The sequence below is a fragment of the Barnesiella sp. WM24 genome, assembly GCF_004570975.1.
In the GTDB taxonomy this organism is placed as follows: domain Bacteria; phylum Bacteroidota; class Bacteroidia; order Bacteroidales; family Muribaculaceae; genus Muribaculum.
The window spans coordinates 173015-230685 of record NZ_SPPC01000007.1; the positions used below are offsets into that span (position 1 = coordinate 173015).

General features: G+C 51.1%; 37 protein-coding genes, 1 tRNA gene and 1 pseudogene (2 of these 39 running past the window's edge). 17 read left to right on the forward strand and 22 right to left on the reverse strand.

Annotated elements, in window-relative coordinates; genetic code table 11:
• Nucleotides 1–894, forward strand: the 3' portion of a protein-coding gene (locus E4T81_RS09290) for an ATP-dependent RecD-like DNA helicase (RefSeq protein ID WP_135043856.1). It extends 504 nt beyond the left edge of the window; the window shows 894 of its 1398 coding nt (coding positions 505–1398); its start codon lies beyond the left edge, outside the window; the stop codon is at nucleotides 892–894.
• 205 nt (nucleotides 895–1099) lie between these two features.
• On the forward strand, nucleotides 1100–3160 hold the full coding sequence (locus tag E4T81_RS09295; RefSeq protein WP_135043858.1) for a HAMP domain-containing sensor histidine kinase: 2061 nt from the start codon (nucleotides 1100–1102) through the stop codon (nucleotides 3158–3160).
• Here E4T81_RS09295 and E4T81_RS09300 read toward each other — a convergent pair.
• Genes E4T81_RS09300 through E4T81_RS09315 form a run of 4 tightly spaced genes read right to left on the reverse strand, consistent with a single transcriptional unit; the run spans nucleotide 3136 to nucleotide 8083 of the window.
• Complete coding sequence (locus tag E4T81_RS09300; RefSeq protein ID WP_167761819.1) at nucleotides 3136–4353, reverse strand: ABC transporter permease; 1218 nt, start codon at nucleotides 4351–4353, stop codon at nucleotides 3136–3138. The genes E4T81_RS09295 and E4T81_RS09300 overlap by 25 nt on opposite strands.
• A 12-nt stretch (nucleotides 4354–4365) precedes the next feature.
• Nucleotides 4366–5538, reverse strand: a complete 1173-nt coding sequence (locus E4T81_RS09305; RefSeq protein WP_135043862.1) for an ABC transporter permease — start codon at nucleotides 5536–5538, stop codon at nucleotides 4366–4368.
• Nucleotides 5539–5569: 31 nt separating this feature from the next.
• Nucleotides 5570–6595 carry an HlyD family secretion protein gene (locus tag E4T81_RS09310; protein WP_135043864.1) on the reverse strand — a complete coding sequence of 342 codons (1026 nt, stop codon included), beginning with the start codon at nucleotides 6593–6595 and terminating at the stop codon, nucleotides 5570–5572.
• 9 nt (nucleotides 6596–6604) lie between these two features.
• Complete coding sequence (locus tag E4T81_RS09315; RefSeq protein WP_245207046.1) at nucleotides 6605–8083, reverse strand: TolC family protein; 1479 nt, start codon at nucleotides 8081–8083, stop codon at nucleotides 6605–6607.
• 552 nt (nucleotides 8084–8635) lie between these two features.
• On the opposite strand from E4T81_RS09315, the gene E4T81_RS09320 reads away from it, so the two are divergent.
• From E4T81_RS09320 to E4T81_RS09330, 3 genes are all read left to right on the forward strand, one after another.
• Nucleotides 8636–9643 (forward strand): YeiH family protein, encoded by a 1008-nt coding sequence (locus E4T81_RS09320; protein ID WP_135043960.1) that lies wholly within the window; start codon nucleotides 8636–8638, stop codon nucleotides 9641–9643.
• Between the two features lie 153 nt (nucleotides 9644–9796).
• Nucleotides 9797–10456 (forward strand): hypothetical protein, encoded by a 660-nt coding sequence (locus E4T81_RS09325; RefSeq protein ID WP_135043866.1) that lies wholly within the window; start codon nucleotides 9797–9799, stop codon nucleotides 10454–10456.
• Between the two features lie 62 nt (nucleotides 10457–10518).
• On the forward strand, nucleotides 10519–11109 hold the full coding sequence (locus E4T81_RS09330) for a hypothetical protein (protein ID WP_135043868.1): 591 nt from the start codon (nucleotides 10519–10521) through the stop codon (nucleotides 11107–11109).
• A gap of 507 nt (nucleotides 11110–11616) precedes the next feature.
• On the opposite strand, the gene E4T81_RS09340 is transcribed toward E4T81_RS09330, so the two are convergent.
• The 6 genes and pseudogenes from E4T81_RS09340 to E4T81_RS09370 form a co-directional block, all read right to left on the reverse strand.
• A complete protein-coding gene (locus E4T81_RS09340; RefSeq protein WP_167761820.1) occupies nucleotides 11617–11904 on the reverse strand; it encodes an ATP-binding protein in 288 nt (95 codons plus the stop codon).
• A gap of 29 nt (nucleotides 11905–11933) precedes the next feature.
• Nucleotides 11934–13406, reverse strand: coding sequence for a Fic family protein (locus E4T81_RS09345; protein WP_245207047.1), 1473 nt, complete (start codon nucleotides 13404–13406; stop codon nucleotides 11934–11936).
• 466 nt (nucleotides 13407–13872) lie between these two features.
• Nucleotides 13873–14071, reverse strand: a pseudogene (locus E4T81_RS09355) (helix-turn-helix domain-containing protein).
• Nucleotides 14072–14207: 136 nt separating this feature from the next.
• Nucleotides 14208–15077 carry a hypothetical protein gene (locus E4T81_RS09360; RefSeq protein ID WP_135043873.1) on the reverse strand — a complete coding sequence of 290 codons (870 nt, stop codon included), beginning with the start codon at nucleotides 15075–15077 and terminating at the stop codon, nucleotides 14208–14210.
• Between the two features lie 6 nt (nucleotides 15078–15083).
• The gene (locus E4T81_RS09365) at nucleotides 15084–15638 is read right to left on the reverse strand and encodes a hypothetical protein (RefSeq protein WP_135043875.1); all 555 of its coding nucleotides are present in this window, start codon (nucleotides 15636–15638) and stop codon (nucleotides 15084–15086) included.
• Nucleotides 15639–15795: 157 nt separating this feature from the next.
• A tRNA-Ile gene (locus E4T81_RS09370) sits at nucleotides 15796–15869 on the reverse strand.
• A 118-nt stretch (nucleotides 15870–15987) separates the two neighbouring features.
• Between E4T81_RS09370 and E4T81_RS09375 the strand changes: the two genes are divergently transcribed.
• A complete protein-coding gene (locus E4T81_RS09375; protein WP_135043877.1) occupies nucleotides 15988–16935 on the forward strand; it encodes a DUF5106 domain-containing protein in 948 nt (315 codons plus the stop codon).
• Here the strand turns inward: E4T81_RS09375 and queC are convergent.
• The 7 genes from queC to E4T81_RS09410 all read right to left on the reverse strand — a co-directional run bounded on the left by queC (nucleotide 16927) and on the right by E4T81_RS09410 (nucleotide 28404).
• Entirely contained in the window at nucleotides 16927–17592 is a 666-nt protein-coding gene (gene queC / locus E4T81_RS09380; RefSeq protein WP_135043879.1) for a 7-cyano-7-deazaguanine synthase QueC, read from the reverse strand. The two genes, E4T81_RS09375 and queC, sit on opposite strands and share 9 nt — an antisense overlap.
• A gap of 14 nt (nucleotides 17593–17606) precedes the next feature.
• Nucleotides 17607–18080: a preQ(1) synthase gene (gene queF, locus E4T81_RS09385; RefSeq protein WP_135043881.1), complete on the reverse strand. Its 474-nt coding sequence runs from the start codon at nucleotides 18078–18080 to the stop codon at nucleotides 17607–17609.
• 11 nt (nucleotides 18081–18091) lie between these two features.
• Nucleotides 18092–19735 (reverse strand): dipeptidase, encoded by a 1644-nt coding sequence (locus tag E4T81_RS09390; RefSeq protein WP_135043883.1) that lies wholly within the window; start codon nucleotides 19733–19735, stop codon nucleotides 18092–18094.
• A gap of 266 nt (nucleotides 19736–20001) precedes the next feature.
• On the reverse strand, nucleotides 20002–22908 hold the full coding sequence (locus tag E4T81_RS09395; RefSeq protein ID WP_135043885.1) for an alpha-amylase family glycosyl hydrolase: 2907 nt from the start codon (nucleotides 22906–22908) through the stop codon (nucleotides 20002–20004).
• A gap of 153 nt (nucleotides 22909–23061) precedes the next feature.
• The gene (locus E4T81_RS15910) at nucleotides 23062–24852 is read right to left on the reverse strand and encodes a pectate lyase (protein WP_245207050.1); all 1791 of its coding nucleotides are present in this window, start codon (nucleotides 24850–24852) and stop codon (nucleotides 23062–23064) included.
• Nucleotides 24853–24906: 54 nt separating this feature from the next.
• Complete coding sequence (locus tag E4T81_RS09405) at nucleotides 24907–26727, reverse strand: pectate lyase (RefSeq protein WP_371683040.1); 1821 nt, start codon at nucleotides 26725–26727, stop codon at nucleotides 24907–24909.
• A gap of 270 nt (nucleotides 26728–26997) precedes the next feature.
• Entirely contained in the window at nucleotides 26998–28404 is a 1407-nt protein-coding gene (locus E4T81_RS09410) for a glycoside hydrolase family 28 protein (protein WP_135043887.1), read from the reverse strand.
• Nucleotides 28405–28627: 223 nt separating this feature from the next.
• Between E4T81_RS09410 and E4T81_RS09415 the strand changes: the two genes are divergently transcribed.
• The 11 genes from E4T81_RS09415 to E4T81_RS09465 all read left to right on the forward strand — a co-directional run bounded on the left by E4T81_RS09415 (nucleotide 28628) and on the right by E4T81_RS09465 (nucleotide 48113).
• Nucleotides 28628–32014, forward strand: coding sequence for a TonB-dependent receptor (locus E4T81_RS09415; RefSeq protein ID WP_135043889.1), 3387 nt, complete (start codon nucleotides 28628–28630; stop codon nucleotides 32012–32014).
• A 26-nt stretch (nucleotides 32015–32040) separates the two neighbouring features.
• Nucleotides 32041–33873: a RagB/SusD family nutrient uptake outer membrane protein gene (locus tag E4T81_RS09420; RefSeq protein WP_135043891.1), complete on the forward strand. Its 1833-nt coding sequence runs from the start codon at nucleotides 32041–32043 to the stop codon at nucleotides 33871–33873.
• A gap of 26 nt (nucleotides 33874–33899) precedes the next feature.
• Complete coding sequence (locus E4T81_RS09425) at nucleotides 33900–34349, forward strand: hypothetical protein (RefSeq protein ID WP_135043893.1); 450 nt, start codon at nucleotides 33900–33902, stop codon at nucleotides 34347–34349.
• An 80-nt stretch (nucleotides 34350–34429) separates the two neighbouring features.
• Nucleotides 34430–35425, forward strand: a complete 996-nt coding sequence (locus E4T81_RS09430; protein ID WP_135043894.1) for a hypothetical protein — start codon at nucleotides 34430–34432, stop codon at nucleotides 35423–35425.
• A gap of 673 nt (nucleotides 35426–36098) precedes the next feature.
• Nucleotides 36099–39269: a two-component regulator propeller domain-containing protein gene (locus tag E4T81_RS09435; protein WP_167761823.1), complete on the forward strand. Its 3171-nt coding sequence runs from the start codon at nucleotides 36099–36101 to the stop codon at nucleotides 39267–39269.
• A gap of 233 nt (nucleotides 39270–39502) precedes the next feature.
• Nucleotides 39503–41182 (forward strand): glycoside hydrolase 43 family protein, encoded by a 1680-nt coding sequence (locus tag E4T81_RS09440; protein ID WP_135043898.1) that lies wholly within the window; start codon nucleotides 39503–39505, stop codon nucleotides 41180–41182.
• Between the two features lie 19 nt (nucleotides 41183–41201).
• Nucleotides 41202–42170 (forward strand): pectinesterase family protein, encoded by a 969-nt coding sequence (locus E4T81_RS09445; protein WP_245207048.1) that lies wholly within the window; start codon nucleotides 41202–41204, stop codon nucleotides 42168–42170.
• A 20-nt stretch (nucleotides 42171–42190) separates the two neighbouring features.
• A complete protein-coding gene (locus E4T81_RS09450; protein WP_135043902.1) occupies nucleotides 42191–43672 on the forward strand; it encodes a tagaturonate reductase in 1482 nt (493 codons plus the stop codon).
• Nucleotides 43672–45174: a UxaA family hydrolase gene (locus E4T81_RS09455; protein WP_135043903.1), complete on the forward strand. Its 1503-nt coding sequence runs from the start codon at nucleotides 43672–43674 to the stop codon at nucleotides 45172–45174. Before E4T81_RS09450 ends, E4T81_RS09455 begins: the two co-directional genes overlap by 1 nt.
• A 15-nt stretch (nucleotides 45175–45189) precedes the next feature.
• Nucleotides 45190–46605: a glucuronate isomerase gene (gene uxaC / locus E4T81_RS09460; protein ID WP_135043905.1), complete on the forward strand. Its 1416-nt coding sequence runs from the start codon at nucleotides 45190–45192 to the stop codon at nucleotides 46603–46605.
• A 2-nt stretch (nucleotides 46606–46607) separates the two neighbouring features.
• Nucleotides 46608–48113: an MFS transporter gene (locus E4T81_RS09465; protein ID WP_135043907.1), complete on the forward strand. Its 1506-nt coding sequence runs from the start codon at nucleotides 46608–46610 to the stop codon at nucleotides 48111–48113.
• A 216-nt stretch (nucleotides 48114–48329) separates the two neighbouring features.
• Here E4T81_RS09465 and E4T81_RS09470 read toward each other — a convergent pair whose 3' ends face one another.
• From E4T81_RS09470 to bglX, 5 genes are all read right to left on the reverse strand, one after another.
• On the reverse strand, nucleotides 48330–49820 hold the full coding sequence (locus E4T81_RS09470; protein ID WP_135043909.1) for a DUF3943 domain-containing protein: 1491 nt from the start codon (nucleotides 49818–49820) through the stop codon (nucleotides 48330–48332).
• A 170-nt stretch (nucleotides 49821–49990) separates the two neighbouring features.
• Entirely contained in the window at nucleotides 49991–51895 is a 1905-nt protein-coding gene (locus E4T81_RS09475; RefSeq protein WP_135043910.1) for a hypothetical protein, read from the reverse strand.
• Between the two features lie 27 nt (nucleotides 51896–51922).
• The gene (locus tag E4T81_RS09480) at nucleotides 51923–53440 is read right to left on the reverse strand and encodes a RagB/SusD family nutrient uptake outer membrane protein (protein WP_135043911.1); all 1518 of its coding nucleotides are present in this window, start codon (nucleotides 53438–53440) and stop codon (nucleotides 51923–51925) included.
• 24 nt (nucleotides 53441–53464) lie between these two features.
• Nucleotides 53465–56611, reverse strand: a complete 3147-nt coding sequence (locus tag E4T81_RS09485) for a TonB-dependent receptor (RefSeq protein ID WP_135043912.1) — start codon at nucleotides 56609–56611, stop codon at nucleotides 53465–53467.
• Nucleotides 56612–56663: 52 nt separating this feature from the next.
• Nucleotides 56664–57671, reverse strand: partial view of a beta-glucosidase BglX gene (gene bglX, locus E4T81_RS09490; RefSeq protein ID WP_135043913.1) — the 3' portion only. 1278 nt of this gene lie beyond the right edge of the window; 1008 of the gene's 2286 nt are visible here — the last part of the coding sequence; its start codon lies beyond the right edge, outside the window; it ends in the stop codon at nucleotides 56664–56666.

Genomic DNA, 57671 nt, shown 5'->3' on the forward strand with positions numbered 1-57671 from the left:
CCTGTGGGCTGTGACGAGAGTCCGGCGATGAGCGCGAAGACCCTTCATGCCGAGGGATTGCGTGTGACCCGCGCCGTGCTCACAGCGACTGTGAGGCAAGCGTCAGATTCCGGGATACTGTACAATGCCACGTGGCTGCGTCGTGCCATGAGGCTCGAAGAACTTCCCGCGCCGGTGTTGCGCGCCGCGCCTTTCAATGATGTACATGTCACCGACGGAGAGGAGCTGGAAGATGCGCTCAACGCGTCCTACAATGTCGATGGAGTGGGGGAGACCATATTGGTGACACGCTCCAATATGCGCGCCACACGCTTTAATCTCGCAATCAGGTCGCGAATACTCGGCTATGAGGAAGAGTTGTGTAATGATGACCGCCTGCTTGTCGGGAAAAACAATTATTACTGGACCAGGGAGGTAAAAGGAGTCGACTTTATCGCCAACGGCGACTCGGCTGTGGTCGAGCGGGTCATAGCCACTGAGTCGCGCTATGGGTTCCGTTTTGCCGATGTCGTGATGCGCCTTCCTGACCGTGACGTGTCGATAGAGTGCAAGATAATACTTGACACTCTTGTCAATGACGCCGCCACGCTGTCGCGGGCTGAGATGACCGAGCTGTATGAACATATCGTGGCTGACGGTGATCCCTCGCTGTCGGCTTCAACCCGGGCGGCTGAAGCTATGAAAAGCCCCTATTTCAACGCGCTGCAGGTTAAATACGGCTATGCTGTCACCTGCCATAAGGCACAGGGCGGTCAGTGGCGCAATGTATATGTCGACCTCGGCTACATTCCGCCTGAGTCAATCGGCATGGAGTTTTACCGGTGGCTATATACAGCTGTGACACGTGCCACATCACAGTTATATCTTGTAAATCCTTCGATTGAAATCAAATAGGATTACAAAAATGTTACCATTCTGTGTAAATTCTGTACTGAAAAAGTTTTTATATGTAGAATAGTGGTAGCTTTGCAATCTAATCTAACTCACCTATCAGCTAACATAAACATAAAAAATACCATTTAACGACGTGTTAAGAATTTATTGGACGTTATTATTAATTGCCGTATATGGATTCTGCGGTGCGACTCCTCGGCTAAATATGCAAGAGACCCGCGACTCTTTATTCCGCACTCTTGCCCACAAGACAACTCCTAAAGACAGTATTGCCACGCTGTATGATCTATATGACCTGTCGGAGCGCGGGATGCGGGCTGAAACCGGCATGATTATATATGACGTGGCATCGCGCTCCGGTGACACCGCCGTGCAGCTTGACATACTTCGCAACAATACCAATCTTTATCTTGGCTCCGACTCGATAATGGAGCATTACCAGAATCTCGCCGAGTCGTTGCCCGACAGTGATGATAAAGAAGAGACGCTTACGTTTATCTTGGTCAACCGATTGTCTTACAAGTATCGCCGCGCCGGTGAAAGTGAGCGTCAGGAGATAATGAAAAAGCTTATAAAGCAATATGACCGTGGCGGTGACGATAACGATAACATACATGCCGGTATACGCCGTCTGTATGAATTGTGTGTCTGTCTCAGCATAAGCTCACAGGGCGATTTATACAGCAAATACATGAAGAAGCTCGGTGAACTTATCGACACTCTCCCGAAAGACAGGAGCAATGCAGTGCGCAACATGTATCTTACTCAACGCGCTATTATCGAGTCATATAAACAGAACTATCCTGAAGCTGTCGCAGCCGACAAGGAGCTGCTGAAAGAAATCTGGCGCTTGAAAAAGATGTACAGGGAGAAAGGCCGGAATTACCGTAACTATGACGTGAACGAGTATCTGTGCTTTACCAGGCTGCTCGGTAATTTCCCAGAGCTTAAACCCGAGGAGGTTGAGCGCTATTATAAGAGTGTGAACAGTATCGCCTCGCGTAATGAGGATGTAGCGCGCGACCTGGAATCCAATAAGCGTGCTACCATATATTACCTTATGGCCAACCGCCGCTATGCCGAAGCGTTGCCTTTGCTTAAAGAGCAGGTACTCAATGATAAAAACCGTCAGTACCGCCGACAGTTTTTCCGGTTCATGACAGAGGCGGCTGAAGCGGTCGGTGACAAGGAGACACAGCTCTATGCGGTAAAGTCATATAACATCGAGCTTGAGGCATTTCTGCAGAATGAGGCGATAGACCGATATAATGAGTTGCAGATTTTGTATGATGTTTCCGACCTGAAGGCGGAGAAGGCGCGTCTGCAGATTGAGAAACAGACCGCTGAAACATCATGGCATCACAAGGCATTGATACTCTCGGCGATTGCGTTGGTGTTGCTGATTTCACTCATCATCGTGCTTGCCATTATGTACACCCGCACCCGTCGTCTTGCCGTCAGCCTTGAACAGTCGAAGGTCAGCCTGCAAAATGAGAAGAAAAATCTTCTTGAGATGCAAGAGGAGCTTGTACAGGCACGTGACCAGGCGGAGCAAGCCAGCATGACCCAGACGCAATTTATCCAGAACATGCGCCATGAGATACTCACGCCGCTTAACGCCATAACCGGATTTTCGCAGCTTATCGTCGATTCTGTGCCCGACAATATGAAGGGCGGCATTGACAGATATTCCCAGATAATAAGCGAAAACAGCGAGTTGCTGCGCACTCTTGTCAACGACGTGCTTGACATCTCGATGATGGAGTGTGGCGAAATAAGGCTGTCGCGCCAGCCTGTGTCATTGCGTAAGCTTTGCACGCTCTGCGTGACAAATATGTCACGGAAGACACGTGAGGGAGTCGAGATGGAGTTTGCCGGAGCTGCTGACAAGGCTGACTTCACCCTGTTTATCGATCCGGTAAGAGTCGAGCAGGTGCTTAATAATTTCTTGTCAAATGCGGTGAAATACACTGACAGCGGGAAAATAACACTTGACTATGAAGTGGACGAAAAACGCAATGAAGTGGTATTTTCGGTCACTGATACGGGCATAGGTGTCCCTGACGGTAAGGAAGAAGTGATATTTGAGCGCTTTGTCAAGCTGAGCCGCTATCAGACCGGCACAGGACTCGGGCTGCACATTTGCCGTTTTATTGCGGAAATGCTCGGAGGAAGGGTCATGGTCGACACTTCCTACAGCGACGGGGCTCGCTTCCTGTTTATTCTTCCTATTGATGGAAATCAGGGCACTGACGGCACCTTGTAGTGGCGCAGGTCGCGACGCTTACACCATTTCTCTATTATCACTGCGATGAAATAGTAGGCGATAGTGAGAGCCCAGAGCATGAGATAGGGCGTCGACATCTCACCGAGGGTGGCGCCATTGGAGTTGATGCCTATGAAGCCTTCTATACCCCATGTCGCAGGCACGAGGCTTGACAGCATGAACCATACATCGCTCATTGCCGGTCGCGGCCATGTAAGACCCGACAGGAAGAGAAACAGCACCGAAGTAAACACAAATACCAAAAATGAGCTCTCTCGCTCCACCACAAGCGGGCGCAGCATCTGTCCGAGGAATGTCGAGGCAAGAAGCATCGGCAGTATAAAGGTCAGATAGTCGAGCGGATTGCCGATATGCGGCAGGCTGAACATCACCGGTATATAGTGCAGGATATAGATTGTCAGCGGTGCATATATCGTGAGGTAGCAGAGGCTCTTGCCAAGAATGCTCGCCGACATCGGTCCGTCGGTCTCCTCCGGGTCAATGCCGCGGTTTTTGCGGCGACGCTCGCTGCTGCCTCCGCCAAGCATAAGCACTCCGAGCACAAGGCTCTGCTGCAGGATGAGCACCACGATTCCAATCATGACAAACGAGGCAAATCCCTGGGTGACATCGCCAAGGAAGAATGACTCCGTGCTGACGGTGCTTCCTACGGCTGTGGAGAGCAGTGCTACCGGCGAGTAATCGATTTTCTTTGTGCGTATGTCTGACCCGAGCTGGAGCGACACGTCGGTCGTGGCAAGCAATATGCTCTTGTAGCGCAGCAGCAGGCTCATGTCGCAATATATCGGCACTACCGCCTGTTCGTTTCTGCCTATTTTGCGTGAATAATCGTGGGGCAGCTCCATTATACCGTAGACTTTGCGCTCTTTCATCCATGTCTTGGCTTCTTCAAGGTCGGAGGCATATCCTGCAACCTTCGTGTAAGGGGAGGCGTCAATCATGCGGGCAAACTGACGGCTGTCGGCTGTGCGGCAGTTGTCGACCACTGCCACAGGCACGTCATACACTATCTCGGGGTTATATATGAGAGTGTAGACGATAGGATAGGCAAGCGGCAGGGCTATGAAGAAAAGCAGCACTCCGAGGTCGGAAAATACGAGACGGTACTCTTTTATCCACACCTGAAACAGAGTGTGCCACCATCTTTTTATGTTGTCGATAATCTTTTTCATAATCATGAATCATCAGGGGATATACACCGGGTTGAGGCTGTAACGCTTGAGTTTCCACAACATTCCCATAGGGGCGAGCGGGAACAGAATCAGCGCTATGTAGTCCCAGCGGCAATAGAATATCTCATATCCGTTAAGCGCTGTGTTGGCGTAAATCAGGAAGTAATAGCGCGCCGGGATTATGTAAGAGAAGATGCCGATGGCGGGATACATGTCTTCCACGGGGAAGGAGAAGCCTCCTACGGAGAATGACAGGATGCCAAGCAGCGAGAGCACCGACAGCGCGAAACGCAGATTGGGGATGATGCAGGATATGAGCAGGGCAAACGCCTGGCTTGCGGCTACCATAAGCAGCATCGCCGCAATCATGTTGAGAGGATTGCTGTTGAGCGGGAAATCCCAGAACCCATACATCATCGCCTGCATGGCAAGCCCCGTAATCGAGAAGATTACAAATTGAGGCAGCAGTTTTCCGGCACATGCGATTGTGACAGAGCCTCCGGCGTCTTTAATCCACTGAATGGAAGTGCCTCGCTTGATTTCCTGTAGTATCGAGAATGCCGTGACCTGGAAGATTATCAGCTGGAGCAGGCATGGCAGAAACGAGTTACTGAGGTAAATCGAGTAGTTGAGCCAGGGGTTGCCGATGACATGAGCCTGGGTTACGACCGGCTGCATAAGGTTGCTTACAAGCCCTTCGTTGACACCGACTCCCACGAGCGTAGTCATCACGATGGAGCCTGAGGTGGTCACTGCCGTCTGCTTGAAGGTCTTGAACGACAGTGTTCCCGGGATGAAGTATGCCATATTGCAGTAATATGTGATGGCTGTCTCCCTGCCTGCCTCGGCATCGGCCTCGAAGTCGCGCGGAATCATGAAGAAGCCATAGATCTTGGCGCTTTTCAACAACTCCATTGCGTCGGCGTAGCTTGTGGGGTGATACTTTATGTCGACCAGTTCGGAGGCTCCGAGATTGCGTGTCACATTGCGCGATACAGGCGTATTGTCGAGGTCAACAACAGCAGCGGGGGTCTTCAGCGGGAGTCCTTCGTTCATGAAATCGAGGAAGAAGAAGGTGCAGAAGAGCGGTACGCCTACCATTGTGAGCAGGTATATGGGGCGGCTTGCGAGCTGCCTCACTCCATCGACAATGGCGTTTTTTAGTGCTGACCAGTTGAAATGCATGGTTGTTTGGGTCTTATTGTTGGACTATGGTTTATTTGCCGGGGGCGTCGTAGATTACTGACATTCCGGGGCGAAGGTCGGGTAGGTCTTCTGTCGGGCGTGCCTTGATCTGGAACGTGCGGCTGTCCCATTCACCTGTCGCCTTGGTTGAACGCCAAATGGCATATGTGCCCATGTCACGGATATAGTAAACCTTTGCCTTTACAATCTTCTTGTCAAGGGCGGGAATCATCACCTCTATTTCTTTGCCCATGGGGAGGTCGTTAAGCAGCTCTTCACGCACATTGAATGTCACCCACTTGTCGGAAATCTTGACAAGGTTCATGATAGGGGTGCCGAGTGACACGAGTTCGCCTTCATGAGGATAGATGATGTCGATTTCACCGTCGGCGGGAGCAGTAAGATACTGGTCCTGGAGAAGAGCCTCTACCTCCATCACGCTTCCCTGCGCGGCATTTACAAGCGCTTTAGAGCTAACCTTGTCTTCTGACTGCGCACCCTCTTTTGCCATCATGTACTGGCTCTTGGCAGCGCTTTCGCCCGACACGGCCGCTGTATAGGCGGCATATGCCTCGTCACGTTTCTGAGCCGACACAACATCCTGCTTGAAGAGTGACTCCATGCGGTTGTAGGTCTTTTCAGTGATATTTTTGGCGGCGATAGCCTGCTGCCAGAGGTCGTAGGCGCTCTGGACTATCTGCTTGCGGGTACCGGCATCAATCTTCTTGTTTTGTGCGGCGGCAGCTTCTTTCATCGCTTCAGCCTGATATAGCTTGGCGTCGGCTACAGAGGAGTGGATGTGGACAAGGGTGTCGCCGGCTTTCACTTTCTGTCCTTCGGTTACGTAAAACTCCACGACACGTCCCGGGAGCTTGCCTGATATGCGTACTGAGGTCGCTTCGGCCTGTCCTTCGATGATTTGTGACTTGGGCTTCAGAAAGAGAAACCCGATGAGCGCGAGCAGTGCAACTGCGATTACCACGATTACAAGAGTGCCTACGAGGGCGTTTTCTTTCTTGGTGGTGACTTGTCCTGATGATTGATCTATGTTTGCCATATCCAAATGCTATTTTTCTGTATCGTAATAAGTTTCGTAATCCATTGTGCCGATCACCTTTGACAGGTAGACGCGACACAGGTTCACGTCGATTTCGGCATCGATGTTTTCAGAGTTGGCTTTGAGCCAGGCGGTCTGGGCTTCCATCACATTGTCGGTCGTGGAGACTCCTTCTTTAAAGCCGAGTTGTGCCTGGCGCAGATTCTCATCGGCTTTGGTGAGATTGGCCTGAGTCATGGCGTAGGTCTTCATCGCCTCGCGTGCCTTGAATGCCGCCTGGCTTACCTGTAGCTCGATTTTTTCTTTAGCGTCTTCAAGCTGAAGCTTCATGATGTTGACATCGGTCTTGGAGGCGCGGTATTTGTTGTAGTTTCCGCCCCAGTGCCAGATGGGTATTGTGAGCATTGCTCCTACCGAAAACGCCCCGTTGAAGCGCTTCTTGAATCCGTCATACATGTTGGGGTTGGAGAAAGAGTAGGCTCCTACAAGTGCAAGGTTGGGGAGCATTGACGAGAGCGCCACCTTGCTTTTCTCGCCGGCGATTTTCACGCCGAGTTCAAGCGCGTGCAGGTCGGGTCGGCGGGAATATACGTCGGTCATGTTGTATTCTGTGGCTATCGGCGCCTGGTCGGGTCGGTCGGCATTTTCATCGACAAGGTGCATGTCGGAGTTTACGGGAAGTCCGCAGAGCTGGGCGAGCGCCATGCGTGACAGGGTAAGCCCGTTTTCCACTTTCACGAGGTCGACGTTTGCCGAGTTGAGTTTCACGTCTACGGTAAGCAGGTCGCTGCGTGTTGCCACTCCTTCGTTGATCATCGCCTGCACATTGTTGTGGAGGGTGTCAAGAAGGGCGACATAGCTTGTGGCAAGCTCATGCTTCGCGTTGAGCGACACTACCTGCCAGTAGGCTGCATCGACGGCATATATTATATCTTCTGCGCTGTTGTCCTGCAGAGAGCGAGCCAGTTCCTCGGCATATTTCGTGATTTTGTTCATCGCCACGATCTTTCCGCCCATGAAGATGGGCTGGGTGAGAGTCACGGCTCCGAAAAATACATTGTGGATGTCGTAGGTCATGGCATCCTTGGGCAGATATGCCACATTCTTGGGGATATACTCTCCGTTAGGCCCTTTCACCGGCATGCCGTCGGGTCCCGTTACAAGGTCGAAGCTGTAGCCCTTGCCGTCAAAGGTCTGTATAGGCAGGTGCTGGTCGGAGTCAAATATTGACAGCTTCTTCTGGTTATAGGTATATCCTCCGGCAAAGTCGATTGCCGGGAGATAGGCTGCAAAGGCTTCTTTCTTCTGGTAGCCGGCGGCTTTTACCTGCTCGGCTTTTATACGCATCTGCTTGTTGTTGGCGATTGCCATCGCGCGGCAAGAGTCAAGCGAGTAAGTGCCCGGTGCTTCGGCCGCGGTCTGTGCCCCGGCAAATGTGGCTCCAAGCATCACGCAACACAGTAGTGATCTGAATCTGGATAATCGCATAATATATACCCTCGTTTTTTTGATTTTCTTTATAAATCTCCTCAATGATTTTTCAGGATGCAAATATAACTTAAAATGAGCAAAAATAGTTCGTTGCAAATTGATGAAAAGACATCCGGTTTTACTAAAAATTGGTCAGTTTTTCCGGAGAAAAGTCGTGATGGCGCGAAATAGGGCTAAAAATCAACTTTTACGAGATATTTTTTGCAATTTTAGCATTATTAAATGCTACGAAGAGTCAATGAATTGAAAACATGATGATATATCAATGATTTTTTCTAATTTTGCCGCCGGAAAGTTGAGACGACAGAGTTTCCGCGATTCAAGATTTCTGCCGGCGTGGTTTTTTGAACCGACAAAGCTACAATTGCCAATTATTATGAACCTTCATCTACGGCTGTCGTTATTAAAATGAGGGTGTGTGGCAAAGAGGCTTCTGACTCTTGCCATTCGGTTAATGACATTTTATAGCTTAAATTGCATTAATAAAATTATAACTAAAATTCTAAACTTGAAATTTAAATGCCGAATATTTCAGAAAAGCGCATCAGCATGTTGCATGGTATACTGCTGATTGCATTGTTCGCGTGTGCCGCGTTTTACATTGGAGAAGCGCAATTTTTAAAAGACATCTCGTTCAGCCCGATGATTATTGGTATAATCCTGGGTATGTTATATGCCAACTCGCTGCGCAATAACCTGCCGGAGACATGGGTGCCCGGCATTCAGTTCTGTTCAAAGAAGATATTGCGTCTCGGTATTATCCTTTATGGATTCAGGCTTACATTTCAGGATATAGTAAATGTCGGCGTGGCTGGTATAGTGGTCGACGCGATTATTGTGGTGGTCACTATATTGGGAGGTATATGGATAGGGCGCATGCTCAAGATGGACCGCGACACGGCGTTGCTCACCTCGATAGGCAGCGGTATATGCGGTGCTGCCGCAGTGCTTGGCGCGGAGTCAACCATACGCACCCAGCCTTACAAGACGGCTGTCGCTGTAGCCACAGTGGTGATATTCGGAACTATATCCATGTTCCTTTATCCGGTCGCCTATCGCTCGGGATGGCTTGACCTGAACGCGCAGGAGATGGGTATTTACTGCGGCTCCACTCTTCATGAAGTGGCTCATGCCGTGGGTGCCGGCAACGCTATGGGTACCGATGTTTCCAATGTCTCCATCATTGTCAAGATGATACGTGTGATGCTGCTTGTGCCGGTATTGCTTGTGCTCGGTTTCTGGGTTGCTCGCCGCAACGCCAAAAACGGTACATCGGCAGAGAAGGGTAAGGTCAATATACCCTGGTTTGCCGTAGGCTTCCTTGCTGTGATCGGTTTTAACTCGTTCAACCTTCTTCCTCCTGTATTTGTAGAGGCAATCAATTATTTCGACACATTCCTTCTTACTATGGCTATGGCCGCGCTTGGTGCGGAGACAAGCATTGACAAGTTCAAGAAAGCCGGTGCAAAACCGTTTGTCCTTGCCTTCTGTCTTGATGTGTGGCTGATAGGCGGCGGTTATATACTTTCCAAGTATCTCGCGCCGATATGGCTCTAAACTGTCAAAATCTGGGAAAAAGCGGAAAATGACGATTTTTCAGTCCGCATAGGCTGTAATGTGCTCTAAGACAATATGATACATTCCTCAAATATCGCCATGCCCGATATTTGGGGAATTGTTGTAATTTAGCCGTCGTAAAAAAAAGTAAATATGGAACAATCAAATAACATGCAGCCTTCTTTCGACATGACGCCCTACATGAAAGATGATTTCATAAACTGGTGTGTCGAAAAAAGAGGAAAGAAGCCCGATAAGGCAAAGGAATATGTGCGCAGTCTGCGTAAAATTGCTAAAACATGCTGGAACGAATCTGTGCTGGGTTGGTTCAGTGATGTCAGGGAGGCCTTTGAGACACCGACGGAAAATTTTTCGGAGTTTATCGGATGTCAGATTGCCGCACGGATACAACTGGAGAATCAGCTTGATGTCATATCATGGTATGCTTCATTTGCCGATGAGGCGGCAGCCGAAGCGAAAACCGGAGTCACTGACGGGAAAAAGGTTGAGGAGACGATATGCTCGGCGACTTTTCGGAAATGGCATACGGCACTCAAGGAATATTGTAAGTTTCTGGAATACACCACGTGTAAAGCTCTTGAGAATGGAGGGTTCGGAGGGGATAAGGATGGTAACGTCATGCCCGGTGATGACGACTTCGTGAAGATGGAACGCGATGCAAAGAGGGCTGCTCTCCGATGGTGGTATTCGCCCTTTGGAAGTAGTGGCGCGTTGACCGATGAACGGGTTGACAAAGTGCCGATCGAGCCATTTGTGACGATGAGGAGTCACGCAGAAAATACCGGCGGTTAAAGCTCTATGACACTCGATATGACTGGCGTCCGCGAAAGACAGGGGATAATGGTTTGGTTGGCTTGGTTTCTCCGACCGGTGAACGGTTGTTGCCCGAATGTTTTGGCGATGTGTTCACGCAATTTGATGCCATAAACAGTAATCCCTGCATCATTCCGGTATCAGATGGAGAGGCATGGGCTTTGGCGTCATTGTCCGGTCAGCCGATATTGCTGACCGAATTTCGCTACAACGCCATAATCCCGGAGCGGCATGAACGACGGCTGTTCTTTATTCAGGACAAGGAGACTATGAAATGGGGCGCGATGTCAGTTACTGCTCCAATCATAAAATGCCGCGGAAGATATGGGGTTGGATTGGTCGGTTTGAAGACAGTGATGCCGCCGGTCGCTGATGAAATCTACGAAGATGAACTGATGACCGAGTGTGAGCCGATGATTTTCTTTATGACCCGCAGAGGGGACAAAATCGGTATATTGACTGACTTCGGTTACTCTGATATAGCATATGACTCTTATGAGGTTGACAATACAAAATGCTCATTCCGACTGATAAGAAGTGACAGAAAAAGAGCTCGGAGGGCTGATTACTGGCATCCCGACGGAAAAGGCTTATATGTAAACATGATGCGCACTCAAAGAGCGAAAAAGTAGATTATGTGGTCATGGGATGTGTCTCCACGAGAGTCGGTCGTAATAAAGAGGCAGGCATTGCTTCGGCAACTGCAACATTCGCTCTCGAGGCGCATTGCATCGCTTTTCATCGCTCTGCTCCGCCAAAGTATGGATTACCTGCAAGTTCCCTCACTTGTCGTATCTATATAACGAATATATGGGATATTAAGATATATGGCATGAGTTAAGATTCCTTATTTACAACCCATTCTCCATTCTTATTAGCACCCTTTCTTGAAATAGCGCCAGATTGCTGTAGACGGTTTGTAATTTTCTGCACACCTCTCTTTGTCATATTCAGATACTCTGCTATTTTATCTAAGGTGAGTCTGCTATCATGGTTCAATAACATCAAGACTTTCTGGTCTGATGAACTGTTATTGAATTCCGGTGAACTTATAATGGTTTCCAGTGAACTTTCTGGTGAACTGATATTGGTTTTCTGGTGAACTTGATTCATCTCTGGTGAACTCTGAATCTGACCATTTATTGATGGTTGAGCGGTGGTTGAGCGGTGGTTGAGCGGTGGTTGAGCGGTTCATCATCTTGCTTGGACTGTACTTGTGCGATATTTGAACCGTGCTTAGCCGGTCGTTTGAAGGTGACATAAACGGAGCCGCCGTCCCAACGCCATGTCGGGTCTTCGACGCCTTGCTCGCGGCAGGCTTCGATGATGCGGTGGATGCCGCTGCCCCAGCTTTCAAGGAAGGTTGAGCGGTATAGAGCATGTGCCATATTGCGGTTGTAGGGAAATGACTCATCTGAAGCAATCAAGCCTTTATATCCATAATCGTCATAATTTCTCAGGGTTTAAATAATGATTCTCCTTTTCCCGTAAGCTTATAAGCCTGCTTTGCACTTGTGGGCTTGTCAGGATTCGTCATTGTAATATATTTGAGCTTTATCAAAGGTGAGATTATTTTCCTTTTGAGATCTTTTGTGGATGTATAATCAAGCCTAATTGAAAGTTCATTAGCAGAAAGCTGGCTTTCATGCAACATACATAGAAGATCAATTGTGGCTGATATCATTTCAGTAGCATTATCTTTTATCTTAGAACTATTCCATGCTTGGACAAATAGTTGCTCAAGTATTTGTCCAAGTTGAATTTTATCCGTAATAACACGCTGATTAATAGATTCTTGAACTTGGACAGCATTTTGTCCAAGTATCTGTCCAAGTCCATCGCCAATATAATTTTCAACACTATTGATGGTATTTACAACTTCATTTGAAAAAACCTCTCTACAAGGTATTGTCATAAGAAAATATGTTCTGTCATCATCTGTGTCAATAACTGCAGGTGATGATCCATTTTCTCTCAATGCCTTTTGGATTGTAGGTATCCCCGTGGCTCGACCTTCGGTTAAATCCAGCTCCTTTAGGAAGTCTCCCAATCTTCTGTTTCTGTATCTCCGTGCCTTTAACTTTCGAGCTGATTTTATCGCTTCTGAGCTGATCGAACGGTCAGGCCCTGCGTAACTTAAAATGTCAATATGTGTAGGCTCAATTGTAATTTCAACTGGTTCTCTTTCTTGATAGTCACGATGATAAAGAGCATTAACAACAGCCTCTTCAAAAGCTTGATAAGGATAATTGTAAATTTTATCCGATTTTTCATCATTTGACGGCTTTGTAATCTGTTTTTTAATAACGTTAGTGCGTAAGTATGACAAAGTCTCCTTTATCATCCGAGGGACAGGCCCTGTAATCTTTGGAACTTCAATCATTAAATCCGGATTTTCAACACTTCCTTCCGGAAAAATAACCATATCAACTTGCGTCACTGGGAAAAATTTCTCAGGATGTTCAGAAAACATCATTGCAGCCACATTCTTTATGGATTGGTTTTCTGTAGGGCAGACCAACAAATCCATTTCATCCAGAATATCCATTAGCGGTCGACCAATAAAATTGTCAGCCAATTTGCTTTTTACAGCCTTAAGATGCTCATATACCAGAATTCCTGAGATATCTTGAATCTTAATTGCCTCATTCCCTCGTTCATCAAAAGGAGTGCGGTCTGCCAAATTACGAACCTCATCCAAGGCTTCTCCTCGTGCTTCTATGGTTGAGGCCTTGCTGCGTATGTAATATTTGAGAGGAGACTTACCCTTGGTAACGATGCTTTCCGGAACACAATATGGACGATTAGCGCCAGTAGGCACCCAGATCACGAGAATGCTCTGACCATCAACTTCTTCCTTTGAAACTCTGCTATTATAAGCTACGGATCTTAGGTTTGATGACGTGATTTTGGCATCATATCCTACCATGTCCTGCAGTATTCCATCGATCGTTTCTATCGGCAACCCTTTAACCGGGCGTTTAGCAATTCCATTCTCATCCTGTTCTACCCCAACAAGTATATATCCGCTTCCCGTATTATCAAGGTCGGTAGCAAAGGCTCATATTGTATGGTAGATCTTATCCGGATTCCATCCGCGCTTAAACTCAATACGGTTGGATTCTATCTTTTGTTTATTCAGCAGGTCTTCTATATTTACAGGTCTTCTATATTTATAGGTAGAGCCATATCTATATAAAAAATTTAATGGTTAAATAGCGGTCATACTTAACGTTCCTATTATTGATACATCCCGTATTCAGAAACGCGCACGCCGCATGCATACCGTCCTTCAATTCGCCGGTAGTCTTCTTCAGCTCCAGAGTCCGCGACTCATCCGAAGCAATCAATGTCTTTATATCGTCAATCGTCATGGCTGATAGGGATTGTCTAATTTATTTGCCTGTTATAAGCTGTCGAGGATCAACTTCTAATAAAGCCGCTATTTTGTATAATGTCTGCAAATCCGGCTGACTTACATTGGTACACCATTTAGAAACAGTGGAAGGATTCTTACCGAGTTCCTCTGCAAGCCATTTACTCGTTTTTCTTTTATGCCAATACAACTTAACGCCGGTTTAAGTCTTCGATCATTCAATAATTATTATTCAGTCGTAAAGTTAATGAAAAAACACGATGTGGATATTATTTCAAATCTATGTTATAAAACACGCCTGACAAAAGGAATCAGCTAATTGTGATTGCTTAAAGCATTATTATGGCGTGTTGATTATATGACTTTGCGCCCGATTGCCTCTATTTTTATAATCTTATTAGTGGAGCCATCGACTTCCATATACAGGATGTCGGTCACGTTATCATCGTTAGGGTTCGGTTTGAACTTTACCTCGAATGAATACTTTTCCAGCGGAAGTCCTGTAAAGCCGTCTTGAGGTTCTATATGAATTGTCTTATAAGCGTGCCGAAAGTCGGTATCATCCAAAACAATCGGAAAAGCACCGGCTGATAGTTCTTCGGCAAGCTCTTTGGTGCAATACTGTCCATACAGTCTTTTCAAGTCTGCCGATGACGCGCCTACGGCTCTTTCGTTCAGATACAGAGCCATGAAGTCAGCCACTACATAAAAGCCATCAACGCCCATATATACATCAATGACAATGATATTTGATGTACCGTCGGGTAGAATCTGATACAGCATATTCCAGCCATCGTCCGTGTCGGGAAGAACGCAACCAAACGACAAGTAAATAGCGGAGTCAGAGTCCCAAAAGACTTCGCCACCCCACTGCATCATATATTCACCCTCGTTGCCGACCAAATCTTTCGTGCGAATTTCCTTGTCGGAGTACACGATATTTCTGTCATACGACAGGGTAAGAAATACGGATGAATCTCTTACAGCCCAATCGTGTCGTCCAACAATTACATCATTGGAGTCTTTTAATGCTTTTATTGTCCAGTGGCCGATAACGGTATCTTCGACAATCCTGCCTCTGACAACCTGAGGAACCGTTGCAATTACGGTGTCCTCTGCCGTTTGCCGTGGCGCGACACTTTCGGATTTACGACCTCCGCCACATCCAACGACCACGACAGATAGAATGGATGCAAGAAGTATTATACGAATTAGATTTATCATAACCGGTTATTGTTGTTCGTCAGCTATTAAATTAAAAGGAATATCATCAATAACAAGAGTCTTGGTCTCTATCTTTATTGGCAAAACAAACAGCTGTGGAGCAGGCAAAGTGTCTGTTACTAATGTGCCCTCGTCAAGTATTGACCATTGGTTGTTTGCCGGCAAAAACTGATCCCGGCAAATAGCGGTATGTGAAACCCGTTTTATATACTGTATCCGTATACTAATTGAATCACGGTCTATCGTATATGTTCCACCAAAAGACCTTATGGGATTTAATCCGTCGTATTCATTCACTGAATACCAGATTGAATCGGCATTTATGGTGTATCTTGCCAAAAATGCTGAATTAACTACTATATGTGTCTTTTCCTGCCAGACTCCATCAACATTACGACATCCGAATTCGCGGCTTTGCGCCCATAGGTTACAGGAAAGAGCAAAGCCAACACACAAAACCAATATTTTAGAGAGAGTAGCCATACGCAAAATTACAACAAAATTTTCGTAACTCAGTGATAATAGGGCAAGAAAAATCCGCACCTCCACGGTAGCTACCATATTTTTTCTTTTCCTCAGCCACTGACGTTTCTAACGACACAAAGGCTAAACTTATTTGGTTTGGGCTTTATATATGCCCGGATAAACCTATATATGGAGACTAAGCAAAAGAAAAAGCAGCTACGATTCGTTTCGTAACTGCTTGATTTTCAAGAAGTGGTCCCACTAGGGCTTGAACCTAGGACTCCCTGATTATGAGTCAGGTGCTCTAACCAACTGAGCTATGGGACCTGAATTGTGAGTGCAAAGATAGTGTTTTTTTTAATTGCGTGCAAGTAAGTGGGGAAATTTTTCTAATTTTGTGATTGTAGATTGTTGTTTTTATTGATAAACAACTAATTTTTAGCCGATGAAGAGACTAATAGTAAAGTATGCTGCGGTGATAAGCCGTTTGATGGTTCCGGTTGCTGTCTTGGCTGCAGTGGTAGGCGGGCCAGCCGTTAGTGCTGCCGGTGATGGTGACAGGGAGCTGGCTTTGCCTGTTGTGCCCGATTCGCTGCGTGAGCCGGCAGAGCGTGCCGATTATGTGTTGATGCACTTCTGGGATGCGATGGAGTGGGGCGACACAACATTGGCGGGCGAAGAGAAGTGGATGGAGCAGACGTTTGTTAATTTTGCGAGCGTCATGCCTTATGCCTCGTCGCTGTTTGCTGTCGAGGAGGCGTTTGACAATATGTTTGGACGCGCCCGGGACAATCAAGCCGCCTACCGGCTCTTGCTGAACTTTGCCGACCGCTATCTCTATGAGCCGGAGTCGCCTATGTATGACGAGACGCTTTATCTCTGTGCGCTTGATGTTGTGCTCAGGGATGCCTTTCTTGACCCGGTGTTGCTCTCGCGTTATAGTTATCAGCATGACGAAGCTATGAAAAACCGTCCGGGGCAGCCTGCCGCCGACTTTCCGCTTGTGGATGTGACGTCAGGCGAGAGGTCAACGCTGATGGCGGCTGTTAACGGCAATGGGGAGACGCTTGTGGTGTTTTATGACCCTGAGTGTGACCATTGCATTGATGTCATCAAGTCGCTTGACCGGTCTTCGTCGGTGAGGTCGCGCATAGAGAGCGGCAGCCTGAAGGTCGTGGCTGTGTACTTTGAGGGCGAGGAGGCTATGCTTGATGATGTCAAGGGGCTCGTGCCCGCCGGATGGACTTCTGTCTACACTCCCGGCAATCCTGTGGAAGAGGAGGAGCTCTATGCCATCAGACGGCTGCCTACGCTTTATCTTTTAAGCTCCGACGCTACGGTGAAAGCGAAGGATATAAGCCTTGAAAAACTCTTGGATGATTTGTCAGACTGACTCGTAGGTGGTCGTGTCGGTGATTCCCGCTTCGGCGAGGGCCTCGCGGCGTTCGACACATGTGCCACATTTTCCACAATGTTTCTCGCCGCCTTTGTAGCAGGAGTAGGTGGTCGAATAGTCTATGCCGAGGCGTTTGCCTATTGCCGCAATCTCGCCCTTGGAGAGATGGGTGTAGGGCGACCTCAGCTCTATGTGCTCGTAGGTCCCCTCGCTTATGGCTTTGCCAAAGGCATTGACAAACCCGGGACGGCAATCGGGATATATGGCATGGTCACCGGCATGGTTGGCAATCATCACAGCTTTCAGATTGCGGCTTTCGGCGAGTCCCGCCGCTATTGCGAGCATTATGCCGTTGCGGAACGGGACGACGGTCGATTTCATGTTTTCATCAGTGTAGTGACCTTCCGGGATGGCGTCGGCGCCGCTGAGAAGCGAACTTTCAAAGTATTGTGACATGAAAGCGAGATTTATCTCAATCAGCTCGATGCCGAGCATCGAGCAGTGGAGGCGCGCACACGCCGCCTCGCGTTCATTGTGGTTGGAGCCATAGTGAAATGTCACGGCGGCGGCTATTGAACCTGCATAGTCATGGAGCATGGTGGTGGAGTCCATGCCTCCTGAAAGCACCATAATCGCGTCTTTGGTTTTCGTCATAATAGCTTTTTCGTTTAGAAATCGTTACGGAAAGAGGCGAGCATGCGGGCTTTTACGAGGTCCTGGTGCTCGCTGTCGCCATAGTTGGCAAATGGATATATGGATATGCCGCCGCGCGGAGTGAAAAGCCCGATTACTTCAAGGTAGCGCGGATCTATCAGTGCCACGAGATCCTTCATTATGATGTTGATGCAGTCTTCATGAAAGTCACCGTGATTCCTGAAACTGAAAAGATACAGCTTCAGGCTCTTGCTCTCCACCATCTTCTCGCGGGGAATGTAGTTGATGATAATACGGGCAAAGTCGGGCTGTCCGGTCTTGGGGCAGAGAGATGTAAATTCCGGACAGGTAAAGGTGACAAGATATTCATTGTCGGGATGCTTGTTGACAAAAGTCTCAAGTATTCCGGGTGCATATTCGGTAGGATATTTTGTGCCTTGGCTGCCGAGCAGCGTTACTTCAGGCATCTCTTCATCAGTGCGTGACATATATCGGATGATTATCGTGAAAATGTAGGTTGTTTTACTTTCAGGCGCTCGCCGGCGTCATTGACGACAGAGCGGAAATATTCGTCGGAATATCCGCCAAATTCCGGGTAGGCGCATTGACCTTCCGGTGTGCGCATAAATACCCCCGGTTCCGTCTCCTTCTTGATGTTTCCGTCAAGAAATTTTACAAAAAGATAGTCACCGAGCTTCTTGAACTCGCGGGTAGAGTGATTGGCCCAGTAGTCGGTGAGAGCCCGGAGGCGTTTTACCTGTTGCTTTTCAGGCAGGGCGGCTATTTCAGCCTCTGTCGAAGCGACAGCCGCCGCTATGGAGTCTTCAAGCGCGTTCTGCACCCGGCGTATGTCGGGTATCATCTGCGAATATCGGTTATATGCCTGGTTTGCCACATAGTTGTGTACCCAGAATGCCGCGTCCCAGGAAAGGGTGAGCATGTCACCGTTGCCGGGGGCATAGCAGTAGGGGACTTCTGTCACACAGCTGTAGACCGGCACGTAGACGCAGGTGTTGGTGTCGTCGACGCCAAACCACAGCACGCCTTTCATCGGCTGTGGCACACTGTCGCGGAGCTGGGCGACAAAGGTGAATCCTGTCTGCTGTGTCGCGATAGCGCGTTCATGGGTGTATTCCACGCTGTCGACAGTGAATGTCATCGGACGCCAGCGATAAGGCACCTTGTAGGGACCGGCGCCTACATCTTTGGTCATGTCAAACGGCGTGTCCTCAAAGTGGTCGCGCATAGCCCATTGCATGTCGCGCACTGACAGGGTGCTGTCGGGCTTTACCCAAAGGGGCATCACCTCTTCCTCGCCGTTCATAATCCAGGGAAGGTACTTGTCCATGCCTGAAGCGTGATTGTTGAAAAATGACCATACGCGGGCATCGCAGCCTCTCAACGCACCGAAATCGGTGATCGCATAGGTGCGGGAGAAGTCAAAATCCTCATCTTTGCCCTCATAATATCCCTGGCTGCGGGCAAAGTCAATGACATCGGGCGAATACAGTGTCTCCGGGTCGTTGAGCGGAAATTTATGGATGCGAGGATGATTGGCGTGTCCTGAAATCATTCCGTCGGGGATGCGGCGCGCCACCCACACGGCGCCCTTCTCCTTGCCGCCTTTCCCGATGAGGTCCATTATCCATGCTTCCTTGCCGTCGGCGATTGAAAATGACTCGCCTTCGCTTGCATAGCCATAGTCATTTACCAGCGAAGTCATCACCTTTATAGCCTCGCGGGCTGTCTTTGCACGCTCAAGCGTGATGTATATCAGTGACCCGTAGTCGATTATTCCGGTCGTGTCGACCAGTTCCTCGCGTCCGCCCCATGTGCTCTCGCTTATTGCGAGCCCGTGTTCGTTCATGTTGCCGATAGTCGCGTAGGTGTGGCTCACTTGTGGTATCTCGCCGAGATATTTGCCTGTATCCCAGTCGTGGACTTTGCGCATCGCTCCTTTAGGATGGTCTTTAGCCGGCGATGAATAAAGCTCGCCGTAGAGATTGTGGGAGTCGGCGGCATATGTGATCATTACACTGTTGTCATCGGTAGCACCGGGGGTGGCTATGAGGCTTGTACAGGCAAGCGCCGCACCGCCTATGCCGAGCAGGGCTGCCGCTAAGGTTGAAAATCGTTTATTCATATTGAGGAAATGTAATTCTAAAAAAATATAACTTTGCACTGCCGGGAGTGCTCATGCCACATTGCTGCGGCTTGCCGAGAGTCACCCCTGTTATGCAAAGTTAATCATTCCGCCGCTAATTACCAACACGTCGCCAATGTGTCATCGATATAATATCCCTCCGGTGGATGACTGGAAAATATCGACGGCTGTCGACCATGTGTCGGTCGGCAGCCGTCGGGTTATTGTCGGTCAGCCCTCGAGTGGGCGTAATTTAGGTTTAACTGTCAGAGCATTATTTTCTTGCCGGCTACGATGTAGAATCCGTGGGGCAGGGTGTCAATCAGGTTGACGCCTGCCGAGATGTTAATCGTGCGGGCGATTCCGTCGGCGGAATAAATTTTCACGCAGGTGTCGGCGGGCGATTCGATTACGAGGCAAGAACCTGACACATATACCTTGAGCAAGCCGTCGCGGGCGATTGTGCCGATTGAGGCGGTGCCGTCGGTATTGTAGACGGCGTTGTTGACAAGCGTAAGGTCGGCTGTCTGGCTTCCGCTGCCATTGTTGAAGATAATCATCGGGCGTTTAAGCGAGCCGGTAAACGTGATAGCCCAGAGGTCGTCGCCGTTGAGGCGTGTCATAGACATCGCCGTGCCGGGCCATGCACCGAGATATTGCCTGTCGCCGTCGCCTGCGTCCCATACATAGGCATACACGCTGTTCCATCCGTTGCCTGTGCGGAAGTAGACGGTCCATCGTGTGTCGACAGGTTCGGGGTTTTCAGGCTGCTCGGGCAGCTCTCCGGCACCCTCGATTGTGCGGTCATAGCCTTCGGCGGTGTAAAGTCCGCCATTGGTCCAGGTGAAATCGGCAGTCTGGCTTCCGCCACCGTTGTTGAATATCAGTCCGGCTCCCTCAGGTATGCGCTTGTCGCCGTCGTAGTGCCATTTCCAGATATTGTTGCCGAGATATGTGCAGCTTTCGCCGGGCCATGCATTGGTGATTGTGCCGTTGTCGGTCCACACGTAGGCGTTTATTGTGCCGCCCCAGTTGCTGCTGTTCTCGAAGAACACAGCCTGCTCGCCCTTCTCCATTGAGGGGTCGACGGGAGTTTCCGGTTCGGGGTCGGGGGTAGAGCCGTCGCGCTGTGTGGTTGTGTCAAGCGGCTCCTCATTGCCGTCGTAGCTGCTCTGCTGAGTGGCGGCGGGAGTGCTTGCGTATAGATATGAGCCGTCGGCACCTATTTTGCCCGGCGCCTTTGTCTTTGCTGTCGACAGCACGTAGGCGCGCAGGTTGCCTTTGCCGGAACATGAAACAGAGAGGCGCCCGTCGGTTACAGTCTTGGTGTCGCCGGTCACGACATCGGTGTATGAGCCGTTGGGAATGTCGGTGAATGTAGCGTTGCCGCTGATGGTTACAAGCACATAGGAGTCGGTTGCGGAGTCGGTGTAACGGCGCTTGAATGACATCTTTCCGCTGCAGCCTGAGGTGCTGTACTGTCCTTTTCTGAGCGCGGGGACAGCGGCGCGTATCTTGTTGAGGCGCTGGATGTGCATGGCGAGCGGATGGCTGAGCGTAGCGGCAAGATTGCCTGTTGCTCCGGAGTATTCGGCAAAGTCGCTGACATTGACGGCGCCTTCGACATATCCTCCGAAATATGCCCTGCCTGACTCGTTAAGCGCAAGCACGGCACCCTTGTCAATCGGGCATCCCTTGCGGAACTCTATCTCCGAGCCGTAGTAGATACAGGGAATGCCGCGGAAGGTGAACATGAGCGACAGATTTTCAGCCCAGGTGGCGCGGTCGCCGATGAAGCGCTGTCCGTCGGCACCGTTTGGCGCATAATCATGGGAATCGACGTAGACCACATTATAGGTGGCGTCGTTGTACAGATTGTCTTCGCCGCGCGCTCCGAATGCGTTTTCAGCATTGCTGAAGCGCCAGTGCATCGGGAAGTCGATTACATTGAGCCCGGAATGAGCGGAGTGGTCGGGGGCGTGATAGTCGTTGCCGTCGAGCCACGCATTGTCCGACTTTCTCAGTATCGCCTCCGAGTGACCGAGGTCGTCGTCGGCCTGACGGTTGACGGAGTTGGCATTAGTGTGGTCGCCTTTTTCGCCCTCTTTCACATAGATGTTGTCCCATGAGTGCTCGTCCATATCCCAGGCATAGTCGCGGTTTTCTTTCCATGTATAGTAACAGGGTGAGCAGTTGTAGTTTTCGCCGCGGTAGATTACCTCTTCAGAGCGCGCGCAGACTTCGCCATACATGAAAAACGGCGTGCCTCCGCGCTTGTCCTTATGCTTCTCTGCGGCAGCCGAGAGCTGCGGGATAAACATCTTGTTGAATGTCAGTCGGGAGATGTGACCGGCGGTGTCTATGCGGAATCCGTCGACTCCCATTTCAATGAACTTGGAGTAACAGTCGACAAGATAGTTGGTCACATAGGCATTTTCGGTGTTCAGGTCCACGCAGTCGCCGGCTATCTGTCCCCACCATCGTGAGGGGTCGTCCCATCCGAAGTGGGCATAATGGTGCCAGTAGTTGTTGACATCATGATTCTTGCCGTCAGTATTTTTCATCAGCGCGAGGCGTGTGCCATACTGCTGATTGGCAGGCAATGAGTTGTAATTAGCCGGCAGACGGGTGTTTTCATGAAGTTTCATCGACTTGTTGATATTGTCGAGCGGCTGCGTGTAGTCGCGGGTGAACATCGGGCAGAGTTTTTCCTCCCCGAAATTGCCTGTGTGCTGTAACACGATGTCGAGTATCAGCTTCATTCCGCGCGCATGCACGGCGTCAATCAGGTCCTGAAACTTGCAGTCGTCGCTCTCGTAGCGCGGGTCGACTTTGCTGAAATTCACTGCGTGATAGCCGTGATAGTCGAGTCCCGAGGCATTTTCAACCACCGGGGTAATCCACACGGCGGTAAAGCCGAGCGCCTTGATGTAGTCAAGTTTTTCGATAAGGCCTTTGAAGTCACCGCGCCATTCCGGGTCATTGACATTCAGCACTCCGTCCCAGCAGTAGGTGTTGTTGCTGTGGTCACCGTCGTAGAAACGTGTTGTCATGGCGAAGTAAATGGTTTCATCGCGGAAATCAGTGCGGTCGCCGATAAAAGTGGCTCCGTGCAAAGACACCGCTTCCGTGAGCATAAGCGCGCCCACGGCGAGGTTTCTTAAATGTTTCATTACTTTAAATCACTGTGTTAATTAAAAAAATAGAATCACGAGATATTAGAATCGACAGCAAATTTAATAAAATTTTTAAAATATGCAAAAAAAAGGAAACGGGAGCGTCACCAAGACGCCCCCGAACATTATAAGAATTAAAGATGATTAGGATTATCGGATAATAAATTTCTTTCCGTCGCGGATGTAGATGCCGGGAGTAAGCGGTTCGTATACCTCTACACCCATCATGTTGTAAATCTTTCCGTCGGCGGGTCGGTCGGCGTTGATGTTGTCGATTCCGGCGATTGCCTCGTCGGTCATGTCCACATCATTCATCATCACGCCACCTTCGTTCTGGGCTTCGGTGATGTGAGCCACAAGGCTGTTGAGGTAATTCTCAAGATTAGTGTAGCCATCCTCGCCCATGATTTTGCCATCCTCGGGATTGTTGGGGTCAAGACCGTTTTCAGTCTCCCACTCGTCGGGCATTCCGTCGCCGTCAGTGTCGACAGGAGCCTCGGTCGAGTTAAGCACGGGCCATCCCGATGTGCCGTCGATATACATCGCCTCATCCTGGTTGTTGATAAGGCCGGTCGCACGGCTTGTCGTAGTCACCACGCCTTCGCGTGCATCGTGAACCATCGTCTCGTCGTGGATGTCGCGGCTGAGGCTTGCGCCCGCATACTCGAGCACTCGCTCAAACGCCTCCTCGGCAGAGTGGGTCGTGGTGTAAACGAATGGGATGGGGGTGAATGCGCGCGAATCCTCGGCAGTCATGTTATGATTGTCGACTTTTGTGCCTTTGTCGACCTGGTTGAACAGACCTATCGTCCAGTTATCGGCGGTAACATCGTCATAAGCAGTGTTGATATTGCCGTTGATATGGAATGTACCCCACTTCTGGAGCATCTTCTTCCAGCTGTTCCAGGCAACCTTTATAGTCTTGCCGTCGATTTCTATGGTATTGTTTTCCATGTCGATGGCAATTTTCTGAGTCTTGTTGTCGTAGCGGAACGTCACGAAGTTATCCTTGCCGTCGCTTGAGCCTGACACTCCACTCTTGGACAATGACGTGCCGAGAGCCTTGTTGATGTTATTTGCAGTCGTTTCCTTGTCAAGGCAATAGTCGACTGTACGTATGCCCGGTTTTGCCATGCGCTTTCCCTTGGCTCCGGTAGGAGTCGCGGGCCCCGGCTTATAGTAATTGTTGACAATATTCACGTTCATGCCCTCGCCGCCGTAGCAGCCTTCGCCGCCCCAGTTGTAGATGACATTGTTACGCAGGTCCATGCGCTCGTCGGCCTGTGTCGTGGGACGCGGGCCGAGGCGCGGTGCGCGTGACCCGTGGTGGGCGAGCAGATTGTGGTGATATGACGCGCCTGAGCCGCCCCAGTTGCCGCCATAGCCGTGGCTACCTTTGCTGTGACCGCTGTTGACAAGGCTCTGTGACACAACACACCACTGCACGGTGATGTTTTTGCTGCCATATACTGAAAGACACTCATCAATCGACCAGCTCACCGAGCAGTGGTCGATCATGATACGCTGTCCGTCCATGCCGCCGAGTCCGTCACCCTCATGGTGAGCCACATTCTCGTTGCCGAGACGGAAACGCATGTAGCGGATGATGATGTTGGGACACGAGATGACAAACGGGTATCCGGCAACACATATTCCGTCGCCGGGGGCAGTCTGTCCGGCGATGGTCACATTGCCGTTTCTGATTTTAAGCTCGCTGGTGAGATTGATGGTACCTGACACGTCAAACACGATTGTTCTTGCGCCCGACTTGTTACACGCCCAGCGGAATGTTCCCTCCTGGGTGCCGTCCTCAAGCGTGGTGACGTGATACACGTCTCCGCCACGGCCGCCGGTGGTGATTCTGCCATATCCCTCCGCTCCGGGAAAGGATATCGCCTCCTGCACCTCCACTTCCTGAGCTGTCGCTGCCACAGGAAGCATGAAAGCTGCGATTAATGCTGATAATACACTTTTTTTCATGATAATTATAATGTCTTATTTGATTACCTTGTCTGCTGTCACGCTGCCGTCCTTATGGATTATGCGGCGTATGCTGATTCCCTCGGCGGGCTCGTTGAGCCTGATGCCGTCGAGGCTGTAATATTCGATGGCTGCAATGCCGTTTTCCACGGTGACATTTCCGATTCCGGCGACTACGGTGTCGCTGAGGTCGGCGTCGATGCTCTGCGGATAATACTCATCCACGCCCTCGATGCCGTCTGACTGACCGGCGAGCATGATGTCGGCTACCAGAGAGTTGAGATACACCTCAAGGTTGGTATACCAGCCTCGCTCTGTGTCGATAGTATAAAGAGCGCCATCCTCCGGGTCGTTGGGGTCAAGACCGTTGGCTTTTTCCCATGCATCCGGCATTCCGTCGCCGTCGGTGTCAAAGTTGTCGGTGCGCTTCACCTGTGAAAGCACCGGGAAGCTTGCCGTCTTAGGCTCTTCAGTGCCGTTGGGGTCATTGATGAAGTCAAGTATGCCCTTTGTGCCTGATGTGGCATATTTCTTGCCGTTGGCATCTACATATGCCACGTCACCGTTGTAAGTCGTTGTACCGGTGCGTGCCTCCTCCATGTAACGGGTGTCTACGGCATCACGCACAAGGCTTGCGCCGGCATAGGCAAGCACCTTTTCATATGCAGTCGTGGCGTTGTGGGTAGTCACCTCTCCCGCTGCTATCGGGGAGTCAAGACGCAGTCTCACACAGTCCTGGTCCTTGTTGTTTTTCTTATACTCCACCTCGCTGCCGTAATAGTGGTTTTCATCTATGATATAGCGCTCTCCGTCGATCAGCGACAGCCCGCCGTCATAGATTACGCCCGACCAGTCATAGTTTTCAGGCTCGCTTGCCGCGCTCACGTAGTTGCCGTCGATGTAATAGCGGCTCGCATAGCCCGGGAACGGGTTGTCGCCGCCGTTGGAGCTGTCAGATACCGACACTTGTGTCACGCGGGTCTTGTTCTTGGTGCCGGGACCTGCCTGGAAATAGTTGTTGACCATGTTGATATATCCGCCGCCGGGACCTCCGTAGCAGCCGTTGCCGTTGCCCCAGTTGTAGACCACGCAGTTGCGGAAGTCTACCTGCTCCGCCTGGATGGAGTTTTCGAATCGGGTTTTGTCATATCCGCTCCAGTTATATCGCGCACCGTTGAAGCGTGGCGCACGATTCTGTATGTGGGTCAGATAGTTATGGTGAAATGACGCGCCCTTGCCGCCCCATATGCCGCCGTAGCTGTGGGAGCCTTTCGAGTGACCGGGATTGGCGAGACCTTCGCCGAGCGAACACCACTGCATCGTGAAGTCGCGGTTGTCGTAAAATGACGCCACCTCGTCGATACTCCATGAAAATGAGCAGTGGTCGATGATTATGTCATGGCGGCGGCGTCCCCATGTCGCGTCGGCGCCGTCGTTCACGTCCTTCACCTGCGAGCGGCGGCTGCGTATGAATCTCACGACCACATTGTCGCAGTTGCCGAAGTAAAGCGTGTAATATCTGAGGGTTATGCCGTCACCGGGAGCGGTCTGTCCGGCTATGGTAGTGTTGGAGCTTACGTTAAGCTGTGATTTCAGGTCGATATATCCGCCTACGTCAAACACGATTGTTTTCGCGCCCGACTGACTCAGCGCCCAGCGGAGCGACCCCTCGCCGCTGTCGTTAAGATTTGTCACATGTATTACTTTGCCGCCTCTGCCGCCTTGGGTGTATCTTCCGAATCCCTCGGCGCCGGGAAACGCGGGAGCTGTCTCCTGTGCGGTCATACCTCCTGCAATAAGCAGGCACATTCCTGTCGCAAGTAGTGATTTTTTCATGCTTTTACCGGTATTTTTGATTTAAATGTTTCAACTGGTTTATAACGCAAAGATATGAAATATCAACGTCATACTCGCGAATATCGTACAAAATCAGTGCATTTTTTAGCGTCCCGCACGCCGTTCGCCACTACTTCTCCACTCCACGGTGAAAAAAATAGCGGCGCCGGAATGCCTCAACGGCAGCCCGGCGCCTGATCAACCTTAATTTATCAACCTTTATGTCAATCTATGAAATTTTACTTACTCAATTATATTCTGTTTCGTCTATTACTTCTTTCCGTTGATGCTTACGTTAAGCAGGCGTATGTCATCAGTCTTTCCGGTGATTGAGTTGCCGCCCGACGTCACTCCGTCAAAGTCGCAGTCCTTCACCTCTATATTATATACGTTACACTCGTCGTCAAGAGCCTCGATCATCACGCCATACTTGCTCTTCTTGCAGTTCACGTTATCAAGATACACATTGCGCACCGTAGGGTTGAATCCGCGCTGACACACCTCCTTCGGCTCATACACCAGGTTGATTTTCAGCACCGATTCGGCACATTGACCCACCTCGACATTTCTCACGAAGATATTCTCGATCACGCCGCCGCGGCAGCTGTTGGTCTTGATTCTCACCACGCGGTCAAGGTCGGGGGAGTCCATCACGCAGTTCTCCACAAAGAGATTGCGGTAGCCGCCCGATATTTCCGAGCCCACGACCACGCCGCCGTGACCGTTCTTCATGCGGCAGTTTCTGACGATGATATTCTCGCTCGGTATGTTCCATGTCCTGCCGTCGCGGTTACGTCCGCTCTTAATGGCTATGCAGTCGTCGCCGGTGTCAAAGTAGCAGTCCTCGATAAGCACGTTCTTGCACGATTCCGGGTCACAGCCGTCGCCGTTTGGGCCGTCATTCTCGATATGCACGCCCTTCACGGTGACATTCTCACACAGCAGCGGATGTATCACCCAGAACGGCGAGCGGAGCAGTGTCACCCCCTCGATAAGCACATTCTTGCACTTCACCGGATTGACAAGCTGCGGACGCATGCCGTAGCCGTCGCCGAGCACTCGCTGCTCAACCGGTGTGGCATTCTCGTTCCACTCCTGAAGCAGCGGGCGGCCTATCTTCTGGGAGATGATGCCGTCGACATAGCCGTAGTGGGGCTTGCCACACATCTTCCACCAGTTGTCGTTATGGGCGCCGCCGTCAACGGTGCCTTTGCCCGTAAGACCTATGTTTTCCTGCTCGCAGGCATATATCATCGGCTGGTAATTATAGCAGTCCATGCCTTCCCAGCGGGTCAGCACAAGAGGATATTCCTTCACGTCGTCGGTGAAAAGCAGTGTCGCGCCCTCTTCAAGATGCAGGTTGACCCCGCTCAGCAGCGTGACAGGCCCGGTGAGCCATTCGCCCGCAGGCACAATGACGCGTCCGCCGCCCTCTTCCGAGCACTTCTTGATTACATTATTAATAAGCTCCGTGTAGAGGTAGCCCTTGGTGTCGCTTCTCTTGCCGTAGTCAAGGATGTTGTAGTCCTTGTCACGGAATGTCGGAGCCTTGATCTGCGACTCCACGGAGGGATACAATTCAGCCCACGCCTCGGCAGGGGTAGGGGCGTTTTCGTGCCCGCTCGCGACACAAATGTTAAATAGCAATGCAGTGATAAAAATTGATGCTTTTTTCATGGATTTTCAATTTTTTATTATATTTGCAGCAAATATAGTGCAACTCCCCAAAAAGAACCTTAAATAAATATCAAATAAGCGTCACTTTTTGCCGAGCCATGGAAAATGACTTAAAATCAGCATGTAAAACTTAAAAATCCATTAATAACAACAAATATTTACCCGACAAGAATAATCCCAATTATTATATTTGCATGAAAATTTTTAATTATTAACAATTCACATGAAAGACATTATTCACCAATCATCAGGAGCGGCGTCTTGTGGCGCTTCAACTCCAAGTCGCAAGCAATGGCTGCGCTTCTCCCCTGCAGGGATGTGGAAAGCGTTGTTGCTTCTTCTCGTGCTATGTATTGAATTGCCTGTCTTTGCTCAGAACATCCAGGTAACAGGAAATGTTCATGACGAAGCCGGCGAACCGATCATTGGCGCGTCTGTGATCGTCGTTGGTGCAACCACCGGTGTTGCCACCGATTTCGACGGAAACTTTGTCCTTAATAATGTACCGTCAAACGGAAAACTGAAAGTGACCTACATCGGCTACAACCCCGCCGAAGTAAAAATCAACGGTCAGTCAAGCCTTGACATCACCCTCGTCGAAGACTCTCAGGTGCTCGATGAAGTCGTTGTCGTTGGTTACGGTACAATGAAGAAATCTGACCTTACCGGTTCAGTCTCTTCTGTAGGTACTGAAAAACTTAACGCAAAGGGTGCCCCCTCAGTGCTTGAAGCCCTCCAGGGCTCGACCCCCGGTGTGAACATCACCAAGTCTACCGGCCGTACTAACGGTGGTCTCAGTATTGAAATCCGTGGTAAATCTTCATTGAACTCATCTACGACTCCGCTTTTTGTCGTTGACGGTGTGATTTGTGGAGATATCGACTTCCTTAACCCGCAGGATATCGAGCGTATCGACGTGCTGAAGGATGCTTCTTCTACCGCGATTTATGGTTCTCGTGCATCTGCCGGTGTGGTTATGGTTACCACTAAAGGCGGTGCAAATGTTAATAAGTCTCAGAAAGCGACTATTACTTATGATGGCTATTATGGTTTTAACCATGCCGCGCGTCTTCCCGAGTTCTCTGATGGCGCACAGTATTACCGTCAGCGTGTAATGAAGCTTCAGGAAAAAGAGGTTTATGGTGGAGCTCAGCCTTATTATGGTTTTGCTAACCGTACCGTTTTCGGACAAGCGTTTCTCCAGCAGACGGCTGCCGACTATGATTCTCCGATGTTGTTGAAGGAAATGCTTGCTAACGGCGAGACTTACGACTGGCCCGGACTTGTTATAAAAGATGGACATCAACAGAACCATTATCTTGCGATTTCAGGCTCGTCAGATACCGCAAACTATCATTTCGGTATAGGTATCAATGAGGAAGAGGGTATCTATCGTGGCGATGATAGCAAAACATATACTTTCAAGGGTTCAGTTGATGCACGTGTTAATAAAGTGATTTCCGGCGGTTTCAATTTCAACCTCGCCTATATGGAAAATTCATATGCAGATGACGGTGGTATCGCCGATGCTTATCGTGCCAACCCATTTAATATCCCTTATGACGAGGATGGACGTATAATCGAAAAACCGGGTGCTTCTTCTGCTTTGGGCTCTGATGCCAACCAGTTTACTGACCAGGTTTCTCCTTTGCTAAAACTTAACAACTCAAATCAGCGTCGCAAAACTTATCGCGCATTGGGTAACATTTATCTTCAGTTTGACATAATAAAGGGTCTTAACATTAAGACTACATTCTCGCCTTCATATTCAAGTTATCGTCATGGCTATTTTGCAGGTTATGAAAATCCTGATAAGCCTGGTTACACTTATGCCGGTACTGATATGACCACAGTGGGTCATAACTCTGCGGATGTTGAGAATAAGACTTCGTTGGCGTGGACTTGGGACAATACGGTTAATTTCAACCGTACGTTTAATGAGATTCATTCAGTGAATTTCCTTGGCCTTATTTCATTGGAAAAAGGAAATACTGAAAACTCTAAAATCACTGCAATTGATGTAATGGAAAATACTGACTGGTGGAATCTTGGTAATTCAGGTACTATTCAGCAGGTAGATGGCAACAATAAAGTAGTCACCTACACCGGTTACTCCGAATCGTCAATGCTGTCATATGCCCTCCGTGGTAATTATGCTTTCAAGGACAGGTATATGGTTACTGCGACTGTTCGTTGGGACGGTTCTTCAAAATTCCAGAAAGGTTATCGTTGGGGTACCTTCCCGTCGGTTGCTCTTGCATGGCGTCTTAGCGAAGAAAGCTTCCTCCAAAAAGAATGGCTGAATAATTTGAAGCTCCGTCTTTCTTATGGTGTATCGGGTAACAATACCGGTATCAGTAATTATGAAACTATCGTTGGTATCGGGTCTCCTATCTATTATCCTTTCGGACCTGACTATTGGACCGGTCAATTCCCCGGCAGCATAGTAGATGCCAATCTTCACTGGGAGAAATCTTACGAGTATAATGCCGGTATTGATTTCGGATTCTTGCAGAACCGCATCAACGGTAGCATCGATATCTATCAGAAGAATTCAAAAGAACTTCTCTATGGTGTAAATCTTCCTCTTGAGGCCGGTGGCGGCAGTCTTAAAACCAATATCGGTCGTGTGCAGAACCGCGGTATTGAAATTGCGCTCACTACAGTTAACATTACCAATCGTGATTGGGAGTGGACTACAACCTTTGCTTTCTCCCACAATAGCAATAAGGTGAAAGAGATAAATGGTGTTTCTGATGAACTTATCAATGGAGCTACAGGCTCATTGTTTGTCGGAAAGTCGATTTCAACTCTTTATGGTCATGAGTGGGGTGGTGTAGTTACCGACCAGATGATGACTGTTCCTGATCATGAAATCGCTATAGCGAAAGGTTATACTCCCGGTCAGCAGATTCGTATGTGTGATTACTACTATGACGTATATGGTCTTCAGGAAGGTAACGTCTACATTGTAGACCAGAATGGTGACGGTTCTATTGGTGATGAGGACAAAATCACTTATAACGGAGAGCCCAAGTGGACAGGTAGTGTCACCTCAAACCTTTCTTATCGTTTGCCCAAGAATGGAGGTATGCTTGATTTCTCTTTCAATATCTATGCAAAGCAGGGCTTCAAGGTTTATTCTGCATTCATGAATAATGACCTTTTCCGTCATGACCAGCGTGCACGTAACTCTATCGCTTGTGACTTCTACATTCCAAAGGGTGCGCTCGTTGATGCAGATGGTATGCGCGAGGACGGTACTTATATTAATCCTGTCTACATGACGCAAACTCATTATGGCGACTGGGCTACTATGGGTGGTCAGTCCAACATGGGTGCCGGTAATCAGATGACTCAGTGGAATGAAGCTCGTAAATTTGTTGACGGCTCATTTGTAAAGGTTAAGAATATAACTCTTGGTTATACATTCTCGAAGAACATTCTCAAGCATATTGCTTGTCAGAATCTCCGTCTGTATTTCACTGTTACCAACCCGTTCGTTTGGACTAAATACAAAGGTTTCGATCCGGAGTGGGCTGATGCGGCAGGTAAGAATGACGGTCCGAGCACTATATCTTACCAGGTTGGTGCAAGTATTAAGTTCTAAACCTTAACTCTAACTTTATTAATACAATGAAATATATTAAGTCATTTCTAATAGCTGCACTTAGCTTATTGCCACTGAGCTCCTGCAGTGATTTTCTTGATGCTGAAAACAAGTCTTCGGGTGGCAATAATGCAGAAGACTTCTTTTCAAGTGATCCGGAGGCAATACTTCCTGTTGCTTATAACTCCCTCCGCTCGTTTGGTGTGAATGTATCAATACACGAGCATGGCAGTGACTTGTTCTACTCTCCTAAGTCTCAGGATTGTGATTATGCCAAGTTTATTCATAATGCTGAGGATGGTGGCGCAAAGAGTTATTATACTAATGGCTATTCCGCTATACAAAAGGCAAATGCACTTATCCACTATGGTGGTGAAGGCTCTTCATATGCCGATGAAGGTAGATTTGTTCGTGGATTAGTGTACTACTTGCTTACCCAGCAGTTTGGCGGAGTGCCTTACATCACTCATTATGTTCAGGATGCAAACCGTGATTACCCGCGTACTCCGTTGGATGAATTGTATGCAAATTTGATTTCTGATTTGGAAGATTTGTATGCTAATTCTTCTCTTCCTGATCAAGATCATAATGGTCGTGCTTCAAAGCAGGCCGTTGCTGCTCTGCTCGCAAAGGTATATCTTGCCGCTGCTTGGGATATAGACACTGACCTTGTAGATGCTAAGGAGGGTACTTATAATGTTAAGACTACCGACCGCTTCAAAAAGGCTGCTGAGTGGGCTGAAAAGGCTATTAACGGGATTCAGCTGACTATGTCGTTTGCTGATAAGTGGAGCCCTTACAACGAACGTAATGCTGAGGAAATTTTCTCTATTCAGTATGAACGCGCAGGGCTTCCTTCTGACCCGAACTCCTCCGGTCATAATCTCCAGAACCAGTACACCGCTTATTATGGTGACTGCAAAACTGTGTCTCTTAAACCTACAAAGGGAGGTGGCGACCAGAATTCGCCCAAATCGCTTCTTTTGTTTGAGAAAGGTGACCAGCGATTTGAAGCTACCTTTATGACTACGTTCTATTCTGCTGAGCGAATCGACAAAACTACTTCTAAATGGGGTGACCAAGGCTATTATGCATACTATAATGCTATACCTGAGGATCTTGCAAAAATGCCTATCACTTTGAAGTTCTTCCCGTATTATTATACAGACGCAGAGATTGAACAATGGCTTAATGACCATAAGGACCAGTGTTTCCTTCCGGCTGTTGATGCTTACAACTACAATACTCCTTTTGCTGCTCGTCTTGAGCCTGAGACTGTAACTAAATGGACATTTGGTGCTAATGGAACCTTTACAAAGACTACAGTACGTGGCGAAGACTTCTATGCTGCAGGTGCCGGTATGCAAGGATTCTGCGTGAAGAAGTTTGATGATCCTGCTACAACGCAGATGGTTGCTGACAATGGATACCGTGATATTGTACTTTTCCATGTTTCTCAGATGTATCTTGTTTGCGCGGAAGCCAATTATATGGCAGGAAATGAGTCGGCTGCTTTGTCTAAAATAAATGATGTGCGTAGACGTGCTGGTCTTGCTAATCTCGGCTCATTTGGTGCATATCAGCCTCAATATGTTGTATCATCCGCGTTTGCAGAGAAACCTCTCGACTTGATTTTGGATGAGTATGCTCGCGAGTGCTATGCTGAACAGACCCGCTATGCTGACCTCCGTCGTACAAAGCAGTTGATTCGCTATAATCTTGAATTTAACCGCAACATCAACTCTCTTGCTGACATGCAGAGCCCGAAAGGTGAGTTCAAGTGGCTTAGACCTATCCCGTCTGCTGAGTTTGACTTTAATACTGCATTGACTGCAGAAGATCAGAACCCTGGTTACTAATATTAATCAATTAAGATTTATTTGAAATGAAAAAAATATTTTTTGGACTGCTTGCCATGTTTGCGATGACTTTCGTCTCTTGTAAAGATGAGGCCGGCAATCCTGACCCCGGTACTCCCGTCAATGTCGCCGGCGCAGTTGAAGGCACATATACAGGTACGTGGACCCGTACTGATGCAGCTAACGCTGATAATGTCAAGAGTGGAACCGGTACTTTGACCTTTACTCAATATAATGATGAGAATTATGTTGTGACCGTAAATGCCAAGTGTGCTGACCTTGAAGTTGATATTACGGCTAACGCGAATATTAACCCGGCATTCGTATTTTTCAATGCGCTTCCCACTGATTTCGGCAACTCTTTCTCAGGTCGTGTGACAGAAGAGAAAGATGCTTCGATTTCTTTCGCAAAAACAATAAGGGATGGTCGTAAGCAATATACTTATTATTACGAGTTTTCAGGATCTAAGCAATAACAAAATTTTGGTGTCCCCACAATTGTGGGGACACCAAAAACTAAACTATTCTAAATATTAACTCTTAAATCATTAAAACAATGAAGAAGAATTTACTCCTTGCCGCTGCACTTTGTGCTGCATTCACCGCTTCTGCTGCTGTAGAGGTATGTTTCACAGTAAACCGCGATGAAATTGTTCCCAACCTCTCTGAGAAGCCCGTACTCGCTGAAGGAACAGTACTCGCTGAGTCTGAAAACGTTAAAATGATTTGGGCAAACGAAACTCAAATTAATGCACAGAATTGCGATTTCAACGGTATCAAGTCTATCCTCGTAAACGGCGAGCAGGTTGACCTCGTTCCCGGTGTAGGTGGTGAAACTAATCCCTCCGGTGTTGATATTTTCTCAGGACCTTCTCAGGGTGGTGTTCAGTATTGCTTCGAGGTAAAGAAAGATGGTTGGTTGATCATTCCTTCTAAGATCTCTTCTAACAAGAACTTCTATGCTTATGAAGGTTCTTTCGCAGGTGAGATGACCCTTATGGCTTACACTCTCGGTATGGCCCTTTATAGCTCTGATTATGCTGACTTGACTAATGGTGTATTCACTCTTCCCGCTGACGAGCTTGGTTATTGCGACCTTAACTCTCCCGAGCTTGACAAGTACACTCTTGGTGGTACAGCAATCGCTTGGCCTATCCGTATCTTCACTCAGAATGCTGAAGCTGCATCTGCAGGAAACGGTACCGGTGTAATCATGTTCCCCGTATTCGCTGACGCTGCTACTTACTATGTATTTGCTACCGGTTCAAAGATGAATACTTGTGGTGCTATCTTTGTAGAAGGTGAGGCTCAGCCCGAGGTTTCTCTTTATGGACCTGCTACTGAGGGTGACAATCCCCGTGCAGAGCAGAACTTTGTTATTACCGGCAAGGCACAGACTCCTCCTACCGGTGGTATCGACAACATCGCATCTGATGTTAAGGCTGCTGAGCTTGACTGGAATGCTCCCGTTTACAACGTAATGGGTCAGAAGGTATCTAAGAACTTCAAGGGTATCGCTATCCAGAACGGCGCTAAGTTCGTTGTTAAGTAATTGACGCAACCCCGCAATATAAGGGCGACCCATCCGGGCCGCCCTTTTTTATTCCCCCTCCAAACCCCGCAAGCACCCTCACACGCAATGTAGGGGCGAGTGGAAGCTCGCCCGCCCATCCGCAATGCGCCCTCACAAGCCCCCCACAAATGCAACCCCACACATGCAATGTAGGGGCGAGTGGAAGCTCGCTCGAAACACACGCAATGCCTCCATTTCCCTGCCTGGGGCACAACATTACCACCGCGTGACGCAACGCGGGCGAGCTTCCACTCGCCCCTACACTGCATGTATATCACTGCATGTATATCACTGCATGTACATGCCACGCCACATCACCGCACGTTCCCGCCATCCCGCACGCCCCTACACTGCAGGTATATCACTGCATGTACATGCCACGCCACATCACCGCATGCAACCCACCGCAACCCGCAAACACCCCTACACTGCATGTACATCCCCGCATGTACATGGCATGCACCATCGCCGCACGTCCCTGCCATGCGACGCTGCGGCTGCGCGATGGCACGCCATCCGGGGGCGGCTGCGCGGGGGCGTTTTATGTCAAAAAATCCAATGTGGATAAATTGTTGTGTATTTTTTGCCGTATAATTTATGGTGGAAAAATTAAAAATAGCTACATTTGTGGTCGATGCCTAAATCAATGACGATGAAACTCGGACATAAACTGACCATTCTGACACTTGCTATGTTGATTGTGCCATGTCTTGTCTCGGCGGCGATACGTGTGGAGCACTACGCCAAAAAAGACGGTCTTGCCGGCACTGTCGTGTCAGATATTCTGCATGACAGCCGCGGCTACATGTGGATAGGTACATGGGAGGGGCTGTCGCGTTTCGACGGAAAAGAATTTGTCAACTACAGCGAGGGCGACGCCACGTCGATCCCTTATCTCCATAACCGCGTGATGCGTGTCTACGAGGACGGTCTCGGCAATGTGTGGGTCATGATGTATGACGACCGCCTGTTCAGGCTCAACCGACGCACCGACACTTTTGACCGCATGGCGGAGGTGTTTCCCGATTTCCAGAACGTGAGGATGTACAATCCGCTCTTCACCGCGCGCGGCGACGTGTGGGCCGAGGTGCGCGGGACCGGGGCGATACATTTCATCGCCGACTCGGTCACCAACGCGCTCTCGGCGGAGATGGTGCCGCTCGTAGGGCAGGCAATCAACTTCCTGCATGAGGACAGCCGGGGCACTGTGTGGGCGGCGACCGACAAGCGGCTGTCGGTGCTGCGTTCCGACTCGCTACATTTCAACACCCTTGCCGACCATCACGACATACGCGCCGTGGCGGAGACCGGCTCGAAGGTGATATGGGGCACCGCCGACGGCTCGATTATCGAGTATGACTACAAGACGGGGCGAAACAAGATAATACCCCTGCTTCATAATGTCCCGGTGACGGCACTTTCTGTGTCGCCCGACGGGAAGACACTCTATATCGCCACATCTCGCTCCGGGCTCTACCGCTACGACATGCCCGACGGGCATCTGTCGCAGATTTTTGCGACTCCGGCGTCGGTCGACCGCCTGTTTACCGACAGCCACGGTCTGCTGTGGATAATCTCGCGCCAGCCGGGAGTGATGAAATATGACCCCGTGACCCGCGAGGTGACCTCGTTTGCCCAGGCTGTCACACCGTCGAGCTACGAGCCGACACCCGACATCGTGGAGTGTAACGGCGACGTGTGGGTAGCGATGACCGGAGGCGGATTCGGACGCTACGACCGCAGCACCGGGCGCCTCGACTATTTCCATAACGACCCGGAGAAGCCCGGCGACATGTCAAATGTCGTGCTTCAGTTTGACGTCTCCTCGCCCGACGTCGTGTGGCTGTCGACCCATCAGCGCGGACTCGACCGCGTGACTTCGGTCGACAACAAGGTGAGCCACACCTGGATCAAGGACCGCCCGCAGAGTCTTGTGGACAACGAAGTGAAATCCTTTTTCCTCGACACCGACACAACCTTGCTCATCGGCACAAAGGCGGGTGAGCTCTACCGCTACACCATTTCCGCCCGTCTGTTCTCCACGCTCACCACCGACTCCCGCGGGGAGCCGATAGGAAGGGTCTACTCCATATGCCGCGACGGTGACGGCGACATATGGCTCGGCACCCGTGGCAACGGACTGCTCCGCATGACCTCCGACGCCTCCGGCATGCACATCGCGAGCCGGTATGCCCATGACCCCGCCGACAAATACAGCATATCTTCCGACGAGATACAGAGCATCGTGACCGACCGCATGGGCAGGATGTGGATAGGGACCTACGGCGGAGGCGTCAACATCGCCGTGCGCGACGGCTCGTCGGGTATCATGCGGTTTATCTCGCCTGCCAACACGATGAAGGGCTATCCTCTGGCGTCGTGTGGAAAAGTGCGCTCCCTTGCAGCGCAGAGCGACGGCACAGTGTGGGCGGGTACCACCGAGGGGCTTGTGGCGCTGGTCTATGACGAAGCCTCTAAGGATGTCAAGGCGCGAGTGTGCCGCAAGGACGGCGACAACCCCGAGTCGCTTTCTACCGATGACATAGTGACCGTGTTTGTCGACAGCCGCGATGTGCTGTGGGTCGGCACAATGACCGGAGGGCTCAACCGCTATGAGGGCATGGAGGCGGGAAAGCCGCGTTTCACCGTGTTCTCTACCGCCAACGGACTGCCGTCAAACCATATAAAGAGCATCACCGAAGACCGTGACGGCAATCTCTGGATCGCGACCGATGAAAATATCGTCATGTTCAACAACGAGACTCAGGCGTTCAGCGTCTATCTTGAAGATGCCGACTCGGCAAATACGATATTCTGCGAAAACGCCGTCACGGTGCTGCCCGACGGCGACCCGCTCTTCGGAGCCAACAACGGCTGCTACCGCGTCGACAATCTGCGCATGTCGTCGGAAGCGTCGGGACGCCTGTCGCTTGTGATGACCTCGGTCTCTATCGACGGCGTGGACACCTCGCCCCGAGTAAACCCCGAGATGTCGGAATATGTGCCCGAAAGCGGAGTGGTGACGCTACGGTCGCGCAAGTCGACGCTCACGATAAAGGTGATGTCGCTTAACTACTCGCTGCAGAGCCGTGTGCGCTACAGCTATAAAATCGAGGGCAGGGGCGAAGACAAGTGGATTAACTGTGGTACCGAAAACACAATAACCCTCTCCGACCTTCCGTCGGGGTGCAACACGCTTGTCATCCGCGCCATGCTCTCCGACGACCCCTCCAAGTGGGAGGAGTGCAGGCTGCATATCGTGGTCCCCTCGGCGTGGTGGGCTACGTGGTGGTTCTGGCTCATCGTCGTCGCCCTGACAGCCGGAGGCGTGATGCTCTTCCGCTATGTCAGGACAAGGCGCGCCGAGCCTGCGGCGGCTGATGACTCGCAGCAGCAGGGCGCGCCGCGGCGCACATTTGTGATGGAGCCGGGCAAGATAGCCCTCGATGACGACGAAGACGAGAAATTTGTCAACAATCTTCTCGCCTGGATGGAAGAAAACTACTCCAATCCCGACATGAAGATCGACAACATGGTCACTTCGTCGGGACTCGGGCGCACGTCGTTTTACAACAAGCTCAAGACGCTCGCCAACACGTCGCCTGTCGAGTTTGTCATCGACTTCAGGATGAAAAAGGCGAAGATGTTTATCGAAAACACCAACAAGACCATCGCCGAAATCGCCTACCTCACCGGCTATATCGACCCCCATTACTTCACCCGCGCTTTCAAGACCCGCTACGGCGAGACCCCGACACAATACCGCAAGCGGTATAACGCGTCGGCTGCCGACAAAAGCGCCGACAGCGCCGACAAGCAGTAAAACTCGGGGTTTTTACTCCCCCTGGCAGGGCTTTTGATAAAAAGTCTCATTCTTTTGGCAGGAAATGCAGTTGAAGATTGCCGGAGATTTAGTAATTTTACAAAACTTAAATCAACTTAACCTGTCATCATCAAGCGGAGGCGTCTGGTAGCCTTGCACGTTACCTGCCCGGATCTTACCATGAAGCTGCCCCGAAGTAGTGTTGACCATAAACTAATTATCAAGACACAGTTATGTTTATAGGAAAAAAATCCGTTTTTGCGGCAATGCTCGCATCGTGTGCGCTTGTGTCAACGGCGCAGATTTCCAATGTCTGGTCGCCCGACCTTGGCAACGGTGAATACAAGAACCCGATTATAAATGCCGATTATTCCGACCCCGACGTGGTGCGTGTGGGCGATGACTACTATATGACAGCGTCAAGTTTCTGCGACATCCCCGGACTGCCCGTGCTCCATTCACGCGACCTTGTCAACTGGACGCTTGTCGGTCATGCTATCGCCGAGATGCCCGAGTATGCACAGGCGGCTCCCGACCCCTCCCACGGTAACGCCGTGTGGGCGCCCGCCATCCGCTATCACAACGGAGAGTATTATATCTACTACGGCGACCCCGACCTCGGTATCTTCATGACAAAGACCAGAAATCCCGCCGGTCCCTGGGAACCGCTCGTGTGGGTCCACAAGGCAAAGGGCATCATCGACACCTGCCCCTTCTGGGATGAAGACGGCAAGGCTTACATAGCCCACGGATATGCCGGAAGCCGCGCAGGCGTGAAGAGCATACTCGGCATGATCGAGATGACCCCCGACGGAAAAAGCACCATCGGACAAGACCGCATGATTTATGACGGACATGTCGAAAACCCCACCATCGAAGGTGCCAAGATGTATAAGCGCGGCGACTGGTACTACATATTCTCACCTTCCGGCGGTGTCGCTACCGGCTGGCAGGAAGTGCTGCGCTCAAAGAGCCCCTGGGGTCCCTATGAGGTGCGCAACGTGATGGACCAAGGCACAACCGACATCAACGGTCCTCACCAGGGAGCGTGGATTGACACCCCCGACGGCAAGGAAGACTGGTTTATCCATTTTCAGGACAAAGGCCCTTACGGACGTGTCGTACATCTGCAGCCTATGAAGTGGAATGAAGACGGCTGGCCCGTGATAGGTGTCGATCCCGACGGCGATGGCCGCGGAGAGCCTGTCTTGAAATATCGCAAGCCCAATGTAGGAAAGACTTACAAGGCGGTAAATCCTGCCGAATCCGACGAGTTTGACTCCAATACCCTCGGACTGCAGTGGCAGTGGAAGGGCAACCCTTCAGCGCTATGGTATTTTGCCGATGCCAATGAGTCAAAGCTCCGCCTCTTCTCCCACAACACCCCCGGCGCAGAGCGTCTTTACGACATGCCCAATCTGCTGTTGCAGAAATTTCCCGCCCACAACTTCACCGCTACCGCAAAAGTCAAGTTCTGTCCCCGTGTCAACAACGGAAAGGTGCAGGCAGGCGAGCTCGCCGGACTTATCGTGATGGGCTATAACTACGGCACCATCGCCCTCGAAAGCCGCGAAGACGGCATATATCTTGTCAACATCGACTGCGAGAAAGCCAACAAGGGCGGCAAGGAGACAAGAGGCGAGTCAATCAAGATTGACGGCGACAAAGAGCTTTACCTCCGCGTCCAGGTGAAATATACCGGAGCCAAAAAGCCGACAGAGAAAGCCGACTACACTGCCGAGGCAACATTCTATTACAGCCTTGACGGAAAGAAATACACCCGTTTCGGCAAGCCGCTGAATGTAAGGGAAGGCCACTGGATAGGCGCCAAGTTCGGTATGTTCTGCGTACGCCCCTGGCATAGCAATGACTCCGGCTGGCTCGATATCGACTGGTTCCGTGTAACCAAGTAGCCGCTTCACGATGATGACGATGTTACGTAACTTATCATTAATATCACTACTGTTCCTCGCCCTGACGGTCTCGACACCGCTCGGGGCGGTGGAGTATAAACGCCATATTACCGTCGCGCAGGATGGCTCCGGCGACTACCTGACCCTCACCGAGGCAATGGAAGGCATACGCGCCTTCATGGACTACACGGTGACAGTCGACATCAAAAACGGCGTTTACCGCGAAAAGCTCGTGATTCCGTCCTGGCTTGAGAATGTAGAGTTTATAGGTGAGTCGGCCGACAGCACCATAATCACTTTCAGCGATCATGCCAACATAAACAAGATGGGCACATTCCGCACCTACACCGTGAAAGTGGAGGGCTGCGACATGACATTCCGCAACCTGACAATCGAAAACAACGCCGAGCAGCTCGGTCAGGCTGTCGCGCTTCACACCGAGGGCGACCGCCTGTCGTTTATCAACTGCCGTTTCCTCGGCAACCAGGACACCATTTTCACCGGCGGAAGGAAAGCGCGCCTCTACTTCGGCGGCTGCTATATTGAAGGCACCACCGACTTTATATTCGGTCCGGCGACGGCACTCTTTGAAGACTGTACTATCTATTCCAAGCGCGATTCCTATATCACCGCCGCGTCGACCCCTGCCGATGTGGAGGTCGGTTATGTGTTCAACCGCTGCAAGATAAAGGCGGCGCCCGGAGTAGGGAAGGTGTATCTCGGTCGTCCCTGGCGTCCTCATGCCTTCACGATGTTTATAGACTGCGAGATGGACGGTCACATAACTCCGGCCGGATGGGACAACTGGCGTAACCCCGAAAATGAAAAGACCGCCCGCTATGGCGAGTATGGCTCCACCGGCGCCGGCGCGTCGCCCGACACCCGCGTGACATGGGCGCTGACCCCCGATGCTGAGACTGCGCGCCGCTATGTCGACGCCTCCGGTATTTTTACTATGACTGACAATTGGAAACCAAACAAACAATAAACTATTAAAACATATCTTTTATGAAAGTATTGAATAAACTTACAGCCCCTAAGGCTGTGGCTCCCGAAAAGATCATTCAGTTCGGTGAAGGTAATTTCCTCCGCGCGTTTGTTGACTGGATTGTTAAGAACATGAACGACACTACCGATTTCAATGCATCGGTCGTAGTGCTTCAGGGTACCCGCAACGCGTTCCCGATGACTCTTCTCCAGGGTCAGGACTGCATGTATCATGTCAATCTTCAGGGTCGTCTTAACGGAGAGGTTGTAAACTCGCTCACCCGTATCGACTGCCTCAGCCGCGGTCTTAACCCTTACGAGCAGTTTGACGCTTACATGGGTCTCGCTGACCAGCCCGAAATCCGCTTCGTGATTTCCAACACTACCGAGGCAGGTATCACTTTCAGCGCCGAAAGCAAGTTTACCGACGCTCCCTGCGAGAACTATCCCGCCCGTCTTACCCAGCTTCTCTACCGTCGTTTCAAGACCTTCAACGGAGCTGCCGACAAGGGTCTTATCATAATGCCCTGCGAGCTTATATTTGAAAACGGCCACCACCTCAAGGACTGCATCAACAAGACTATCGACCTCTGGAAAGAAGACCTCGGCGCCGACTACGAGACATTCAAGAACTGGTTCAACACATATAATTATGTATGTGCCACTCTCGTTGACCGTATCGTTCCCGGATTCCCCCGCAAGGAAATCAACCAGATTCAGGAAAAGCTCGGCTACAAGGACAATGTTGTGGTACAGGGCGAGGCATTCCACCTCTGGGTTATCGAGCGTCCCGACAACATGTCGATCGAAGAGCTCCGCGCCGAGTTCCCGGCAGAGAAGGCTGGCCTGAATGTCATCATCACCGACTCCGAGGCTCCTTATCATGAAAGAAAGGTGACCCTGCTCAACGGTCCCCACACAGTGCTTTCACCCGTCAGCTACCTTTCAGGTGTAGACATCGTGCGTGATGCCTGCAACCATCCCGTGCTTGGCGAGTACATCCGCAAGGTGCAGTTTGACGAGCTTATGCAGACCCTCAATCTCCCGATGGACGAGCTGAAGAAGTATGGCGAAAGCGTGCTTGAGCGTTTCGACAATCCTTATGTAGACCATCAGGTGACTTCAATCATGCTCAACTCATTCCCGAAGTTCCAGACCCGTGACCTCCCCGGACTGAAGACCTATCTTGAGCGTAAGGGCGAGCTTCCCAAGGGCATTGTGCTCGGTCTTGCCGCAATCATCACTTACTACAAGGGTGGCAAGCGTGCCGACGGCGCCGACATCGTGCCTAACGACGACCAGCAGATCATGCAGCTTCTCACCGACCTCTGGGCTACCGGCGACACCCGCAAGGTGGCAGAGGGAGTTCTCGCTGCCGACGAGCTTATCTGGAAAGACCACGGTAATCTCAACAACATCCCCGGTCTTACCGACCTCGTTGTCGAGTATCTCGATTCAATCCGTGACAAGGGCATGCTTGAAACCGTCAAGACTATCCTCTGATTATGAAGGAATATATCAAAATCAATCCCGCCGACAACGTAGCAGTGGCGATAACACCCCTCTCCAAGGGCACGGCTATCGAAATCGACGGCAAGACAATAACCCTCGTGACCGATATACCTGCAGGACATAAAGTGGCCCTGCAGGATATCGCTGCGGGCGAAAATGTGATTAAATACGGATTCCCTATCGGACACGTGCTCCACGATGTAAAGGAGGGAAGCTATCTTGACCATAACGACATAAAGACCAATCTTGCCGGTCAGCTCGACTACTCCGACATTAAGATAAAGGGTGTCACCGCCGAAAAGGAAAGTGCCCCCGAGCTTACATTTGAAGGCTATGAGCGCAAAGACGGTCAGGTTGGCATCCGTAACGAGATATGGGTGATTCCTACCGTAGGCTGTGTCAATGGCATCGTGAAGCAGATTGTTGACCGCTTGAACGAAGAGACAGGCGCGGAAGGCGTCGACGGCATCTTCGGATTTCCCCATAATTACGGTTGCTCTCAGCTTGGCGACGACCACGAAAACACAAAGAAGATACTCCGCGACATGGTGCATCACCCCAATGCCGGAGGTATACTTGTCGTGGGTCTCGGTTGCGAAAACAATCAGCCCAAGGTGTTTGAGGAATTCTGCGGCGACTACGACCGTGACCGCGTGAAGTTCATGGTGTGTCAGGAAGTGGAAGGCGACGAAGTGGAGGCAGGTCTCGAGATATTGCGCGGGCTTTATGACAACGCCAAAGGATTGAAGCGCACGACCGTGCCTGCATCCAAGCTCCGCATCGGACTCAAATGCGGCGGTTCCGACGGATTTTCAGGCATCACGGCTAATCCGCTTCTTGGCGCGTTTTCCGACTTCCTCTGCGGTACGCAAGGCGGTACTACAGTGCTTACCGAGGTGCCTGAGATGTTTGGTGCCGAGACCATCCTCATGGAGCGTTGTGCCGATGACAAGCTGCTGAATCAGACGATTGACCTGATCAACAACTTCAAGCAATACTTCCTCAGCCACGGCGAGCCTGTAGGCGAGAATCCCTCACCCGGCAACAAGGCGGGAGGTATCTCGACCCTTGAGGAGAAAGCTCTCGGATGCACCCAGAAGTCGGGCAAGAGTCCTGTATACGGTGTGCTTGAATACGGTGAGCGCATCCACAACCACGGGCTGAATCTTCTTTCGGCTCCCGGCAATGACCTTGTAGCCTCGACCGCACTCGCTGCCGCAGGCTGCCAGATGGTATTGTTTACGACCGGACGCGGCACCCCCTTCGGCACCTTTGTGCCCACGATGAAAGTGTCGACCAATTCCGGACTCGCCGAGCGCAAGCCGGCTTGGATTGACTTCAACGCCGGAGTGCTTGTCGAAGACGAGTCAATGGATGAAGTGCTTGCGCGCTTTGTGAAATATGTAATCGAGGTGGCAAGCGGACGCTTTGTCAACTCCGAGAAGAGCGGTATCCATGAGATATCAATTTTCAAAAATGGTGTAACCCTTTAACCTTAGTAAAAAACAATGAAACCCTTTATGGATGAAAACTTTCTGCTGCAGACAGAGACCGCGCAGAAACTGTACCATGAGCATGCAGCTAAAATGCCCATCATAGACTACCACTGTCACCTTATCCCCAAGATGGTGGCTGATGACCATAAATTCAAGTCGATTACTGAAATATGGCTTGGCGGCGATCATTACAAGTGGCGTGCCATGCGCTCCAACGGTGTTGACGAGCGTTTCTGCACCGGAACCGACACTTCTGACTGGGAAAAGTTTGAGAAGTGGGCGGAGACAGTGCCTTACACTTTCCGTAATCCGCTCTATCACTGGACTCACCTTGAGCTGAAGACCGCGTTTGGCATAGACAAGCTTCTTAACCCCACCACCGCACGCGAGATTTTCGACGAGTGTAACGACAAGCTCCTTAACGACCCGACGATGACCGCACGCGGCTTCATGCGCCGTTACAACGTGGAGACTGTCTGCACCACCGACGACCCTGTTGACTCGCTTGAATATCACAAGCAGGTGCGCGACAGCGGCTTTGAGGTGAAGATGCTCCCGACATGGCGTCCTGACAAGGCTATGGCAGTCGAGAATCCCGCCGAGTTCCGTGCTTATGTGGAGAAGCTTGCCGAGGTGTCGGGCGTGACAATCAGCAAGTTCAGCGACATGGTTGACGCGCTGCAGAAGCGTCACGACTTCTTCGAGGAGATGGGCTGCCGCCTTTCTGACCACGGTATCGAGGAGTTCTATGCCGCCGACTATACCGATGGCGAGATTGACGCCATCTTCGACAAGGTATATGGTGGAAAGGAACTTACCCACGAGGAAATCGACAAGTTCAAGAGCGCGATGATGATTGTGTTTGGAGAGATGGACTACGCTTCAGGATGGACACAGCAGTTCCACTACGGAGCTATCCGCAACAACAACTCCAAGATGTTCAAGCTGCTCGGCCCCGACACCGGTTTTGACTCAATCGGCGAGTTCAATACCGCCAAGTCATGTGCGAAGTATCTTGATAAACTCAACAGCCGTGGCAAGCTTACAAAGACCATCCTTTACAACCTCAATCCCTGTGCCAACGAAGTGATCGCCACTATGCTCGGTAACTTCCAGGACGGTTCAATACCCGGAAAAATCCAGTTTGGTTCAGGATGGTGGTTCCTTGACCAGAAAGACGGCATGCAGAAGCAGATGAACGCTCTGTCACTTCTCGGACTTCTCAGCCGCTTCGTAGGTATGCTTACCGACTCTCGCTCCTTCCTGTCTTATCCGCGTCACGAATATTTCCGCCGCACACTCTGTAACCTCGTCGGTACTGATGTGGAAAACGGAGAGATTCCTTACACCGGCTATGAGGCTGAGCGCGTGAACAAGATGATTGAGGACATCTGCTACAACAACGCTAAAAACTACTTTAAGTTCTGATTATGGCTACGACAACACCTTTATCCGCAGCCAATAAGAAGATGACCAGCTTCCGCTGGACTATCTGTCTGTTGCTATTTCTTGCAACAACTGTCAACTATATGGACCGCCAGGTGCTCTCGCTTACCTGGAAAGAGTTCATCTCTCCTGAATTTCACTGGACCGATGCCAACTATGGTCTTATAACCGCCGTGTTCTCCATCGTCTACGCGGTAGCCAACCTTCTCGCCGGACGCTTCATCGACTGGATGGGAACCAAGAAAGGCTATCTGTGGGCTATCGGCGTGTGGTCGGCAGGTGCATGCCTCCATGCGGCTTGCGGTATCGCTACCGAAAGCTATCTCGGACTGCATGACGCTGCCGAGCTGCTCGGCGCCACCGGCGACGTGGCTGTGATGATAGCCACTGTATCGGTTTATTTCTTCCTCATGGCGCGCACAATCCTTGCTCTCGGCGAGGCGGGCAACTTCCCTGCCGCAATCAAGGTGACTGCCGAATACTTCCCCAAGCGTGACCGTGCGTTCGCTACCGCTATCTTCAATGCCGGATCGGCTGTAGGCGCGCTCGTGGCTCCGTTTACCATCGGCCCGCTTGCAAAGTATTTCCAGAGCATCGGCTGGGGTAACGGTTGGGAAATGGCGTTTATCATCATCGGTGCGCTCGGTTTCGTCTGGATGGGATTCTGGATTTTCCTTTATAAGAAACCCGCTGAAAATCCCCGTGTCAACGAGGCTGAGCTTGCTTACATCGAGCAGGATGACGACGCCCCCGCTGAGACTGCTAAGGAAAAGGCTGAGATTGAAGACAGCGAGACTGCTACCATCCCCTTCCTGAAGTGTTTCAAGTACCCCCAGACATGGGCTGTGTTCTTTGGCAAATTCCTGACCGACGGTGTGTGGTGGTTCTTCCTCTTCTGGACTCCGGCCTACATCACCGACGTGTTCAAGCTCTCAACTTCTTCAGGTGAGGGTATGATGATGATTTTTGTACTCTATCTTATCACCATGTTATCAATCTATGGCGGTAAGTTGCCTACAGTCTTTATCGACAATGCAGCGCGTCGCGGCGTGAAGGTTGACGCCTATTCAGCACGTATGAAGGCAATGCTTATCTTTGCCGTGTTCCCCTTGCTCGCGCTTGCGGCACAGCCCCTCAGCTCTGTATCGCCCTGGATGCCTATTATCATCATCGGTATCGCCGGTGCGGCTCACCAGTCATGGAGTGCCAACATCTACTCTGTAGTTGGTGACATGTTCCCCAAGAGCACCATCGCCACTATCATCGGTATCGGCGGTATGGCGGGAGGTATCGGTTCATTCCTGATTAACCTTGGCTCAGGCGTACTCTTTGACTATGCCGAGCAGACCCGCATGGCATTCATGAGCTATGAAGGCAAGCCTGCCGGCTACTTCGTGGTATTCTGTATATGTGGTGTTGCCTACCTTGTAGGCTGGGCTATCATGAAGCTCCTCGTTCCGCGCTACAAGAAAATCGAAGTCAACGCTTAATCTCCGCTGACTATATTGACAAAGAGAGGGTGTTCAGAATTCTGGACACCCTCTCTTTGTATCTGTATATCCGGGCGACCTCCCGCCCTGCGCCATGCCACAAACATCTGTACAGGCAAAGTAGGGGCGAGTGGAAGCTCGCCCGCCGTCCACCCAATGCAAAGAAGGTTTTTCCACGTTGGGGATGGGGGCTCCGTCTCGACAATGCCCGCGCGGTTATAGCTTGTAGGTGAGCATGAGGCGTAGGGCGAAGGAGTTGGAGGTCATGTGGGGATAGTCGCGGTAGTGGGTGGAGCGGAGATAGTTGGAAAACGAGAATGTGGCGTATAGCTTTTTCCAGACACGCAGGTCGGCGCGGAGTTCGGTGACGTTAAACAGCGCCACAGAGCGGTCGCCCTGTGCATCGAGGGTCTTGTAGTCCACGTTGTCAAGATTGGTACCCCGCCGGTAGCCTTTCCAAGTAAAAAGGCGGTAATATTCATTGGATAGCGACAGCGAAAACCGGCTCTTGTCAAAGACCAAATTCACTCCGCCCTTGATTGAAAATCCGCTTGCGAGATTATAGTTGCGCTCGTCGACGTCATAGTGGTCTGACAGAACGGAGCCGAGTATGACGGCATTGGCGTGGGCGTAGGCATCGAGCACAAAGCGGTGACGCTCTATGTCGCGGAACATGATTCCGCAGCCGAGGCTCGCAGGGATACCGAGCTTATAAGGCACCTTTGCCGACACGCTCGATATCGTGTCGGAATCATAGAAGTCGAAGTGCTGGTATAGTCCGATGCTCATGTGCTGGCGTTCCTTTTCAAGAAGCTCGCGGGCGAGCAGCCTGCCTTTTATTTCCATCTGTCCGAGCAGGGGCTGGGAGTTGACTATGTTGACACATCCGCGAAACGTGAAATAGTCATAGGGCTTGGTGCTCTTGACCTCGAATCGGTCACCGTATTCGATATTGATTTCAGCCGCCGCGCCTATGCTCGCGTCATATCTTTCATGGCGGAACTCAAGCATGCGCGCGCCGAGCGAAAACTCCATCGCGAAGTTTGGGGTCCCGAAAAGCCGCCCCGAGGTGGGGCGCACACGCCACGCGTCGCTTGTCAGCACACGTGTAAGCCCTCTCATCGGGGAGATGAGAAATGCCGCAAACTCCCTTCCGAAACGTGCGGCTCCGGTAAGGCGGTCGTCAAGCACTGCATCGGAGGCGCGGAAGCAGACCTCGCCTATCGCCGCTCCGCCTATGGGGGTGGCGATGATGTCGTTGGTCGACGGGTATTCACATTCCATGAACAGTTCCCACATCGCGCTGCCTCCTATCGCAAACAGTTCTGATTTCCAGAAATTGTAACCATTGGAGCGGGCGGCATTGAAAAAGAGGTTGCCGTTGTAAGGATGGGCAAACATGTTTGTGCCGAGCTTGTCGTTGTCCCACTTGAATCCGTGGCGGAAGTTTTCCTTGATAGTGTGCCATGAGATGTAGGCGAAGTCGCCTTTCTGTATATAGCGGTCAAATGCCCACAGCCCGAGGTTGAAGCCGACGACTTCTCCTGTGGCACGCCAGAAATGCTCTTTCCCGTAATAGGCTATGTCGGTGGAGTCGGGCTTCACCTGCGGGGCGACATACAGCTTGATAGGCATCTGTGCCCATGCTCCCGGGAAGGAGATGAGCGACAAAATTACAGTTGCCAGTATCAAGAGACTCCGTTTCATAAACAAATAGCCGAATCATTTTGAGGTAATAACAAATATCGGTGGTTAAACTGTTCTGTGAGGCATGTAAAAAAACGTGGACGGCAGCCCTGTGCCATCCACGTTGAGATAAACCTAAACAAATTCCCACCTTAAATTATCGCGGGGGTCGCTTTATTGTACCGTTTGATTTATTCGTGATGTTCCTGAAGGTGAATCTTGGAGACATTTACCACGGTTGAGGGGGCGCATCCTCCGAAGTCGAGCACGAGGCTCACCTTGTCCATGTCGATACCCGGCATGTTGACCCACTTGAACTCGCAGTCGTCGTAGGCTGTGAGCTTCACCCTGTCAGCCATGTAAAATACATTGTCGTTGTCACCTCCGCCGGCGAGCACGAGTTTTACCGTGACACCGGGATGGTCGGTTGTCGAGTTCATCACGATGCGGAAGTCATACTGCTTGTCGGCTGCTGTAGAGATGTCGGAATGCAGTTTTACCTGAGCCTGCCACTGGTCAGAGGTGGCTTCGGGAAGCGTCACAGTGAAATCCTTGCCGTTTTCTTCAAATCCCGGGTCGGCTATCTGCGCCCATCCCGGAGCGTAGAAAAACTCGGTGGTGTAAGTCGCGGCAGTCCATAGGTTGGCTTCATCCACCCAGGTCACGGGAGCTTCGGGCTCTTCAGGCTTTTCGGCGGGCAGCACAGTGCCGTCATCGTCGGCGTGGTTCTTGAGCACGATATTGCTTATCGAGATTTCAGTGTTTTCAGCGTTTCCACCGAAGTCAAGCACGAGCTTGAGTGTCGGTGCGTCTATGCCGGGGAGGTCTGACTTATAGAATACGAAGTCTTCGTAAGCCTTCAGCGCCACTCTCTCCTCAAAGAGGAAGTTGCCGTCGTCGCCATCCTGGGTCAGCTTGACTGTCACTCCGGGGTGGTCGGTAGAAGAGTTGAGCACTATGGAGAAGTCATAGTTGGTAGCTGAATTGGCTGAAATGTCGGTTATAAGCGGCATCTGAGCCTGCCACTGGTCGGAAGTGGCGGCGGGGAGAGTAAGAGTGTAGCCGTTGGCGGTCACTTCATAGGCAGGGTCGGCAATTTGCGCCCATCCGGGTGCATAGTAGAATCCGCCTACAGTGACATTTGCGTTGCGCCACATGTTGAACTCGCTGTCATACTTGAAGCCTGTGAAAGGCGCCTCGCCTTCGAGTCCGAGTATATAGTGCCATGCGATGCTTCCGTTGTCGATTGACAGCTCGATATTATCGTTGGTGATGGAGTGTACCTTGAACTTCGGGTTGTCATATGCCTCGTTAAACGGCAGGTAGCCTAACAGAGTGCCTTCCGGGAATACAAGATACATGTCGGTGCCTTCGGTCGTGAGCTTGAAGGTAGACTCTGCAAGCTGCGCGGGGGCGGAGTAGTCGACGCCGTCGCCGGGGTTGCTGTCGGAGTAGGGAGGCAGCGAAGTGATGCCGGTGTTGACATAGATTGTACCGCTTGTGCCGGGATCATAGGTGTATTTTCCCGAGTCGGTCCCGCCGTTGTCGGCAAAGATGAAGCGGTTTTCATACATTCCTACACCGTCTTTGTCGTGGGGCGCTGCGCTCCACCAATCAAGACCGTCGGAACCCGATTTTCCACAGCCGAGGTGACCGCTCTTATCAGCTGCAAACATCCATGTCTTGCTGTCGCCGTTAGTGAGGCGGCGCATGTAGGGAGTGTAGTCGACGAGGGTGTTCTCGATATTGATTTCAACGACCTTAGAGCCTGTCGACACTCCGTTGCGGTTGCCCATCCTCACCTCCACGGGGTAGGTGCCTGCCACGGTGATGATGCCTTTATAGACGGGGCGTGTGGAGATTTCCTCTTTAGTGGGGCTGGTGTGGATAGTCCACACCGGATAGTAGCCCGGATTGTTTAGCGTAAGCGTGTACTCGTTGGTCTCCTGGTCGACTGTTACGGTGACGTTGATGTCGCTTGCTTCCGGAATCGCGTCAGGATTCACTGTGTCAAACTCATCAGGCGAGCAGGCTGTGAATAGTCCTGTGCCGAGCAGCAGGGCGAGCGAGGCTATGCTGTTAAATATCTTTTTCATCTTGATGTGATTTTCTGGATATTGATTTTAGTAATTGTTTTGTTTGAGAGTGCCCTGTGACTTGTCGATTTCACTCTGCGGGATGGGCAGATATTTCTTCGACTCGCTCCAGGTGTTGGTGCGGTAACCGTATTGGTCGGGAACAAGCACTGTGGCTGCCTTGCCTGTGCGTACAAGGTCCCAGTAGCGTTTGCCTTCACCTACAAACTCAAGATGGCGCTCTTCGATCACGTTGTCGATAGTGGCGGGTATGGAAGCTACATTGGCGCGTGAACGTACCTGGTCAAGATAGCTCTGTGCGCTGCCGGAGCCTGCTCCGCGGAGTATCAGCTCGGCTGCGTTGAGGAGTGTCTCGGAGTAGCGGTAGATACGCAGATTGTTGTTCCAGTTGAGCTCTGATGATGCCTTCTGGTCGGCGTTGTTGCCGGTGATGGCTGCATATTTTTCAAGGAACAGTCCGGTGTCCTGATAGCGCTTCACGTAGTCGGCTCCTACCGCGCCTGCGTTCCAGCAGGTAGCGTCGCGACGGGTGTCGGCTGCGTCATATCGGTCGTAGGTCTCCTGACGCACGGGGCAGAATCCCCATCCTCCGTCATGACCGTCGGTGCCACCGGGCCAGTTGTTGGGGCTGATAAGCGTGGGAAGCACTGTGCCGCCTGCGGCGAGAGGTGAGCCCCAGTCACGGATGGCGTTGTCATCCTTGTAGTTGATTTCAAAGATGGATTCTGACGTCCATTCGCCCTCTTCCTTGAAGATATTGGTGTAGTCGGGGTTAAGATCATAGCCGGGCTCGTTGATGATTTCGGTCATGTAGCGGAGCGCGGTCGGGTAGCGCTGTTCATCGTTCTGATACATCACTATTTCGGCATAGAGCATGTAGGCCATCGCCTTTGTGACGCGTCCGAGATTGGCGTCGGTCTCTTTCATGGGGAGTGCGTCAAGCGCTATCGCTGCCTCAAGGTCGGCGATCATGAAGCCATATACCTCGTCGGCGGTGTATTGGGTGCCGAGATAGGGCGAACCCTCGAAATTAGTCTCGAAATACACGATGTTGCCCCAGAATTTCCATAGCCAGTTGTAGTAGAACACGCGCAGTGTCCTTACCTGTGCCTCGTAATAGTCGCGGTGTTCCTGCGACATGTCAGGTATTTCCTTAGCCATGTAGGCGATCACGTCGTTGCATCGCTTCACTCCGCTGTAGGCGTCGGTCCAAAGTCCGGAAATCACGGCATTGGGGCGAGCCTCGAAGTTCATCATGTAGTGCCAGGGGGCGTTGTCGGTCTTGTCGGCTCCGCCTACCCACATGTCATCAGCCATGATGTCGCTCATGATGTTGACGGGATTGTACTCGTTCATCGCCCAGTCGGGCCAGTGCAGAGGGTCATATGCCGCCACCACCGCCTCGGCGATGTGGGCGTCGGAATTGAAATACTCGTCGATTGTAGTCTGTGTCGGCGAGGTCACTTCAAGGAATGAATCGGAGCAACCGGTAAGAGACAGGGCTGCTGCAAGCATTCCTGCGGCTATATATTTACAGTTTTTCATTTTAGTCATGATTATTAGCTGTGATTAGAATTGGATGTTGAAGCCTACAGTCCATATGCGTGGCTGCGGATAAACGCCGTAGTCGATTCCGAGCGAAGTGCCGCCGGAAGAGATTTCGGGGTCAAATCCATGATATTTTGTCCATGTGAAAAGGTTTTCTGCCGATACATAGACGCGGAAGTTCTGCACTGACACCTTGCGGGTGATCTGCTGCGGCAGTGTATAGCTGAGCATGATGTTTTTAAGGCGCATGTAGTCTCCGTCATAGACGAGGAGGTCAGATGACGCCCAGTTGCGGTTGTCGCCTCTCACATAGCGCGGTATGCGGTTGGAGGTGCCTTCGCCGGTCCAGCGTCCGAGCATCCATGAGGGGAGGTTGGAGGCTACGGCGTCGGTGCGTCGTGTTGCGTCAAAGATGTCGTTGCCTGCCGTTCCCTGGAACATTGCGCTCAGCGCGATGCCTTTCCATTGCACATTCAGGTTGAAGCCATAGGTCCAGTCGGGCATTCCCTTGCCGATTTTTGTACGGTCGTTTTCTGTGAGCTGACCGTCGCCGTCGACATCCACGAAGCGCACGTCGCCCGGCACGGCGTCGGCGAAGTAGCCGCCTGAGTATTTGGCGTTATAAGCGTCAGCCTCAGCCTGGTTCTGGATTACGCCGTCGGTCTTGAATCCATAGAAGAAGGGGAAGGGGAGTCCGTTTTGAGCGCGGGTTATGGCGCCTGTGCCCTGGAAGGAGTCAAGGTTGGCCCATCCCTCTGCGTTACCGTAGTCGATAAGCTTGTTTTTGAGATAGGTGAGGTTGCCGCCGACACCGAATGTCCAGTCGCCTACGGAGAGGTTGTAGTTAAGCTCCATTTCCACACCTGAGTTTTCCATCTTGCCGACATTGCCCACAGGCACTGACTCGCCGACATAGGCGGGTACCTGCATGTTCATCAGCATGCCGTCGGTGCGCTTGTTGTAGTAGTCTACGCTGAAAGTGAGTGCATTGTTGAGGAATGCGAGGTCGAGACCTACGTCGGTCTGAGTGGATTCCTCCCAGCGGAGATTCTTGTTGGGAAGGATTGATGCCTTTACACCGTTGATTACGATTTCGTCGCGTCCGAAGATGGCGTTGTTGCCTGAGCTTGCAAGAGCCACGTAGAGGAAGTCGCCGATGTTCTCGTTACCGTTCTTACCCCAAGAGAAGCGCACTTTCGCGTTGTTCCACCACTCGGGGAACACTTTTTTGAGGTAAGGCTCGTTGTGGAGGTTCCATCCGAGAGAGAAAGAGGGGAATGTGGCCCAGTGGTTGTTGGAACCGAAACGGCTTGAACCGTCGCGGCGTATTGTTGCCTGAATCATGTAGCGGGCGTCGTAGTCGTAGCTTACACGGGCAAATGTAGAGGCGAGTTTTGCTTTTACATTGGGGGCGCCTGAAGAGGTCTGGTCGCCTTCGGCAGCCTGTCCGGTTGACGCGTCGATGTAGGGGCGGTTGTAGTCGATAATGTGGTTGCGTGCTCCTGAGAGATATGAGCCGCTGCTCTGTTTTGCCGACTGTCCGAGAAGTATCGAGAAGTTGTGGTCGCCTATGCGCTTGTCGTAGCTGAGGGTGTTTTCAAGCTGCCACACAGTGCCCTGACTCTTGGATGAGTAGGCTGAAGAGAATGTCTGGCTTGCGCCTGAGCGGAGGTAGTATTCGCGTGTGTAGCCGTCATTGCCCCAGAAAGAGAGGTCGGCTCCGTAGCTGATGCGATATTTCAGGTTGTCCCAGATCTGGAGTTCACCGATGAAGTTGCCTACAAACTTGTGGCTCCATCCCTGGTCGCCGGGAAGCGACATGTTGGCGATGGGGTTTGACATCTCCTGATAGCTGCCGAATACCTCGGGGTTGGTGAGAAGAAGTCCGTTGGCTCCGTAGAGAGGCACGTAGTTGGCGTTGCCGGCATAATAGTCGATCTGCTGCTGTGCTTTCTCGCCTTCAAGATAGGGAGTGAGCATAGGGGAGATGGCGAGGGCAGAGCCGAGAGGAGAACCCCAGGTGGAGTTGGTCTCGATGCCGCGGCTCTTTATGCGGGCGTAAGAGGCGTTTACCGTCACTTTGAAGTTGTTGAGGAAGTTACGGTTTTTAGACTCGTCAAATACGGTATAGGTGTTGTTGCTGCGCAGAGTTAGGCGCTGATAGTTGGAGCGGTTGAAGTTACCGCCTATTATACCCTCCTGGGTGTAGTAGCCGAGCGAGAGGAAATAGTTGACTTTTTCGCTTGCTCCGCTGATGCTTACCTGATGGTTCATCACGGGGGCGTTGTCGTTGAACACGGCGTCCTGCCAGTCGAAGCCTTCACCGTAGGAATAGGGGTCGGAGTAGGGGGCTGCGATGCCGGCGTTTAGAGAACCTTCGTTCATCATTACGGCATATTCCGTAGCGTTGAGCACGTCACGGTGTTTCCATGCCGTCTGCCATCCGTAAGAGAAGTCGTAGGTGACCGAGGTCTTGCCTTTGCTTCCGCTCTTGGTGGTGACGAGGATTACGCCGTTTGCCGCACGGGCACCGTAGACTGCACCTGAGGCGGCGTCCTTCAGCACCTCGATTGACTGGATGTCGTTGGGGTTGAGGTAGTCAAGTCCCCCCTCGATAGGCATTCCGTCGACGATATAGAGAGGGTCGGAGTTATTGATAGTACCGATACCGCGCACTCTTACACGTGCCGCTGCGCCGGGCTGTCCGGAAGATGAGGTGACGGTGACACCTGAGGTGAGACCTTTCAGGGCGTTGTCCATGCGGACCGGTGCGGTGAGCGACAGCTTTTCATCATCAATCTTGGAGATTGCCGCTGTCACGACGCTCTTGCGCTGGGTTCCGTAGCCTACAGCCACAACCTCGTCAAGCATAGTCGCGTCTTCCTGAAGCACAACCTGAAGCGGGCTCATCGGGTCGGTTACTTTTACCGAGTGAGGCTTGTAGCCTACATACTTGAACTCTACAGTAGAGCCTTCGGGGGCTGTCAGTGTAAAACCGCCGTCAATGTCGGTTGAGACACCGTTGGTGGTGCCTTTGACCATTACGGTCGCGCCGATAAGCGGCTCGCCGTCAGATGCGGCTGTTACTGTACCCGTGACATTGACATCCTTTGCGCTCGCGCAGATGACTGTCAATATCGAAATCAGAAATAATGACAATTTTTTCATTGCATCATGGTTTTAGGTAATTAATGGTTTGTTAGTTTAATCAGGTTTGAGGTCAGTCTGTGACCGAGAATGGGGTTGAAAGTCCGCAGTCGCTGTCACCGCCTATCCAGAGGGTGAAATCGCCCGCTTCGACATTCTTTTTCATGTCGGCTCCGTAGAAGGCAAGTTCGCTTACGGGCAGGCGGAATGTCACGGTGGTTGATTCTCCCGGTGACAGCGTCACGCGCTCGAAGCCTTTCAGCTCTTTTACGGGGCGTGTCACAGAGCCGGCATGGTCGCGGATGTAGAGCTGTGCGACTTCGGTAGCCTTGTGCTTGCCGCTGTTGGTGAGCTTCGCGGTTGCGGTTATACAGTCATCTTTTGAGTAAGATGTTTTGTCAAGGGCGATGTCGGCGTAGTCAAATTTTCCGTAGGATAGACCGTAGCCGAAGGGGAAGAGCGGACCAAATCCGGCGTCAAGCCAGTAGGAGGTGTTGCCGAGCGATGTCTGACCGCCTTCCTGGGGTATGTCGTTGATAAGGGTTTCTGTGCCGTGGGCCGGGCGGCTTCCGGCGTTTTTGCTGTAATATATAGGTATCTGACCTACACGGGCGGGGAAAGTGACAGGGGTCTTTCCGCTCGGGCTCTCTTTGCCGAAGATAAGGTCGGCAAGGGCGGGACCGCCCATTGTGCCGGGATGGAAGGAGTATAGCACGGCGTCAGACTCGTCGATCTGCTTCTTTATTGTGAGCGGGCGACCTGCCATAACCACGGTTACAAGCGGCTTGCCTGTGCGGGAAAGGGCTTCGATTAACTTGCCCTGTGCTCCCACGAGGTCAAGGTCGGCAAGACAGTGGGCTTCGCCTGACAGGATTGATTCCTCGCCTACTACGGCGATTACTGCGTCGACACCGCGGGCGGCATTGACTGCGCGGGCAATGCCGGCTTCGTTCTTGTCACGGCTATAACCGAGTGCCGGCTCATAGATGACGGTGATGTCGTTGCCATACTCTTTGCGGAGTGCGTCAAGCAGGGTGACAGTCTTGTCTTTTTCACCGTCAAAGACCCATGTGCCCATCTG

Bases quoted from the DNA above. Each gene is read 5' to 3' on its own strand.
- E4T81_RS09295 (WP_135043858.1), top strand. From the start codon at position 1,100: ATGCAAGAGACCCGCGACTCTTTATTCCGCACTCTTGCCCACAAGACA.
- E4T81_RS09300 (WP_167761819.1), bottom strand. From the start codon at position 4,353: ATGAAAAAGATTATCGACAACATAAAAAGATGGTGGCACACTCTGTTT.
- E4T81_RS09305 (WP_135043862.1), bottom strand. From the start codon at position 5,538: ATGCATTTCAACTGGTCAGCACTAAAAAACGCCATTGTCGATGGAGTG.
- E4T81_RS09310 (WP_135043864.1), bottom strand. From the start codon at position 6,595: ATGGCAAACATAGATCAATCATCAGGACAAGTCACCACCAAGAAAGAA.
- E4T81_RS09315 (WP_245207046.1), bottom strand. From the start codon at position 8,083: ATGCGATTATCCAGATTCAGATCACTACTGTGTTGCGTGATGCTTGGA.
- E4T81_RS09320 (WP_135043960.1), top strand. From the start codon at position 8,636: ATGTTGCATGGTATACTGCTGATTGCATTGTTCGCGTGTGCCGCGTTT.
- E4T81_RS09325 (WP_135043866.1), top strand. From the start codon at position 9,797: ATGGAACAATCAAATAACATGCAGCCTTCTTTCGACATGACGCCCTAC.
- E4T81_RS09345 (WP_245207047.1), bottom strand. From the start codon at position 13,406: ATGGTAGGATATGATGCCAAAATCACGTCATCAAACCTAAGATCCGTA.
- E4T81_RS09360 (WP_135043873.1), bottom strand. From the start codon at position 15,077: ATGATAAATCTAATTCGTATAATACTTCTTGCATCCATTCTATCTGTC.
- E4T81_RS09365 (WP_135043875.1), bottom strand. From the start codon at position 15,638: ATGGTAGCTACCGTGGAGGTGCGGATTTTTCTTGCCCTATTATCACTG.
- E4T81_RS09375 (WP_135043877.1), top strand. From the start codon at position 15,988: ATGAAGAGACTAATAGTAAAGTATGCTGCGGTGATAAGCCGTTTGATG.
- queC (WP_135043879.1), bottom strand. From the start codon at position 17,592: ATGACGAAAACCAAAGACGCGATTATGGTGCTTTCAGGAGGCATGGAC.
- queF (WP_135043881.1), bottom strand. From the start codon at position 18,080: ATGTCACGCACTGATGAAGAGATGCCTGAAGTAACGCTGCTCGGCAGC.
- E4T81_RS09390 (WP_135043883.1), bottom strand. From the start codon at position 19,735: ATGAATAAACGATTTTCAACCTTAGCGGCAGCCCTGCTCGGCATAGGC.
- E4T81_RS09395 (WP_135043885.1), bottom strand. From the start codon at position 22,908: ATGAAACATTTAAGAAACCTCGCCGTGGGCGCGCTTATGCTCACGGAA.
- E4T81_RS15910 (WP_245207050.1), bottom strand. From the start codon at position 24,852: ATGCTTCCTGTGGCAGCGACAGCTCAGGAAGTGGAGGTGCAGGAGGCG.
- E4T81_RS09405 (WP_371683040.1), bottom strand. From the start codon at position 26,727: ATGAAAAAATCACTACTTGCGACAGGAATGTGCCTGCTTATTGCAGGA.
- E4T81_RS09410 (WP_135043887.1), bottom strand. From the start codon at position 28,404: ATGAAAAAAGCATCAATTTTTATCACTGCATTGCTATTTAACATTTGT.
- E4T81_RS09415 (WP_135043889.1), top strand. From the start codon at position 28,628: ATGAAAGACATTATTCACCAATCATCAGGAGCGGCGTCTTGTGGCGCT.
- E4T81_RS09420 (WP_135043891.1), top strand. From the start codon at position 32,041: ATGAAATATATTAAGTCATTTCTAATAGCTGCACTTAGCTTATTGCCA.
- E4T81_RS09425 (WP_135043893.1), top strand. From the start codon at position 33,900: ATGAAAAAAATATTTTTTGGACTGCTTGCCATGTTTGCGATGACTTTC.
- E4T81_RS09430 (WP_135043894.1), top strand. From the start codon at position 34,430: ATGAAGAAGAATTTACTCCTTGCCGCTGCACTTTGTGCTGCATTCACC.
- E4T81_RS09435 (WP_167761823.1), top strand. From the start codon at position 36,099: ATGAAACTCGGACATAAACTGACCATTCTGACACTTGCTATGTTGATT.
- E4T81_RS09440 (WP_135043898.1), top strand. From the start codon at position 39,503: ATGTTTATAGGAAAAAAATCCGTTTTTGCGGCAATGCTCGCATCGTGT.
- E4T81_RS09445 (WP_245207048.1), top strand. From the start codon at position 41,202: ATGTTACGTAACTTATCATTAATATCACTACTGTTCCTCGCCCTGACG.
- E4T81_RS09450 (WP_135043902.1), top strand. From the start codon at position 42,191: ATGAAAGTATTGAATAAACTTACAGCCCCTAAGGCTGTGGCTCCCGAA.
- uxaC (WP_135043905.1), top strand. From the start codon at position 45,190: ATGAAACCCTTTATGGATGAAAACTTTCTGCTGCAGACAGAGACCGCG.
- E4T81_RS09465 (WP_135043907.1), top strand. From the start codon at position 46,608: ATGGCTACGACAACACCTTTATCCGCAGCCAATAAGAAGATGACCAGC.
- E4T81_RS09470 (WP_135043909.1), bottom strand. From the start codon at position 49,820: ATGAAACGGAGTCTCTTGATACTGGCAACTGTAATTTTGTCGCTCATC.
- E4T81_RS09475 (WP_135043910.1), bottom strand. From the start codon at position 51,895: ATGAAAAAGATATTTAACAGCATAGCCTCGCTCGCCCTGCTGCTCGGC.
- E4T81_RS09480 (WP_135043911.1), bottom strand. From the start codon at position 53,440: ATGAAAAACTGTAAATATATAGCCGCAGGAATGCTTGCAGCAGCCCTG.
- E4T81_RS09485 (WP_135043912.1), bottom strand. From the start codon at position 56,611: ATGAAAAAATTGTCATTATTTCTGATTTCGATATTGACAGTCATCTGC.